Origin of the sequence: Stackebrandtia soli (assembly GCF_965137155.1) — a bacterium.
Taxonomy (GTDB): Bacteria; Actinomycetota; Actinomycetes; order Mycobacteriales; family Micromonosporaceae; genus Stackebrandtia; species Stackebrandtia soli.
In genome coordinates this window covers 1-50,234 of sequence record NZ_CBCRZX010000033.1, presented here as the reverse complement: position 1 = coordinate 50,234, position 50,234 = coordinate 1, and the positions used below count along the sequence as shown (strand labels likewise).

47 protein-coding genes and 2 pseudogenes are annotated in these 50,234 nt (G+C 68.0%); 23 read left to right on the top strand and 26 right to left on the bottom strand.

Annotated features, from left to right (window positions below; translation table 11 throughout):
- Window positions 1-351: 351 nt before the first annotated feature.
- Window positions 352-1,209, bottom strand: a complete 858-nt coding sequence (locus ACM9NP_RS17505) for a sulfurtransferase (protein ID WP_415647793.1) — start codon at window positions 1,207-1,209, stop codon at window positions 352-354.
- Window positions 1,210-1,241: 32 nt separating this feature from the next.
- The gene (locus tag ACM9NP_RS17500; protein WP_415647792.1) at window positions 1,242-1,667 is read right to left on the bottom strand and encodes a deaminase; all 426 of its coding nucleotides are present in this window, start codon (window positions 1,665-1,667) and stop codon (window positions 1,242-1,244) included.
- A 173-nt stretch (window positions 1,668-1,840) separates the two neighbouring features.
- On the opposite strand from ACM9NP_RS17500, the gene ACM9NP_RS17495 reads away from it, so the two are divergent.
- Genes ACM9NP_RS17495 through ACM9NP_RS17465 form a run of 7 tightly spaced genes read left to right on the top strand, consistent with a single transcriptional unit; the run spans window position 1,841 to window position 10,680 of the window.
- Window positions 1,841-3,238, top strand: a complete 1,398-nt coding sequence (locus ACM9NP_RS17495; protein WP_415647791.1) for a hypothetical protein — start codon at window positions 1,841-1,843, stop codon at window positions 3,236-3,238.
- The gene (locus ACM9NP_RS17490; protein ID WP_415647790.1) at window positions 3,235-4,197 is read left to right on the top strand and encodes a glutamate ABC transporter substrate-binding protein; all 963 of its coding nucleotides are present in this window, start codon (window positions 3,235-3,237) and stop codon (window positions 4,195-4,197) included. Before ACM9NP_RS17495 ends, ACM9NP_RS17490 begins: the two co-directional genes overlap by 4 nt.
- Window position 4,198: 1 nt before the next feature.
- Window positions 4,199-5,380 (top strand): hypothetical protein, encoded by a 1,182-nt coding sequence (locus ACM9NP_RS17485; protein WP_415647789.1) that lies wholly within the window; start codon window positions 4,199-4,201, stop codon window positions 5,378-5,380.
- Window positions 5,377-7,695, top strand: coding sequence for a serine/threonine-protein kinase (locus ACM9NP_RS17480; RefSeq protein WP_415647788.1), 2,319 nt, complete (start codon window positions 5,377-5,379; stop codon window positions 7,693-7,695). Before ACM9NP_RS17485 ends, ACM9NP_RS17480 begins: the two co-directional genes overlap by 4 nt.
- Window positions 7,692-8,726 (top strand): PP2C family protein-serine/threonine phosphatase, encoded by a 1,035-nt coding sequence (locus tag ACM9NP_RS17475; RefSeq protein ID WP_415647787.1) that lies wholly within the window; start codon window positions 7,692-7,694, stop codon window positions 8,724-8,726. Before ACM9NP_RS17480 ends, ACM9NP_RS17475 begins: the two co-directional genes overlap by 4 nt.
- Window positions 8,723-10,021, top strand: coding sequence for a VWA domain-containing protein (locus ACM9NP_RS17470; RefSeq protein WP_415647786.1), 1,299 nt, complete (start codon window positions 8,723-8,725; stop codon window positions 10,019-10,021). Before ACM9NP_RS17475 ends, ACM9NP_RS17470 begins: the two co-directional genes overlap by 4 nt.
- A complete protein-coding gene (locus ACM9NP_RS17465; protein WP_415647785.1) occupies window positions 10,018-10,680 on the top strand; it encodes an FHA domain-containing protein in 663 nt (220 codons plus the stop codon). Before ACM9NP_RS17470 ends, ACM9NP_RS17465 begins: the two co-directional genes overlap by 4 nt.
- 80 nt (window positions 10,681-10,760) lie before the next feature.
- On the opposite strand, the gene ACM9NP_RS17460 is transcribed toward ACM9NP_RS17465, so the two are convergent.
- Window positions 10,761-11,096 (bottom strand): VOC family protein, encoded by a 336-nt coding sequence (locus ACM9NP_RS17460; RefSeq protein WP_415647784.1) that lies wholly within the window; start codon window positions 11,094-11,096, stop codon window positions 10,761-10,763.
- 307 nt (window positions 11,097-11,403) lie between these two features.
- Here ACM9NP_RS17460 and ACM9NP_RS17455 point away from each other — a divergent pair, with 307 nt between their 5' ends.
- Entirely contained in the window at window positions 11,404-11,751 is a 348-nt protein-coding gene (locus ACM9NP_RS17455) for an ArsR/SmtB family transcription factor (protein WP_415647783.1), read from the top strand.
- 112 nt (window positions 11,752-11,863) lie between these two features.
- A complete protein-coding gene (locus tag ACM9NP_RS17450) occupies window positions 11,864-12,319 on the top strand; it encodes a VOC family protein (RefSeq protein ID WP_415647782.1) in 456 nt (151 codons plus the stop codon).
- Between the two features lie 113 nt (window positions 12,320-12,432).
- On the opposite strand, the gene ACM9NP_RS17445 is transcribed toward ACM9NP_RS17450, so the two are convergent.
- Together ACM9NP_RS17445 and nrdR are read right to left on the bottom strand one after the other, a co-directional pair.
- Window positions 12,433-15,261 (bottom strand): vitamin B12-dependent ribonucleotide reductase, encoded by a 2,829-nt coding sequence (locus ACM9NP_RS17445; protein WP_415647781.1) that lies wholly within the window; start codon window positions 15,259-15,261, stop codon window positions 12,433-12,435.
- A gap of 99 nt (window positions 15,262-15,360) precedes the next feature.
- Complete coding sequence (gene nrdR, locus ACM9NP_RS17440; protein ID WP_415647780.1) at window positions 15,361-15,849, bottom strand: transcriptional regulator NrdR; 489 nt, start codon at window positions 15,847-15,849, stop codon at window positions 15,361-15,363.
- Between the two features lie 534 nt (window positions 15,850-16,383).
- Between nrdR and lexA the strand changes: the two genes are divergently transcribed.
- Window positions 16,384-17,049 (top strand): transcriptional repressor LexA, encoded by a 666-nt coding sequence (gene lexA / locus ACM9NP_RS17435; protein WP_415647779.1) that lies wholly within the window; start codon window positions 16,384-16,386, stop codon window positions 17,047-17,049.
- Window positions 17,050-17,104: 55 nt separating this feature from the next.
- On the opposite strand, the gene ACM9NP_RS17430 is transcribed toward lexA, so the two are convergent.
- The 3 genes and pseudogenes from ACM9NP_RS17430 to hflX form a co-directional block, all read right to left on the bottom strand.
- A complete protein-coding gene (locus ACM9NP_RS17430; protein WP_415647797.1) occupies window positions 17,105-18,472 on the bottom strand; it encodes a hypothetical protein in 1,368 nt (455 codons plus the stop codon).
- 33 nt (window positions 18,473-18,505) lie between these two features.
- Window positions 18,506-18,688 (bottom strand): annotated as a pseudogene (locus ACM9NP_RS17425) (hypothetical protein); the annotation flags it as partial.
- Window positions 18,689-18,782: 94 nt separating this feature from the next.
- Entirely contained in the window at window positions 18,783-20,174 is a 1,392-nt protein-coding gene (gene hflX / locus ACM9NP_RS17420) for a GTPase HflX (protein WP_415647778.1), read from the bottom strand.
- Between the two features lie 151 nt (window positions 20,175-20,325).
- On the opposite strand from hflX, the gene ACM9NP_RS17415 reads away from it, so the two are divergent.
- Entirely contained in the window at window positions 20,326-21,738 is a 1,413-nt protein-coding gene (locus ACM9NP_RS17415) for an NAD-dependent malic enzyme (RefSeq protein ID WP_415647777.1), read from the top strand.
- Between the two features lie 199 nt (window positions 21,739-21,937).
- On the opposite strand, the gene dapF is transcribed toward ACM9NP_RS17415, so the two are convergent.
- Window positions 21,938-22,720: a diaminopimelate epimerase gene (gene dapF / locus ACM9NP_RS17410; RefSeq protein ID WP_415647796.1), complete on the bottom strand. Its 783-nt coding sequence runs from the start codon at window positions 22,718-22,720 to the stop codon at window positions 21,938-21,940.
- A 61-nt stretch (window positions 22,721-22,781) separates the two neighbouring features.
- Here dapF and ACM9NP_RS17405 point away from each other — a divergent pair, with 61 nt between their 5' ends.
- Window positions 22,782-23,840 (top strand): nicotinate-nucleotide--dimethylbenzimidazole phosphoribosyltransferase, encoded by a 1,059-nt coding sequence (locus ACM9NP_RS17405; protein WP_415647776.1) that lies wholly within the window; start codon window positions 22,782-22,784, stop codon window positions 23,838-23,840.
- Window positions 23,841-23,993: 153 nt separating this feature from the next.
- Here the strand turns inward: ACM9NP_RS17405 and ACM9NP_RS17400 are convergent, their stop codons facing one another.
- Both ACM9NP_RS17400 and ACM9NP_RS17395 read right to left on the bottom strand, forming a co-directional pair.
- On the bottom strand, window positions 23,994-24,437 hold the full coding sequence (locus ACM9NP_RS17400) for an LLM class flavin-dependent oxidoreductase (protein ID WP_415647775.1): 444 nt from the start codon (window positions 24,435-24,437) through the stop codon (window positions 23,994-23,996).
- A 20-nt stretch (window positions 24,438-24,457) separates the two neighbouring features.
- Window positions 24,458-25,699, bottom strand: a complete 1,242-nt coding sequence (locus ACM9NP_RS17395) for an MFS transporter (protein WP_415647774.1) — start codon at window positions 25,697-25,699, stop codon at window positions 24,458-24,460.
- On the opposite strand from ACM9NP_RS17395, the gene ACM9NP_RS17390 reads away from it, so the two are divergent.
- On the top strand, window positions 25,683-25,985 hold the full coding sequence (locus tag ACM9NP_RS17390; RefSeq protein ID WP_415647773.1) for a hypothetical protein: 303 nt from the start codon (window positions 25,683-25,685) through the stop codon (window positions 25,983-25,985). The two genes, ACM9NP_RS17395 and ACM9NP_RS17390, sit on opposite strands and share 17 nt — an antisense overlap.
- Window positions 25,986-26,273: 288 nt before the next feature.
- Here the strand turns inward: ACM9NP_RS17390 and gcvT are convergent, their stop codons facing one another.
- Window positions 26,274-27,383, bottom strand: coding sequence for a glycine cleavage system aminomethyltransferase GcvT (gene gcvT / locus ACM9NP_RS17385; RefSeq protein ID WP_415647772.1), 1,110 nt, complete (start codon window positions 27,381-27,383; stop codon window positions 26,274-26,276).
- A gap of 112 nt (window positions 27,384-27,495) precedes the next feature.
- Between gcvT and ACM9NP_RS17380 the strand changes: the two genes are divergently transcribed.
- From ACM9NP_RS17380 to ACM9NP_RS17365, 4 genes are all read left to right on the top strand, one after another.
- Window positions 27,496-28,956: a leucyl aminopeptidase gene (locus tag ACM9NP_RS17380; protein ID WP_415647771.1), complete on the top strand. Its 1,461-nt coding sequence runs from the start codon at window positions 27,496-27,498 to the stop codon at window positions 28,954-28,956.
- 178 nt (window positions 28,957-29,134) lie between these two features.
- Window positions 29,135-30,136, top strand: coding sequence for an alpha/beta hydrolase (locus tag ACM9NP_RS17375; RefSeq protein WP_415647770.1), 1,002 nt, complete (start codon window positions 29,135-29,137; stop codon window positions 30,134-30,136).
- Entirely contained in the window at window positions 30,064-31,794 is a 1,731-nt protein-coding gene (locus tag ACM9NP_RS17370; protein ID WP_415647769.1) for a DEDD exonuclease domain-containing protein, read from the top strand. The genes ACM9NP_RS17375 and ACM9NP_RS17370 overlap by 73 nt, the downstream gene beginning before the upstream one ends.
- Window positions 31,795-32,189: 395 nt before the next feature.
- Window positions 32,190-33,962 carry a RelA/SpoT family protein gene (locus ACM9NP_RS17365; protein ID WP_415647768.1) on the top strand — a complete coding sequence of 591 codons (1,773 nt, stop codon included), beginning with the start codon at window positions 32,190-32,192 and terminating at the stop codon, window positions 33,960-33,962.
- A 121-nt stretch (window positions 33,963-34,083) separates the two neighbouring features.
- Here the strand turns inward: ACM9NP_RS17365 and qcrB are convergent, their stop codons facing one another.
- From qcrB to ctaE, 4 genes are all read right to left on the bottom strand, one after another.
- Window positions 34,084-35,676 (bottom strand): cytochrome bc1 complex cytochrome b subunit, encoded by a 1,593-nt coding sequence (gene qcrB / locus ACM9NP_RS17360; RefSeq protein WP_415647767.1) that lies wholly within the window; start codon window positions 35,674-35,676, stop codon window positions 34,084-34,086.
- Between the two features lie 3 nt (window positions 35,677-35,679).
- Window positions 35,680-36,765 (bottom strand): cytochrome bc1 complex Rieske iron-sulfur subunit, encoded by a 1,086-nt coding sequence (qcrA, locus tag ACM9NP_RS17355; protein ID WP_415647766.1) that lies wholly within the window; start codon window positions 36,763-36,765, stop codon window positions 35,680-35,682.
- A gap of 3 nt (window positions 36,766-36,768) precedes the next feature.
- Window positions 36,769-37,572, bottom strand: coding sequence for a cytochrome bc1 complex diheme cytochrome c subunit (gene qcrC / locus ACM9NP_RS17350; protein ID WP_415647765.1), 804 nt, complete (start codon window positions 37,570-37,572; stop codon window positions 36,769-36,771).
- A gap of 95 nt (window positions 37,573-37,667) precedes the next feature.
- Window positions 37,668-38,270 carry an aa3-type cytochrome oxidase subunit III gene (gene ctaE / locus ACM9NP_RS17345; RefSeq protein WP_415647764.1) on the bottom strand — a complete coding sequence of 201 codons (603 nt, stop codon included), beginning with the start codon at window positions 38,268-38,270 and terminating at the stop codon, window positions 37,668-37,670.
- 308 nt (window positions 38,271-38,578) lie between these two features.
- Here ctaE and ACM9NP_RS17340 point away from each other — a divergent pair, with 308 nt between their 5' ends.
- The 4 genes from ACM9NP_RS17340 to ACM9NP_RS17325 all read left to right on the top strand — a co-directional run bounded on the left by ACM9NP_RS17340 (window position 38,579) and on the right by ACM9NP_RS17325 (window position 41,041).
- A complete protein-coding gene (locus ACM9NP_RS17340; RefSeq protein ID WP_415647763.1) occupies window positions 38,579-38,977 on the top strand; it encodes a helix-turn-helix domain-containing protein in 399 nt (132 codons plus the stop codon).
- A gap of 71 nt (window positions 38,978-39,048) precedes the next feature.
- A complete protein-coding gene (gene trpD / locus ACM9NP_RS17335) occupies window positions 39,049-40,092 on the top strand; it encodes an anthranilate phosphoribosyltransferase (RefSeq protein WP_415647762.1) in 1,044 nt (347 codons plus the stop codon).
- Between the two features lie 66 nt (window positions 40,093-40,158).
- Window positions 40,159-40,704, top strand: coding sequence for an NUDIX hydrolase (locus tag ACM9NP_RS17330; RefSeq protein WP_415647761.1), 546 nt, complete (start codon window positions 40,159-40,161; stop codon window positions 40,702-40,704).
- A 55-nt stretch (window positions 40,705-40,759) separates the two neighbouring features.
- Complete coding sequence (locus ACM9NP_RS17325) at window positions 40,760-41,041, top strand: Lrp/AsnC family transcriptional regulator (RefSeq protein WP_415647760.1); 282 nt, start codon at window positions 40,760-40,762, stop codon at window positions 41,039-41,041.
- Window positions 41,042-41,239: 198 nt separating this feature from the next.
- Here the strand turns inward: ACM9NP_RS17325 and ACM9NP_RS17320 are convergent, their stop codons facing one another.
- From ACM9NP_RS17320 to ctaC, 6 genes are all read right to left on the bottom strand, one after another.
- Entirely contained in the window at window positions 41,240-42,178 is a 939-nt protein-coding gene (locus ACM9NP_RS17320) for a hypothetical protein (RefSeq protein ID WP_415647759.1), read from the bottom strand.
- Window positions 42,179-42,225: 47 nt separating this feature from the next.
- Window positions 42,226-42,660, bottom strand: coding sequence for an Rv0361 family membrane protein (locus tag ACM9NP_RS17315; protein WP_415647758.1), 435 nt, complete (start codon window positions 42,658-42,660; stop codon window positions 42,226-42,228).
- Window positions 42,661-42,865: 205 nt separating this feature from the next.
- Window positions 42,866-43,321, bottom strand: coding sequence for an Rv0361 family membrane protein (locus tag ACM9NP_RS17310; RefSeq protein ID WP_415647757.1), 456 nt, complete (start codon window positions 43,319-43,321; stop codon window positions 42,866-42,868).
- Window positions 43,322-43,549: 228 nt separating this feature from the next.
- Window positions 43,550-44,200 carry an Rv0361 family membrane protein gene (locus tag ACM9NP_RS17305; protein ID WP_415647756.1) on the bottom strand — a complete coding sequence of 217 codons (651 nt, stop codon included), beginning with the start codon at window positions 44,198-44,200 and terminating at the stop codon, window positions 43,550-43,552.
- A 137-nt stretch (window positions 44,201-44,337) separates the two neighbouring features.
- Complete coding sequence (locus tag ACM9NP_RS17300) at window positions 44,338-44,763, bottom strand: cytochrome c oxidase subunit 4 (RefSeq protein ID WP_415647755.1); 426 nt, start codon at window positions 44,761-44,763, stop codon at window positions 44,338-44,340.
- A gap of 10 nt (window positions 44,764-44,773) precedes the next feature.
- On the bottom strand, window positions 44,774-45,664 hold the full coding sequence (gene ctaC, locus ACM9NP_RS17295) for an aa3-type cytochrome oxidase subunit II (RefSeq protein ID WP_462933506.1): 891 nt from the start codon (window positions 45,662-45,664) through the stop codon (window positions 44,774-44,776).
- Between the two features lie 154 nt (window positions 45,665-45,818).
- Here ctaC and ACM9NP_RS17290 point away from each other — a divergent pair, with 154 nt between their 5' ends.
- Window positions 45,819-46,955, top strand: coding sequence for a cysteine desulfurase family protein (locus ACM9NP_RS17290; protein ID WP_415647754.1), 1,137 nt, complete (start codon window positions 45,819-45,821; stop codon window positions 46,953-46,955).
- A 6-nt stretch (window positions 46,956-46,961) separates the two neighbouring features.
- Here ACM9NP_RS17290 and ACM9NP_RS17285 read toward each other — a convergent pair whose 3' ends face one another.
- Window positions 46,962-47,441, bottom strand: coding sequence for an Lrp/AsnC family transcriptional regulator (locus ACM9NP_RS17285; protein ID WP_415647753.1), 480 nt, complete (start codon window positions 47,439-47,441; stop codon window positions 46,962-46,964).
- Window positions 47,442-47,500: 59 nt separating this feature from the next.
- Here ACM9NP_RS17285 and ACM9NP_RS17280 point away from each other — a divergent pair, with 59 nt between their 5' ends.
- Entirely contained in the window at window positions 47,501-48,646 is a 1,146-nt protein-coding gene (locus tag ACM9NP_RS17280; protein WP_415647752.1) for a trans-sulfuration enzyme family protein, read from the top strand.
- A gap of 290 nt (window positions 48,647-48,936) precedes the next feature.
- Here the strand turns inward: ACM9NP_RS17280 and ACM9NP_RS17275 are convergent, their stop codons facing one another.
- From ACM9NP_RS17275 to ACM9NP_RS17265, 3 genes and pseudogenes are all read right to left on the bottom strand, one after another.
- The gene (locus ACM9NP_RS17275; protein WP_415647751.1) at window positions 48,937-49,428 is read right to left on the bottom strand and encodes a S24/S26 family peptidase; all 492 of its coding nucleotides are present in this window, start codon (window positions 49,426-49,428) and stop codon (window positions 48,937-48,939) included.
- A 298-nt stretch (window positions 49,429-49,726) separates the two neighbouring features.
- Window positions 49,727-49,924, bottom strand: a pseudogene (locus ACM9NP_RS17270) (peptide ABC transporter ATP-binding protein); the annotation flags it as partial.
- Between the two features lies 1 nt (window position 49,925).
- A partial coding sequence (locus ACM9NP_RS17265) for an oligopeptide/dipeptide ABC transporter ATP-binding protein (RefSeq protein ID WP_415647794.1) occupies window positions 49,926-50,234 on the bottom strand: 309 nt, incomplete at both ends.

The window sequence follows — 50,234 nt, the reverse complement described above, 5'->3', positions numbered from 1 at the left end:
GTCGGGGTGGGCGCGGGGGCGGCGTCGCTCGCCGAATCCAGCGCGGCGCAACCCGATACGGCCAACGTGACCGCGACGGCGACGACGAAGGTCGAAAGCCTACGGTGGCGCATGTTCTCAACTTCCTTGTTCGTGGGGCGGCACCCAACCTACCCGGCGCCGGCGGCACTGGGCAGTGCCCGCCCACAGGGGGATTCCGGGGTGGAGAGCACGGACCGGGCGCGAACCGCGCCGCGCGGTCGAGACCGTGCGGCGCGCTGGGGCAACGTCATCATGCCCGGCGTTGTGCGGCCGCCATTGGCGGGCCCGCCCGTCGCACGACGGAGACGGCCGCAGAGAACGCCCGATCCCTTAAGTGGCAAGGAATTCCGCCAACGTGGCTAAGTCCCCCGCGGCCGCCTCGCCACGCGCCACCGGGCGATCACCGGACGCGATCCAGCCGCTCCACGATCCGATGTAGACCGGCGGGATGGGACGATCGGTGGACGCGACGGCGAGCGCGGCCCGCGCGGCGGTGATGCCCGAACCGCAGTACACCGCGATGTCGCGCGGAAGATCCGCGAGCTCCCTCCGGCGAGCGTCGGCGTTGATGAAGCCGCCGCCGGGCGCGATCAGGTCCGTGTCGGGGTGGTTGACGGCGCCCGGAATGTGGCCGGCGACCGGGTCGATCGGTTCGACCTCGCCCCGGTATCGAGCGGCCGCGCGAACGTCGACAAGGGTCCGGTCCTCTGCCCACTCGGCCGCGCCCGCGGCGTCGAGGACCGGCAGCGAACCGGGGGTGACGACGATGTCGCCGGGTTGGGGCGTGACCTCGTCCGTGCTGACCGGGCCGTCGGCGGCGATCCACGCCGGATATCCGCCGTCGAGCACCTTGACCTCCGCGATTCCGGCCCAACGCAGGGTCCACCACGCGCGCGCCGCCGCGAGCATGTCCCCGCCGTCGTACACGACGACCGCGCTGTTGGCGGCGATTCCGCTGCGGCGCAGGCGATCCTGCAGGGCGGCGACCTCCGGCAGGGGGTGCCGGCCATCCGGCCCGGGTCGTCCACACAGGTCTTCGTCGACGTCGACGAAGACGGCGCCCGGAACATGACCGGCGGAGTAGGCGCCGTGGTCCGCGCCGTCGGCGAGGCTCCATCGAACGTCGAGCAGAACCGGGTTCGAACCGGTGAGGAGTGTTCGCAGGGTGGACGCGTCGATGAGTGGCATGGGCCGATTGTCGCTCACCATGGGTCGATCCGTCACAGGTGGGCGTTGACGGCGCGGGCCTCCTCGGCCAGTTCGGCGAGGTGCACCACGGTGACGCCCGCCGCGCGCAGCACCGCGGCTCCGGTGCCGATGACGAAGGTGTCGGGTTCGGCCCAGGCGTATACGACCCGCCGGATACCCGCGTCGATGACGCGGTCGGCACAGGGACGCGGACGGGACGCGCGGCGTCCACAGGGTTCCAGCGAGGTGTAGATCGTCGCGGTGGAGACGTCGGCGTCGCCGAGGTGCCGCAACGCGACCTCCTCCGCATGATCGAGCGGGTCCTCCTGCCGCGAGTATCCGGTGGCGAGGGCCCGCCCGTCGGCGACGATGACGGCGCCGACGCTGTAGGCCGTCGTCGACACGGGACACTGCCGGGACAGGTCGATCGCCTGGTGTAGCCACTCGTGGTCGTTCACGGCCTCTTCGCTTCCGTCGGCGGGGTGGATTCCAGTGTGCCCCGGCGGCTCGACGACGCCGTCTCGGATCGGCCTTTCGCACCGTCAAATCAGGACGGCGGGTGGGTTCGCCTCTTGTTGACCACCAGTACCATGTCAACGCATATGCCCCACCGGTACCTGGAGGATGCCCTGTGACAGCCGTGCCCACGACCGGTGCCCCACAAGGTCTGTCGCCTTCGTCCGGGGGCCCGCCCGGATCGCCGCCCCAACAGCGCGGCGGGGGTGGGCAACTGCGCCGATATCGGCCGACGAAGTCACCTCTGGCGTTGATGGCGCACACCCCGGGCCGTATGACGGTCGGCCTGGTTCTGGTGCTCGTGTCGTTGTTGCTCGCCGGGGCGTCGGCGGTGTGGGACTCGTCGACGCGGACCGAACTGATCGACGAGGCCTCGGGACAGCGGGGGCGGATGAGCGTCGCCGCCTTCGACATGTACCGGGCGCTTTCGGACGCGGACGCGGCCATCACCGGGGCGTTCCTGCCCGGCCAGTCCGCGAAGAGCGACCTGCGCGACGCGTACGAGGCGGGCATCAGCCGCGCGTCGGCCGCGGTGACGGTTCTGGCGGATGAGGCCACGTCGAAGCGGCAGGTCGAGCAGGTGGCGGAACTGTCGGCGATGCTGCCCGCGTACACCGGGCTCGTGGAGACGGCCCGTTCATACCACCGGCAGGGGATGCCGTTGGGGATCGCGTATCTGCGTGACGCGTCGTCCCTCGTCCGAGAGCAGATGCTGCCCATCACGCAGCAGCTCCAGTCGTCCTCTATGGAGGAATTGACGGTCGCGAAGGACGGCGCCGCCGGTTTCCCGTGGGTGGCCGCGTTGCTCGGCGTCATCGCGCTGGGCGGCCTCGGCTACGTGCAGTACCGACTCGCCAAGCGCACCAACCGAGTCCTCAACATCGGACTCGGGTCCGCCACGGCGGCGCTCCTGGTGTCGCTGTTGTGGATGCTCGTGTCGTGGGCGAGCGCGGCGGGCCACCTGACGGCTGGCGACGAGAACGGGACGCGTCCGTTGGCGATCCTGTCCCAGGCGCACATCAGCGCGCAGCAGGCCCGCAGCGACGAGGCCTTGACGTTGATCGCGCAGGGCACCGACACCGACTTCGAGGCGGACTTCGTGGAGAAGCTCGACGAGCTGATCGGCGAGGACGGTAAGTCGGGATCGCTCGGCGAGGTGCGGGCCGCGTTCACGGACACCGAGCTGTCGCAACACATCGACGCGGCGATCGAGGCGGCGACGCAATGGCGGGAGGCGCACACCTCGGTACGCGAGCTCGATGACAACGGCCACTATGACGAGGCGGTCGAGGCGGCGATCGGCGTGGAGGCCGGCCAGGCCGGCGCGGCGTTCGCGGCCCTCAACGACGCGTTGACGAAGGCGAACGACATCGCCGCCGAACGGTTCACGACCGAGACGGCGGCGGCGGGCTCGGCGCTGACGGCGACCGGCATCGGATTCAGCGTTCTCGCGCTCGGAGCGATGGCTGCCGCGCTGACAGGTTTCACTCGACGAATTTCGGAGTATCGATGAAGACGTCTTTGCGATCCCGGCTGTCCATCGCCGGGCTGGTCGTGTCGTTGTTGGCCGTCAGTGGTTGCGGCGCGGGTGAGGTCCCGGTGTCGGCGGATCCGGTCATGGTCGACGACCGACCGGCCGGTGTGGAGGATCCCGCCGAGCTGCCCGACACGGTCACCGACGACACGAGCTGCGAACCGCGCGCGAGCTTCCGTCCGTCGACGAACACCGACGCCTCCGAGCTCAAGCGCATCATCGAACGTGGGCGGTTGATCGTCGGCGTCGACCAGAACTCGTACATGCTCGGCTATCGCGATCCGCTCACCGGTGAGATGGCGGGCTTCGACATCGCCATCGCGCGGGAGATCGCGCGGGACCTGCTGGGTGACCCGGACGCGATCCAGTTCAAGGCGATCAGCTCCGCGCAGCGCGTCCCGGTCCTCGCGGACGAGAAGGTCGACCTCGTGGTGCGCAGCATGTCGATGACCTGTGCCCGTTGGGAAGAGGTGTCGTTCTCGACGGAGTACTACACCGCCGGGCAGAAGGTGCTGGTGGCCGCGACGTCGACGGCCGAGAGCATCGACGACCTCTCCGGCCAGAAGATCTGCGCCGCCGCCGGATCGACGTCGCTGCGTCGCATCCACGACCACGGTGCCGTTCCCGTGTCGGTGCGCGACTGGACCGACTGCCTGATCCTGTTGCAGCAGGGCGAGGTCGCCGCCGTGTCCACCGACGACGTCATCCTCGCGGGGATGGCCGCCCAGGACCCGAACACCAAGGTGATCGGGGAGGCCCTGTCGGAGGAGCCGTACGGTGTCGCCGCGAACAAGTCCCACAGTGGACTCGTCCGGTTCGTGAACGCGACGCTCGACCGCATCCGTTCCGACGGCACCTGGGACGATCTGTACGACGAGTCGCTGCGCGACACACTGGGCGACGGCTCGGCGCCTTCCCCGAAGTACCAGGACGACTGACATGTCCGACAACGCCACACCGCTGGAGCGTGACGCGCAGGCGGCGCTGACCGACTATCAGCGCATCGCCGCGCGAATGTACACCTTGGACGCGAACATGGGCCGCCGGTTCCTCGCCGACGGCGAGTTGGTCGGCCGCACCGCCGACATCGCCGCCGAGGTGAACGAGCGCTCGCAACGGTTGTGGTCGCGGTTCGACTGGTTGCGCCGCAGCATCGAGCGCATCCCCTCCCCCGGGCCCGCCGGTTTCGACGCGACGACGGTCCGGACGGTCGCCCCACTGCTCTCCGAGGACGTCGTTCCGTTGCGGGACGACGGCACCCCGGCCGAGAACGGGGACGCCACCACGTCCCGAGTGTCGTTGGCGCAGTTGGCTTCCGGCATCGAGACCGAGTCCGTGGACCTGCTCGCGATGTGCCAGCAGGTCGACGGCGCGTGCGCGGACCTGGCGGACCGCGTCGCCGAGATCGACGCCTGCTTCGAGTACGTGGAGGGGCTGCGTCGCGCCGAGGAACTGCCGCACGACGCGCTCGTCGACCGGATGCGCGCGCGACGCGACACCGACGTCCGACGCGCCCTGGGCGACCCGTTGACGGCGGTCGAGGAGCAGTGGCTGCGGGAGCTGGGCGCCGACATTCGCGCCTACGCCGGACGTCTCACCACTTTGGATGAGGTTCGGCAGCAGTATCCGACTCAGGCGACTCAACTGCGAGAACAGATCGCCGCGCTCTCGGCGGCCGAGCACACCGCGATGGCGGCGTGCGAACTGGCGACAGCCAAGATCGCCGATCCGCCCGCGCCCCGGTTGAACCCGATGGCGCCCGCCCTGTCGGGCCTTCTGATGGCCTCGCAGGGCAGCGCCGACGTCGGAGACTGGGCGGTCGTGGCCCGCCAGTTGTCGGACGTGGGCGAACGACTCGCGACGGCCGCCGCGAAAGCCGAACGCGCAGCCTCGCAGGCGCAGGCCCTGTTGGATCGCCGAACCGAACTACGGGGCCGATTCTCGGCGTACACGGCGAAGGCGGCCCGCCTCGGCGCCATCGAGGAACCCGCGACCGCGTCCGTCCACGCGGAGGCGCAACGTCTACTACAGACGGCGCCATGCGACCTTCCGGCCGCGACACGGGCATTGCACCAGTTCCAACTAGCGATACAGGCATCGACCAAGGAGGCGCGGCGATGAACCGGTCCTGCATTCAACCGGGCTGCCCCGGCCAGTACGGCGATCACGGCTACTGCGAGGAGTGCGGCACTCGCGCGCCGGTGTCGCAGCAGCCCGCTCCGGGGCCGGTCTCGGGCGTCGCGCCGATGTCCGCCGCGCCGAGCTCCGGGGGCGCTCCGCACTATTCGGCGTCCGTTCCGGCGCAGTCGGTGCACTCGATGTCGCAGCGGACGGGACCCGTGTCGCGCGCGACGCAGTCGGTGACCGGCTCGATGCCGTTCACGAGCGGCAGCACCCGATCCCGGGTGCGCGGCGGCATGCGGGACGTACCGCTGGTCCCAGCACGCAACCCCGCCGAGGCGATCCTGGCCGACCCGAGCGTCCCCGAATCGAAGCGCAGCTGCGGTCAGTGCCATAAACCGGTCGGCCGTCGCGGGCCGCAGGGTCCCGGCCGCACACAGGGCTTCTGCCCGCACTGCCGCCACCGTTTCTCATTCGTCCCGAGCCTCAACAGCGGTGACATGGTCGCGTCGCGATACGAGATCCTCGGGGCGATGGCGCACGGCGGCCTCGGCTGGGTGTACCTCGCCCGCGACCAGAACATCGGCGACGACGTGGCCGAACGCTGGGTCGTCCTCAAAGGACTCATCGACACCAGCGACCCGGACGCGATCGAGGCGGCCATCGCCGAACGTCGATTCCTCGCCGCGCTCGACCACCCGAACATCGTCCAGATCTACGACTTCGTCCGTCACCCGGACCCTCGCACCAACGAACCGCTCAGCTACATCGTCATGGAATACATCCCCGGACGATCACTTCGCGACCTGCGCCGCGACCACACCGACGGCTCCGGGAACCCGATGCCGCTGCCGCTGTCCCAGGTGCTGACCTACGCCTCCGAGATCCTGCCCGCGCTCGGCTACCTGCACCAGCAGGGTCTGCTCTACTGCGACTTCAAGCCGGACAACGTCATCCACGTCGAATCCTGGCTGAAACTCATCGACCTCGGCGCCGTCCGCCGCATCGACGACCGCGAGTCGGCCGTCTTCGGAACACCCGGCTACGCCGTCACCGACGACGAGATCATCAACCACGGACCGTCCGTCTCGTCCGACCTGTACACGATCGCCCGGTCGATGGCCGTCATGGCCTTCGACTTCCACGGCTTCTCCCGCCAGTTCCGCAACCAACTGCCCTCCCCACAGCAGGAACCGCTCTTCGCGCGCTACGAATCCTTCCACCGGCTCCTACTGCGGGCGACGCACCCGGTTCCCGAGGAACGATTCACCTCCGCCGAAGACATGCGCGAACAGCTCCTCGGTGTACGGCAGGAGGTCGTCTCCGTCGAGACGGGACAGGCGCAGGGCAACAACTCCGTCCTGTTCACCCCCGAACCCCGCACCTTCGGGGTCCCGGACCCCGAGACGGGCGCGTTCCGACCACTCGTCGGCAAAGACGTCGGCCAGCTGCTGCCGCTGCCCCTCGTCGACTCCGACGACCCGTCGGCGGGATTCCTCGCGACGCTGACCAGCACCGACCCGATGGAGATCCTCTTCCAGCTGCAACAGGCACCCGTCGACAGCCCCGAGGTCAAACTGCGGCGCATCCGCACCAACATCGCCTACGGCAACCTCACCGCGGCCACGATCAACCTCGACGACTACGCCGCCACCACAAAGGACTGGCGGATCACCTGGTGGCGCGGCGTCATCGCGCTCCTCACCGACCGATTCGCCGACGCCCGCAACGCCTTCGACTGGACGTACAGCCACCTGCCCGGAGAGATCGCGCCGACGCTCGCCCTCGCCGCCGCCTGCGAACTCTCCGGCGAACCGTCGATCGCGCTCGGGGTCTACTCACGCATCTGGCAGACCGACCGCCGCTACGTCAGCTCCGGATTCGGGCAGGCCAGACTCCTCGCGGGCAACGGACACTCCGCGGCGGCGGTCGGCGTCCTCGACTCCGTTCCGTCATCGTCGAACCAGCACACGACGGCCCAGGTCAGCACCATCGGGCTCCGGCTCGCCACCGGTGGCGGCCGCCCCGGCCTCGACGACATCCGCGACGCCGCGAACCGGCTATCCACTCTCGACCTACCGCCGAACCGGAAGCTCCTGCTGACCGCGCGCATCCTCGACGCGTGCCTCACCCTGGTCGGCGCGCACGGGCCGATTCCCGGCGCCGTCATCCTGAACCACCCGGTCGAGGAGAAGGCGCTCCGCTTCGGCCTCGAGCACACCTATCGCGAACTCGCGCTGACCTGCTCATCCCGACGCGACCGGATCGCCTACATCGATCAGGCCAACACGATTCGACCCTGGACTCTGGTATGACGACGCGAGCCGACACCGTCACCTGCCCCGTCTGCGCGGAACCCGCCGACCCCAGTCACCTCGGTTGCGAGGCGTGCGGCGCCGACCTCTACCCGGACAGCGTCAACCCGGGCCACTGGCTGTCCTCCGCGGCCGAGTCCGGCCCCTGCGCCGAATGCGGCGGGAACGCCACCGACGCGAGCGGCTACTGCCAGACCTGCGGCACCCGCCAGACCAGCACCTGCGACCGCGTCGAACTCGACCTGTCGAGCCTCGGCGCCGCGACCGACTTCGGCCGCCGCCACCACTACAACCAGGACGCGATGGCGATCGGACGACACGGCGACACGGCCGTCGCCGTCGTCTGCGACGGCGTGTCCTCCTCCACCTTCGGCGAACTCGCCGCGCTCGCCGCCGCCGAGGCGGGCGTCACCGCGATCCTCCACCGCCTCGAAACGCACCACCCCGCGCACGATGCCGCGACGGCCGGAGTCACCAGCGCCGCCGTCCGCGCCGCCGAATCGGGCCGCCAGTTCGAGGACAACCCGCCCAGCTGCACCTACGTCAGCGGTGTCGTCACGAGAGACGAAATCGTCATCACCTGGGTCGGGGACAGTCGCGCCTACTGGATCGACTCGACGGGCGTCCGCTGCCTCACCGTCGACGACACGCATTTCGGTCGCCTCGAAGCCCACGGTGTGCCCTATGAGGACGATCGCTATCGCACTCCGTACGCCAAGGCCCTCCTGGCCTGGCTCGGCGCCGACGCGCCCGACCTCGAACCCAACACCTTCGCGTTCTCACCAACAGGACCGGGGCTCCTCATCGTCTGCAGCGACGGCCTCTACGGCTACCTCGGCCACGATTCCGATCTCGCGAACCTCCTGCCCGACGGTCCCCCCGTCCACATCGCCGCCGAACTCACCCAGTGGGCGCGGCAACAGGGCGGCCGCGACAATATCAGCGTCGCGGTCATTCGATTCCCGTCCACCGATCCGACGAGCGACGACCCCCAGACCGTCCGACTGACCTACGAGGAGACAACCCCATGACAGGCTTCACCATCGACGTCGACCACAACGAGTTCATGGCCGAAGGCGACACCGTCGTCGACGCCATCGTCACGGTCACCTCGACGGGCGAGGCCGTTCCCGGGGGCGAAGGCGACACCCTCGCCCAGGTTCTCATCATCGACTGCTCCGGATCGATGACGGGCGCGCGCATCGCCGAAGCCAAACGCGCGACCGCGGCGGCCCTCGACGCCCTGCCCGACGGCGTCTCCTTCGCGATCGTCTCCGGCGCGACGATCGCGACAATGGCCTACCCCACCGACGAGAAGACGGCCGTCCTCAACGCCGACACCCGCGCCGCCGCGAAGAAGGCGATCCGCCGACTGTCCGCCAGCGGTGGCACCGCCATGGGCACCTGGCTCACGACCGCCGCCCGCGTTCTCGCCGAGGCGCCCACCAGCATCAAACACGCGCTGCTCCTCACCGATGGCTTCAACCAGCACGAATCACGTGAGTCCCTTCAGGAGGCACTCGACGCGTGCAAGGGCGAGTTCGTCTGCGACGCCGTCGGTATCGGCAGCGACTGGCACGCCGAGGAGATCCGCCTGATCGCCGACGGGCTGCTCGGGCAGGCCGACGGACTCCCCGACCAGATGGACTGGGAGACCGGTTTCGCGGCGATCACCCGCGACGCCACCAAGAAGACGATCGCCGATCTGGCGCTCCGCGTGTTCACCCCGGCCCGCAACGACATCCGCTTCATCAAGCAGATGAACCCGCACATCATCGACCTCAGCAAGCGCCGCACCGACATCGACGACAAAACGGGCGACTACGCCACCGGCGCGTGGGGCGCCGAGAGCCGCGAATTCCACATCAGCGTCGACGTGCCCCCGATCACCACCGGCGACGACAGACTGGCCGCCCGCATCAGCGTCGTCGCCGGGACCACCGAACTCGCCCGCGGCATGGTCACCGCGAAATGGACCGGCGACACGATGCTCTCCACAAAGCTCAACCCCAGGGTCGCGCACTACACCGGGCAGGCCGAACTCGCCGCCGCCATCCAGGAGGGGATTGCCGCCCACAAACGGGGCGACACGAGCGAGGCGACCAACAAACTCGGCAAGGCCATGACCCTGGCGAAGGAATCCGGCCACGACAACACCGCGAAACTCCTCGCCAAGGTCGTCGACGTCGACGACGCCGGCACCATCCAACTGAAGTCGAACGTCAAGGGCATCGACCTCGAGATGGCCGACGTCGCCTCGACGAAGACAGTCACCGTCCGCAAACGTCCCGACGGCACTCCGCCCGCCCAAGGAGCGCGCCCATGACCGTGTGCCCCAACCAACATCCAGTCCCCACCGCGCAGGAGTACTGCGACGAGTGCGGCAGCCGTGTCGCCACCGCCGCCGTCAGCGCCCCCGACGCGTGGACCTGTGCCCAAGGTGATTGCGGCACATACCAAAGCCTCAGTCGCTTCTGTGAGGCGTGCGGACACCCCAACCCCAGCCATCCCGACTACGACGGCCCCGAACCGGAGCCGTCCACCGCGAGCGCCCGGACCGAACCGACCACGGCCAAGCCCAGCTCGTGGACGCTGCACGCGACCGCCGACCGCGCGTACTTCGACCGCATGCTCTCGGGCGAGGGCCCGGACGCGCACGGACTCGCGTTCCCGGTGGTCTACCCCACCCGACAGTTCACGATCGCCACGCAGTCCGTCGTCGGTCGACGGTCGGTCAGCCGTGGGGTCGACCCCGACATCGACCTGTCGGCGGCGCCGGAGGACCCAGGCGTCTCCCACGTGCACGCCGTGTTCGTCCCCCATGAGAACGGCGCGCTCAGCGTCATCGACATGGGCTCCGCGAACGGCACCTATCTCAACGAATCCGACGAGCCGTTGCCGGCGAACACCCCGACGCCGCTGTCCAACGGTGACACCGTCCATGTCGGAGCGTGGACACGCCTCCGCATCGAGGCCGTCGGATAAACCCGACCTCGTTGGGGCCGAAGGGCCGCAAGGCGACCCCTCGGCCCCACCTGGTCCGAACAGGACCAAGTGGTCAGTCGTCAGTGCGAATCCGAGACACAGAACTCGTTGCCGTCGATGTCCTTGAGCACGGCCCACTTCGCGCCGGAGAACTCCCGGTCCGCCACGTGCGTCGCCCCCAACTCCAGCAACCGCGCCACCTCCACGGCGGCGTCGTCGACGGCCAGATCGAGGTGCAGGCGCTGGCCCGACTGCTCATCGCTGCGCTGGAAGCCGAGACCGACGCCGCCGGCCTCGGCGAAGATGTAGTCCCCGTAGTCACCGGTGACCTTGCCGCCCAAGGCACTGACCCACCAATCGGCGAGTCGCTTCGGATCCGGCGTGTTGAACGTGATGTTTCCAACTTGGATGGCCATCCCCACACCCTAGGCAGCACCTCCGACAAAAACCTTCCGACGACACCACGGTGCTATCGTGACCGCCGACGTCGGAACTCGCCCCCTCGACTCGGGTCTCGTGAACGAGTGCCGGACCGCCCTTCGACAGCCGCGAGCTCCCACCCACCGGCGTCGGCGATGATTCCGGGGTGACGGAGCACCGGGGAGCACTCGACGACATGACCACCGACCCTTCGCGGCCGTTCGAACGCGAGCACGGCGGTGACGACACGACCGATCCGCTGGGGAACGTGCCAGCCCGTACCCGACAAGGCGGTTGAACGCAGTGCCGACGGACCACCTCTCCATCACCTTCGCGGCCCTCGCCGACCCGATACGCAGGGCGATTCTCGCCAGACTCGCCGAGGGCGAGGCCACCGTCATGGAACTGGCCGCGCCGTTCGACATCAGCGCTCCCGCGATCTCGCGCCACCTCAAAGTCCTCGAACGAGCGGGGTTGATCTCACGCGGGCGCGCCGCCCAATGGCGCCCCTGCCGGCTCGAGATCGCCGCCCTGGACGAGGTGTCCTCCTGGATCGACCACTATCGCCGGTTCTGGGACGACCGCTTCGACGGTCTCGCCGCGCACCTCGAACGGCTCCAGCGCGAGAACCCGCGAACCGACCCGCAGTAGCCACGACCGCCATACCGTGACACCCCGGCCGGCAATACCGCGTGAATGACCTACCTCGACGGTACGTTGAGCCCGACAGCGCCAACGACCGAGGTACCACAAAGGACATACCATGCAGAAGATCACCACCTTCCTCTGGTTCGAGAACAACGCCGAGGAAGCGGCCCTGTTCTATACCTCCGTATTCGCCGACTCCGAGATCCTCGACGTCACCCGACTTCCCGACGGAAAGACCAGCACCGTCACCTACCGGCTCTTCGACCAGCAGTACATCGCGCTGAACGGCGGCCCGCACTTCACGTTCACCGAGGCGATCTCGCTGTACGTCGACTGCGCCGACCAGGCCGAGGTCGACACGCTCTGGACGGCTCTCCTCGCCGACGGCGGCATGGAATCCCAATGCGGCTGGCTCAAGGACAAGTTCGGCCTGTCCTGGCAGATCATCCCCCGCGACCTGCCCAGGCTCCTGGCCGATCCCGACGCGGACAAGGCGAACAGGGTCCTGCAGGCCATGCTCAAGATGGTGAAGATCGACGTCCAGGCACTCCACGACGCAGCCAACGGCTGACCGCCGCATCCCCGCCGGACGCCACCGGCCCGAATGAACGCGCCCCCTTCGACGTGACGACGACGAAGGGCGGTGGACGTCGATCGACACCCACCGCCCCGTTCACGCGATCGTCAGCTGCAACCGCTGGTCGAACCGCAGCCCTCGCAGACGTAGCAGCTGCCCGCCGGGCGCATCTTCGTCCCACAGGTCATGCACAGTGGAGCGTCAGCGGCCTTGCCCTGTACCGCTTCCAGCAACTCCGTCGACGATCCGATCTTCGCCGGCATCACCTCGTGGAGCTTCTCCGCGACCTTCGCGATCGGCGCCGAGGACGCCATCGCGGTCAGATCGACGTCCTCCTCGTCACGGTGGACGAGCGCCGGGTCCTCCCCGCGAGCCTCCGCCGTGCGCTCCGCCGCCGTCAGGATGCCGAGGTCGGCACGCGTCCCGTAGGGCAGGTAGTCGAGCGCCAGCCGACGGAACAGGTAATCCACGACGGACGACGCCATGCGGATGTCCGGGTCGTCGGTCATGCCCGCGGGCTCGAAGCGCATGTTCGTGAACTTCTCGACGTACTTCTCAAGCGGGACACCGTATTGCAGCGCGATCGAGATCGCCACGGAGAACGCGTCCATGATGCCCGCCAGGGTCGAGCCCTGCTTCGACATCTTGAAGAAGACCTCACCGAGGCCGTTGTCCGGGTATGTCGACGACGTCATGTAGCCCTCGGCGCCCGCCACCGAGAACGAGACCGTCTGGCTCTCGCGCTTCTTCGGCAGGCGACGACGCACCGGGCGGTACTCGACGACCTTCTCGACCTCGACCGGTTCGACTTCCTTCTTCTTCGCCGACAACGGCTGGCCGACCTTGCAGTTGTCCCGGTAGACGGCCAGCGCCTTCAGGCCGAGCTTCCAGCCCTCGAAGTAGATCCGCTCGAACTCCTCGACCGATGCCGACTCGGGCACGTTGACCGTCTTCGAGATCGCACCGGACACGAAGGGCTGCACCGCCGCCATCATCTTCACGTGCCCCATCGGCGAGATCGAACGCTCGCCCATCGCGCAATCGAAGACGGTGTAATGCTCCGGCCGCAGGCTCGGGGCGTCCACGACGTGGCCGTGCTCGCCAATGTACTCGGTGATGGCCTCGACGGCCTCCTCCGTGTACCCGAGCGTCCGCAGCGCGCGCGGCACGGTCTGGTTGACGATCTGCATCGACCCGCCGCCGACGAGCTTCTTGAACTTGACCAACGCCAGGTCGGGCTCGATCCCGGTGGTGTCGCAGTCCATCATGAACCCGATGGTCCCGGTGGGCGCGATGACGCTGGCCTGAGCGTTGCGCCAGCCGTTACGGTCGCCGATCTGATTGCCGCGCTGCCATTCCGTGGTCGCGAGCGTCAACAGTTCACGGTCCATGGTGCCGTAGGTCTTGACGTTGTCGACGGCCGCGGCGTGCTTGCGCATGACCCGCTTGTGCGCGTCCGCGTTGAGCGCGTAGGCCTCGTACGGGCCGACGACGCCCGCGAGCTCGGCCGAACGGCGGTAGGACACACCGGTCATGAGCGCGGTGATCGCGGCGGCGACGGCGCGGCCCTCGTCCGAGTCGTACGCGAAACCGGACGCCATCAGGAGCGCGCCGAGGTTGGCGTACCCGATGCCGAGCTGGCGGTGCGCCCGCGTGTTGACGCCGATCTTCTCGGTCGGGAAGTCCGCGAAGGAGATGGAGATCTCCATCGCGGTGATGACGAACTCGACGGCCTTGACGAAACGCTCGACGTCGAAGGTCCCGTCGTCGTTCAGGAACTTCATGAGGTTCAGCGACGCCAAGTTACATGAAGAGTTGTCAATGTGCAGGTACTCGGAGCACGGGTTGCTGGCCGTGATCGGGCCCGTCTCGGGGTTCGTGTGCCAGTCGTTGATGGTGTCGTTGTACTGGATGCCCGGGTCGGCGCACTCCCACGCGGCCTTGGCCATCTTGTGGAAGAGCCCCTTGGCATCGACGCGTTCGATGACGCGACCGTCCTCACGAGCACGCAACGCGAAGTCGGTGCCGTTCTCGACGGCCGTCATGAACTCGTCGGTGACGCGCACCGAGTTGTTGGCGTTCTGGTACTGAACGGAGACGATGTCCTTGCCGCCGAGGTCCATGTCGAAACCGGCGTCGCGCAGCGCGCGGATCTTGTCCTCCTCGCGCGCCTTGGTCTCGATGAACTCCTCGACGTCGGGGTGATCGACGTCGAGGATGACCATCTTCGCGGCGCGTCGGGTCGCCCCACCGGACTTGATGGTGCCCGCGCTGGCGTCGGCGCCGCGCATGAAGCTGACGGGGCCGGAGGCGTTCCCACCGGACGACAGCAGCTCCCGCGACGACCGGATCTTCGACAGGTTGACGCCGGAACCGGAGCCGCCCTTGAAGATCAGCCCCTCCTCCTTGTACCAGTCCAGGATGGAGTCCATCGAGTCGTCGACACTGAGGATGAAGCAAGCTGAGACCTGCTGGGGTGACGACGTTCCGACGTTGAACCAGACCGGCGAGTTGAAACTGAAGTACTGGTGGAGCAGGAGCCAGGTGAGCTCGGCCTCGAAGATCTCGGCGTCCGCGGTGGTGGCGAAGTAACGGTGTTCCTCACCGGCCTTGCGGTAGGTGCCGGCGATCCGGTCGATGAGCTGACGCAGGCTGTGTTCGCGCTCGGGTGTGCCGACCGCGCCTCGGAAGTACTTCGAGGTCACGATGTTGGTGGCGTTGACGCTCCAGGACGTGGGGAACTCGACCCCGCGCTGCTCGAAGTTGATGGAGCCGTCGCGCCAGTTCGTCATGACGACGTCGCGAGCCTCCCATTCGACCTCGTCGTACGGGTGAACGCCCGCGGTCGTCCAGACTCGCTGCACGGTCATCCCGCTACGAGCCTTGCCGTTCTTGGACTTCGCGGCGCGGGACGGTGTTTCGACTGCCTCACTCATGTCGCTCCCTGGTGTCGGTCCGCGCAGCCCACCGCGCGGCGATGTTCATGGTCAAAACGGCGAGCGGGTGCCCCGTTGAGGCCCGCCCGCCGGGGGTTCTCAGCTCGCGGTCGTGACCGGTTCGACGGCGTCCGCGCGCGATTGCGCGAACTCCCGCAACGACTCGATCTCCGACGCGAAGTCCTCGATGGATTCGAATGATCGATACACGCTCGCGAAGCGCAGGTATGCCACCTCGTCGAGCTCCCGGAGCGGCCCGAGGATGGCCAATCCGACCTCATTGGACGGAATCTCGGCGATACCGCGCGAGCGGATCTCGTCCTCGACGTTCTTGGCGAGCACCGCCAAGGCGTCCTCGTCGACGGGGCGCCCCTGGCACGCCTTGCGGACGCCGGCGGCCACCTTCGCGCGACTGAACGGCTCGGTGACGCCGGACCGCTTCACAACGGCCATGACGGACTCCTCGACCGTCGTGAACCGCTTTCCGCATTCCTGGCAGGAGCGTCGACGGCGAATCAGAACGCCGTCATCAGCCTCACGAGAATCGACGACTCGCGAGTCGGGATGCCGACAGTACGGGCATCGCACAACTGATCATCTCCTTGTTTTCCGCGTGATCCGTAGGCGTAATCGTCGTGATGTCGCCCTACCGCCCGTTTCGAGCCGAACCACTACACGTAGATGGTAGAGAGTATCCCACCCACAAGATGTTGTGTCTTCAGTCTATGCCCGACAAGCGAACGTCGCAAGGGATCGTGCCCGAACGGCGTTGTGGCGTTCGTGACTCACGGCGTCGCGCGGGCACGAGACGGTCGAATGAGGCGCGCTGGACCGTTGGGAGGCGTGTAGGCGCGCCGGGCCCGATGACGGTACGTGGGCGAACGCGACGAACGGGACGACGGTGAGTGATGTTGCACGAGCGCAGACGTGACCGTTGCGTGTCCTTGTGCGCCGACAGCCTATGCCACGCCCCAGATCGGGCGGGTTCGACCCGCGCGACACGCGAGCGCCAATCGAACTATTGTTTCACTTATCGTCCGATGATCGTCTAAAGTCGTCTTCGGCACACCACCCGGAAGGTACCCACCCGTCGCGGTAGGCGTCGGGCTCGGAGGAGGAAACGTGGCCACATCCCAAGTTCCGAACGTCGTCGAGGACCCGGATTCGGGCGAAGCGACGCTGACGGACCGGCAACGCAGGATCCTGGCGTGCATTCGCGACTCGATCGCCGATCGGGGTTACGCCCCGAGTGTGCGCGAGATCGGCGCGGTGGTGGGCCTCGCGTCCGCGTCTAGTGTGGCGTACCAGCTGAATCAACTGCAGCGCAAGGGTTTCCTGCGCAAGGACGCTCGACGTCCGCGTGCGGTGGACGTGCGTGGTTCGGTCGGCTCGGAGCAGGCGGCACTGCGGAAGCCTCCGCGCTACGTCCCGTTCCTCGGTGAGATCGCCGCGGGCGTGCCGATTCTCGCCGAAGAGCGTGTCGAGGAGATGTTCCCGCTTCCGGCGGAGTTCGTCGGCGAAGGTGACCTCTTCCTGTTGAAGGTCAAGGGCGATTCGATGATCGAAGCGGCCATCACGGACGGGGACTGGGTCGTCGTGCGGCAGCAGCCGGAGGCTCACAGCGGCGAAATCGTCGCGGCGATGATCGACGGTGAGGCGACGGTGAAGACGTTCAAGCGTCGTGACGGCAGGGTCGAGCTGTTGCCGGCGAACCCGCTGTACGACCCGATACCCGCGGAGAACGCGCAGATCCTCGGCCGGGTCGTCGCCGTGATGCGTCGGATCTGAGTCGTTTCGTCCGGGAGTTGACGGGGCGGTGTGCAGGACGGGCGGGAACGCCCGTTCAGCGTCCTCCGCCCCCGTACACGGTGCCGGTGCCGTCCTCGTGTCGACGCGGCGGTTCGCCGTAGACGTTGCCGCCGTTCTCCGGTCCGTATCCGGGTGCCGGTTCGCCGCGCTGGTCCTGGTTTCCCGGCTTCTCGAAGAGTCGGCCACCGCCGAGACCGTCGTCGGAATCGGCGTATTGGCGGGGTACGGGGTTTCCTCGACGGTCGTCGTAGTCGGGGTCGTCGTACCGATCGTCGCGCGGGCGACGGTCGTCCCGATAGCCGGAGTGGTCCCGGTCGTCATAGCGATCATCGTCGTAACGGTCGCCGCTGAAGCGGTCCTCGTCCAGGAAGCGATCGTCGTGACCGTGTTCGCGGTACCGATCCTCGTCGCGGCGACGGTCGTCGTAACGGTCGTCGCGGCCGTCGCGGTTGTCGAAGTCATCCATTGAGGCCGAGTTCGCCTCGCTGGCGGCGAGGGCCTTACGAGCCTTGCGCGCCTTGAGGATCACGCGCAGGCCGATGGCGAAGATGATCGCTCCGATGAACCCGACTCCGGCGATGACCCACAGGATGCCGTTGATGCCGAGGGTGTCGATGAGGCTCTTCTCCCGGGCGGGGGCGGCTTCATCGTCGTCGGACGCGGGTGGTGGAAGGGCCGCGGGTTCGTACGTCCACAGTCCGGCGTTGCTGATGACGGCGCCGGTCGCGTCGTCGATGATCGCCTCGGAGGCGGTGACGAAGGTGCCGTCGGCGGTGTACATGATCGCTTCGCCCTGCGGTTCGTCCGGCAGCGGCGTGATCGTCGGTTCCGTGTCGCCGATCAGCGTCGCACCGATGTCCCCGTCGACGACGGCCCACTCGTAAGCGTCGGTGTAGGTGCGCAGGACGACGCGGGAACCGTCGGCGGAGACGGCTCCGCCGGTCATCAGCGTCGAGACGGCGTCACCGAGGATCTCGGGGCCGCCGGATGTCTCGGTCTGCGCGATGGCGAGGGTGCCGATCTCCTCCAGCGGGAGCGGGTTGTCCTTGTCGAGCGCCTGGTCGAGACCAGCGGTGGGCCGGTAGAGGACGGGCGCGCCCGGGTCCTTCGTGACGAAGATCGGCACGCCGTCGGGGCCGAGGAGGAGCGCCTCGGTGTCATGTACCGCCCCGTCGGGGTAGACGAAGCGGTAGACGTTGTTGGTCGCGCCGTCCAGGCTGACCTCGTGGAGCGCGATGTTCGGCCGGTCCCACTGGTTGTTGCCGGTGTCGGCCACCCACAGGGTGCCGTCCTTGTCGACCGCGAGGTCTTCGGGGTCGGACGGGTCGATCGGCGAGGTGATCGTGTTGACGATCGCGCAGGTGTCGTCCAGTTCGACGATTCCGAGCTGGGTCTGGTCCATCGAGCCGTCGGTGACGGCGTAGTAGCCGCCGTNCGGCCTGGGTGCCAGGCCGGACAGCTCAGACAACGCGGGATCGGTTATCTCGCAGAGCTTCTCGCCGGGAGGCGGGTCTTCGGCGAGCGCTGCCGCGGGCACGGCGAGTACACCGATCACGCTCAGGATCGAAACGGTCGAGACTCGTCGCGCCGTGATGGGCGTCATTCGCCTTTGTCGCACGGGCCAAGTGTTGCACTCGGCGTCAAGTCCTCGGCAGCCGACGGGGTGGTTTCGTGTGGGGCGCAGGTCCTATCACGGCCGGTAGCGGTTGCCGTCATCGTGCGAAGGAGGTCAGTTCGGCGGCGAGTCCTTCGTCGACGCGGGCGTGGATGTGGGTGCCGTCCTCGAGGTGGTCGAGGGCGAGTACCTCACCGCGCGCGCGGATCTTGGCGACGAGGTCGCCCCTGATGTAGGGGACGATCACCTTGACGTCGATGGCGGGGCGGGGCAGGCGGTCCTCGATGGCGGCGCGGAGGGCGTCGATGCCGGTGCCGGTGTGGGCTGACACGGTCACGGCGTCGGGCCAGTCGCTGTGCAGGAGGAGCGCCGTCTCGGGGTCGACGGCGTCGACCTTGTTGATGACGAGGAGTTCGGGGATGGTGTCGGCGCCGATGTCGGCGAAGACCTCGCGGACGGCCCTGACCTGGGCGGCGGGGTCGGGATGGCTGCCGTCGACGACGTGGACGATGAGGTCCGCCTCGGCCACTTCTTCGAGTGTCGATCGAAACGCGTCGACGAGTTGGTGGGGCAGGTGGGCGACGAAACCGACCGTGTCGGAGAGCGTGTAGTCGCGGCCGTCGCTGGCGTGGGCTCTCCGGGTGGTCGGGTCGAGGGTTGCGAAGAGCGCGTTCTCGACGAGGACTCCCGCGCCGGTGAGGCGGTTGAGAATGCTCGATTTTCCGGCGTTGGTGTATCCGGCGATCGCGACGGAGGGGATGCCGTGTCGGTTGCGGTCGGCGCGTTTGGTGTCGCGGGCGACGCGCATGCCGGCGATGTCGCGGCGGAGACGGGCGATGCGGGTGCGGATGCGTCGACGGTCCGTCTCGAGTTTGGTCTCACCGGGGCCTCGGGTTCCGACGCCGCCGCCGGCGCCCCCAGCACGGCCACCGGCCTGGCGGGAGAGGGTCTCACCCCAGCCGCGGAGGCGGGGCACGAGGTACTGGAGTTGGGCGAGTTCGACCTGTGCCTTGCCTTCTCGGCTCTTGGCGTGTTGAGCGAAGATGTCCAGGATGAGGGCGGTCCGGTCGACGACCTTGACCTTGACCTCTTGTTCGAGGTTGCGCAGTTGGCTGGGGGACAGTTCGCCGTCGGCGATGACGGTGTCGGCCTCGGACGCGATGACGGCGTCGCGGAGTTCGGCGACCTTGCCGCGACCGACGAAGGTCGAGGGGTCGGGGCTCTGTCTGCGTTGAATCAGACCGTCGAGGACTTCGGAGCCGGCGGTTTCGGCGAGCTGGGCGAGCTCCGCGAGGGAGTTCTCGGCTTCGGTCAGGGTGCCGCTGGTCCACACTCCGACCAGGACCACGCGTTCGAGGCGCAGCTGGCGGTACTCGACTTCGGTGACGTCGGCGAGTTCGGTGGACATTCCGGCGACGCGGCGTAGCGCGTGGCGTTCGGCGAGCTCGAGTTGGTCGCCGTCGTGGGTGGTGTCGTTGGGCATCGTCATAGGTCTCAACCATGACACGCCGGCAGCGGGTTCCGCACCTCGATATCGGTGGGGGGCGGGTTCAGGGTGACGCGCGGGGCGTCCGTGGCGGGTGGAAGAGTAATTTCGTCAGTCGACGACGTATTCCGGGTGCGGGCAAGGAGTGTGCAGGATGTCTATCGCGAAGCTGCCAAGTGCGGGTTTCTCCATTACGGCGCGGTTGTCGCTGGAGGCGGACGCGGGGGCGATCGGGCGGCTGACGACGGCGGTGGGTGAGGCCGGGGCGATCGTGACGGCGCTGGACGTCGTGTCGTCCGATCATCGCCGAGTGGTGGTGGACCTGACGTGCGACACGGCCGATTCGGCGCACGCTCAGCGCATCAGCGAGGTGATGTCGGCGCTGCCGGGGATCAAGGTGCGGAAGGTGTCCGACCGGACGTTCCTGCTGCACCTGGGCGGCAAGATCGAGGTGACGTCGAAGGTGTCGCTGCGCAACCGTGATGAGCTGTCGATGGCGTACACGCCGGGTGTGGCGCGGGTGTGCCAGGCGATCGCGGAGAACCCGGATGACGCGCGGCGGTTGACGATCAAGCGGAACACGGTCGCGGTCGTGACGGACGGTTCGGCGGTGCTGGGTCTGGGGAATCTGGGTCCGGCGGCGGCGTTGCCGGTGATGGAGGGAAAGGCCGCGCTGTTCAAGAAGTTCGCGGGTGTCGACGCGTGGCCGGTCGTACTGGACACTCAGGACACGGACGCGATCGTCGAGATCGTCGCGGCGATCGCGCCGGGGTACGGCGGGATCAACTTGGAGGACATCGCGGCGCCGCGCTGCTTCGAGATCGAGGAGCGGTTGCGTGAGCGGCTGGACATCCCGGTGTTCCACGACGACCAGCACGGGACGGCGATCGTCGTCCTGGCGGCGTTGATGAACGCGTTGACCGTCGTCGACAAGGACGCCGCGGACGTGCGGATCGTCGTCTCGGGTGCGGGTGCCGCGGGTACCGCGATCATGAACCTGTTGACGCAGCACGGAGTCGGGGACATCGTGCCGTGCGACCGGGTGGGCGCCCTGTACCGGGGCATGCCGGGGCTGACACCGGCGTGGCAGCGACTGCTCGAGAAGACCAATAAGGACAACTTCTCGGGTTCGTTGAAGGAGGCCGTGGCGGGCGCGGACGTGTTCATCGGGGTGAGCGCGCCGAACATCCTGGAGGGGGCGGACGTGGCGACGATGGCGAAGGACCCGATCGTGTTCGCGTTGGCGAATCCCGACCCCGAGATCGATCCTCGCGAGGCCGCGGAGCACGCCACGATCGTCGCGACGGGGCGTTCGGATCAGCCGAACCAGATCAACAACGTCCTGGCGTTCCCAGGCGTGTTCCGGGGGATGTTGGACGCGCAGGCGACCGGATGGAGCGACGAGGCGGCTTTGGCCGCGGCCCACGCGATCGCGGGCGTCGTCGGCGCGGACAAGGTGAACCCGTCCTTCATCGTGCCGAGCGTGTTCGACCCGCACGTGGCGCCGGCCGTCGCTCAGGCGGTGAAGACGGCGCTGCGCCCGGCGGAGACGAACGGGAACAGCTGACGACGGAACGCCTCGGGGGCATCCACGTTCTCGGGGGAGGGTTCCGAACGGACGCGTCGTGAGTCGAGGCGGCCGAACATCGGTGTCGTGTTGGGGAACGCCACGAGCCGTTCGCTCCCGCAACGGAAGACGGGGCCGCCGACGCCCTGAACGAAGCACGGCCCGTCACGGTCCTCGGACCGGGCGGGCCGTCCTTCGTTCAGACGATGGTGGTGGTGCCGTGGGCGATGATGACGGCCGGGCCGGTGAGCAGCAGAGTCTCGGTGGTGACGGTCACGGTGACCTGTCCGCCCGGGATGGTGACGACGCAGGTTCCGTTCCCGCCGAGGGCGACGGCCGCGGCCGCGCACGCTCCCGTGCCGCAGGACAGCGTCTCGCCGACACCGCGTTCGAAGACGCGCATGGTGATCGCGTCGGGCCCGCCGGTGTACACCTCGACGTTGACGGCGTTCGGGAACAGCGTCTCGTCGTACACCGGTTCGCGGCTCAGGTCGATCGCGTCGAGGTCGTCCACGGGGCAGACGAGGTGCGGGTTGCCCATCGAGACGTGGGTGCCGACGAGGGTGCGATCGCCGAGCGTGACCTTCGATTCGCCGCCGAACACCGGTCGATCCATGTCGACGGTCAGATCCTCACCGGACACGGTCACGGTGCGCAGGCCCGCGCGGGTCGCGACGGGGAAGACGTCGTCGGTGACGAGCCCTTCGTCCAGGAGATAGCGGGCGAACACTCGGACGCCGTTGCCGCACATCTCGGCGATGCTGCCGTCGGCGTTGTAGTAGTCCATGAACCATTCCGCGTCCTGGCCGCCACCCTCGGGGTGCGCGGCGGTGCGGATGACTCGCAGGACGCCGTCCCCTCCGACACCGAACCTCCGGTCGCACAGCGCGACGATCTCGGCGGTGGTGAGGGGGCGGCGGCCGTCGACGTCGGCGACGACGATGAAGTCGTTGCCGGTCCCGTGGCCTTTGGCGAAGTCGATCACGCGCCCCATCATGCCTTGCCGTCGGGACGTTCCGGGCATGGGTTTAGGGTTTTTCGACGTGAGCGATGACATCACCTCCCCGTTCGCGAACGCACGGGTCCCGTTTCCCGACGCGTCGTTCGCCACGCGCGCGAAGAATCGCCTGGCGCAGGCGACAGTCCCCGGTACCGGGCTCGGTGGGCTCGGCTCCGCGGTGGCGTGGGCGGCCCGCGTCCAAGGCACCGACCGCCCGACACCGTTCCTCCGTATCGACGGCATCGTCGTCTCCGGCGCCCATTTCGGAGGCTTCGTCGAGTCGACTCCGGTGGACGTCGACGTGCTCCGCGCACTGGCGGACACGGCCGGGATTCCGCTGACCTTCATCGAAACCGAGCCGACGGGCGCCGCCGAATCGGCCCCGCTGCTGACGGTCGACGAGTACGAGGAGGCGTTGGAGCGGGGCCGTGCCGCGGCCGACGCCGCGATCGACGGCGGTGCGGACGCCATCGTCCTCATCGGCCTGGGTCCGGGGGTGACGGCGGCGGCCATCGGGGTCGCGGCTCACCTGACCCGGACGCCCCCGATCGAGCTGTCGCCGCGCGTCCACGTGCCCGGCGGGCTCATCGACGACGAAACCTGGATGCGCCAGACGGCGGCCCTCCGCGACGCGTTCGCGCGAGCGGGCGGTCCGGGCCGGAACGCGGCGGCGGCGCTGTCCGAGTTCGGCGGTCCGGTGCTCGCGATCGCCGCGGCCGTGATCGTGGCGGCCGCGATCCGACGCACGCCCGTTCTGATCGACGGCCCCGCCGCGGCCGCCGCGGCCCTGGCGGCGCGCGACTTTTCGCTGGGCGCGCCGAAATGGTGCTACGCGCCCGATCGCGTCCCGCACCCCGTCGTGGAGAAGATGGCCTCCCAGACGGGCATGGCGGACCCGATCGGTCCGGGTCTGGACATCGGCGACGGCTGCGCGGTTCTGAACGCGGTGCCGCTGCTGCAGGACGCCCTGACCCTCGCCGCGAGGCTGCCCTATCCGGCGGACGTGGACGATCGTGATCGGCCTGACGGCATAGTGGAGGAAGAGCCGGAAGACCCGGCCGACGACGATCCTGCCGTCACGGGCGACGGACTGTCCCATTAGGATCATCCGCAATGGAGGCTTTCGAGCCGTGGGAGTTGTGAACCGAGGGCGGCGGCGCGGGAAGTGCACTCGCGTCCCCGGTCATGGACGCCGCCGCGCTCGACCAGATCCCGGGTGAGAGTCCGTTTTCCTGGTGAGCGCGCCCCGAGATGTTCACGGCGCAAAAGGAAGCCGCTCCCGCATACCGGCGTCCGACGACGTCGGTCTGCGGGAGCCCCCAAAGGGTGCCGCTAGGGCCACGCGGCTCCCGCGCGGGGAATTCCACAGTCGAGTTACACCGCCGCCGGAGCCCTGAACCGCGAGTGGGAGTCCGTGTCCGTCGCATCGCGAAAGACGAGGTGTCCGTCCACGGCCCGACGAGCGCGCGACGACGCTCCCGGCGCGGATCGCGATACGCCGCGTCGACATCGCGAGCGCCGCGGACACGACCGCCGGGTTGGGGTACAGGCCGCCGAACGGGTGGAAGTGCCGTTCGGGCGTCCACACCGCCGTGAACTCGTGTTCGTCGGCGAAGCAGGCGCCGTCCAGGAGCAGGGAGTACCGATCGGTGTCAACGGCTCCCGAGTCGTTGGCGAAGTACAAGAGGCTGAAGTCCATGATGGTCCCTCTCGGGGTGGTCAGGCGGCGATGGTCGCCGGTTCGGATTCACGTTCACGGGTGCGCAGCGCCCATCGCGCCATCGGCGGCACGCAGATTCCGGCGAGGAGCAGGCTCGCTCCGAACAGGAGCCAACCGGGCCAACCCCATCCCAGGATCAGGACGGCGGTGATGGCGGGTGCGAGCGTCGATCCGAGCTTCGTCGTCAGGCCGAACAGGCCCTGGTACTGGCCTTGGGCGTGTTCGGGCGCCAGACCGAAGGACAGGGCCCATTGGCCGGCCGCGTACAGGAGTTCGCCGACGACGTGCACGAGGGTTCCGGCGGCGAGGCACACGAGCGCGATCCACATCGGTTGGCCGGCGGCCAGCGCGAAGATTCCACAGCAGATCGCGAACAGGACACCGGCGCGACGCATCGCCTTGGCACCGCTCGGAACGTCCTCTGCTCCACGACTGACGCGCACCTGGAAGAGGACGACCATGATGGTGTTGACGACGAGGAGGCCCGCGTACGTGGCGGGCGGCGCCTCGGTCCGCTCGACAATCCATAGTGGCAGAGCGACGGTGAGGAGGCCGTCGTTCATGACGAGCACGGCGTTCAGGACGGCGATGACGAGGATCGGCCGGTCCGAGAGGATGCTGCGTCGTTCTTCTTTCGGGGGTCTGGCGACGGTGGGGACGGGTGGCGCCAGGAGGTAGATGAGGGCGGCGGCGATGAAGAGGCAGCCGCTCGCGAGGAGCATCACGACGTACATCGTGCGGTGGTTCGACGCGAGCGCGACGCCGCCGAGGAGAATGCCGAAGGATAGGCCGATGTTGGTGACGGAACGCAGATAGGCGCGGGACGCGACACGGTGTTCGGCGGGGATCGCGGCAGCGATGACCGCGCCCCGGGCGGCGTTGCCGGAGGCGTCGGCCATCATGACGACGCTGGCGGCGACGACGAACGACACGAAACCGCCGACGACGACGTAGCCGCTGATGGCGAGGCCCTGAATGGAGATGAACACCATCGCCATGCGGCGCGGCCCGAGTACGTCGGCCGCGTGGCCGCCGAGAACACTGACGGCCATGCCGGCCGCCGAGGCGATGGCGAGACCGAAGGCGACGTCCGCTGCCCCGATGCCGACCGAGCGGGTGAAGAACAGGACGCTCGCGGCGACGACGAAACCCTGCCCGATGGTGCGGGCGAGATTGCTCGCGGCCAGGACCCGCACGACGCCCGGCGGCGGTTTCAGGTCGCGGATGATCGACATCAACATGGGTTGTTTCTCCTCGAAGCCCAGAAGGCGATTGTGGACGGACGATTCACCATTTATGGATGGTCTGATCGGAACGACCGGTGGCGATCATTTCGCGCAGCGCCCTGCGGTCGATCTTTCCGTTGGCGTTGAGCGGGAACGACTCGACCTGTTCGTAACGACGCGGAACCATGTGGTTGGGAACCCGTTGCCGAAGCCATCGCGCGACCTTCGCCGGGTGCAGGGCGGGGCCCTGATGGCAGGCGACGAGCCGAACATCAGCATTGTGGATTTGCCGGGGGCATGAGCACGACGATGCCCCCGGCTGGCGTGATTCCCAGTGCGGGTTAGGAAATCGGTGTCGAGGGGTACGCGGGTGTCACGGTCCACAAGGACCGGAATGGTCGGGGCGGGCCGACAACCGACGCGTCGTACGCCGCAGAGCCATGGAACACCCGCGCGGGCCCGTCCGCGCAACGGTTACCGGCGGGCGGCCCGGACCCCACCCCACGGCTCTGACGACGGCCAGGCGATCACTTGTGTTGCGACGATCCCCGGAATGCACCGAGGATCGTCGGGAATACGGGACGTCGAATCAGCGCACTGAGGACGTGACGAACGGCGGCTTCACGACGACGACGGGCAGACGTCGTCCACGGACGTCGACCTCCAGCGCGTCACCGGCGCCGAGCTCGGCCGTCGTGTCGAGCAGCGCCAAGGCGATGCCGACCTTCTTCGTCGGGGAGAACGTTCCGCTCGTCGTCCGTCCGACGTGTTCATCCCCCCGGTAGACGTCCATCTCCGCACGCGGGATGCCCCTGCCCGTCGCCTCCAGACCCCACAGGCGGCGCTTCGGCCCGGACGCCTTCTCGGCCACGAGAGCGTCACGACCCCAGAACTCGTCCTTCTTCCAGCCGACGGCCCAACCCGCTCCCGCCTGCACGGGCGTGATGTCGAGGGACAGCTCGTGACCGTGCAACGGATATCCCATCTCCGTACGGAGGGTGTCACGCGCGCCGAGCCCGGCGGGGCGAATGCCGAACGGCTCGCCCGCCGCGATCAGCGCGTCCCACACCGCGACGGCGGAGTCGGCGGGTACGACCAGTTCGAAGCCGTGCTCCCCGGTGTAGCCGGTGCGGCAGACGATGACGGGACGCCCGTCGATCGACGTCTCCACGAACGACATGTACTCGCCGTCGGTGGGGACGCCGATGGCGGCGAGGGTGTCGGCGGACTTGGGCCCCTGCACGGCGAGCACGGCCCATTCGGTGTGCTGATTGGTTACCGAGACTCCGTCGGGTGCGGCGGCGGCGAGCCGGGCGGCGACCTCGGTGTTGTTGGCCGCGTTGGGAACCAGGAAGACGCGGTCGTCGCCGTACAGGTAGGCGATGAGGTCGTCGACGACTCCCCCGGCGGGGTCGCAGCACATCGTGTACTGGGCCTTGCCGGACGCGATCTTGGCGAAGTCGTTCGTCAGACACCGGTTGACGAACACCGCCGCGCCCGAACCGGTGATGTCGATCTTGCCCAGGTGCGAGACGTCGAACAGGCCGACGGCCTCGCGAACGGCGGTGTGCTCGGCGACGACACCACCCCCGGCGTACTCCAGCGGCATGTCCCAGCCACCGAACTCCGCGAACTTCGCTCCGGCCGCGACGTGCCGCTCATGCAGGGGGGACCGTAGTGATCTTGACGTCTCTGTCATGGTCCGAAACCTACCGCCTGCCCCGCTCACGCGTACGATCGACTCGTCCACGGCCGGGCTACGTCTCACGGGAGCGGGCCCGGTTCATGATCAACGAACTTGGGAGTCCCTCGTGCCTTCGCTCGCCCTGTCATCGACCGACGCCGCAGCCGTCGACGCCGACGTGCTCGTCATCGGGCTCCACACTGGAGAAGACGGCCCGGTCGCAGCGCCGGGCGCCGCATCCGTCCACGCGGCCTGGGATGGCCTCATCGACACCCTCGTGCTGCTCGGTGCCACCGGCAAGGCCGGAACGATCACGAAGGTGCCGACGCCGGCCGGCGTCACCGCGCCCGTGCTCGTGGCGATCGGCCTCGGCGACGCCGACGACGTCACCGCCGAGACCCTCCGCCGCGCGGGCGGCACCGCCGTGCGCACCGCGACCGGAAAGCAGAAGGTCGCGTTCGCGATCGACGGCGACGCCGACGAGCTCGCCCTCGGCGCGCTGCTCGGTCTGCACCGCTTCCCCGACTACAAGACCGGTGAGCGCCCCGCCACCGACAACCCCGTCGCCGAGATCGAACTCGTCGGTGCCACGGCCCTGTCCGGCCGCGCCGAGGCGATCGGCAACGCCGTCAACACCGCCCGCGTATGGGCCGACACGCCCGGAAACCTCCTGCGTCCGCCGGCCTTCGCCGCGTCGGTAGCCGAAGCCGCCACGGCGGCCGGGCTCGACGTCGAGGTCCTCGACGAGAACGCGCTCGCGGACGGCGGTTACGGCGGAATCCTGGCCGTCGGCGGTGGGTCCACCCACCAGCCGCGCCTCGTGAAGCTCAGCTACCGCGCGGACGGCGCCGACAAGCACGTCGCGCTCGTCGGCAAGGGCATCACCTTCGATACTGGCGGCATCTCGATCAAGCCCGCGCAGGGCATGTGGGCGATGAAGGGCGACATGGCCGGCGCCGCCGCCGTCGCGGGCGCGATGCTCGCGATCGCGGCCCTCGCCCCCGCCGTCAACGTCACCGCGTGGCTGCCGATGGCGGAGAACATGCCGAGCGGGGACGCGTACCGCCCCGGCGACGTCGTCACGACGTACAGCGGCAAGACCGTCGAGATCATCAACACCGACCAGGAGGGCCGGATGGTCCTGTGCGACGCGCTCGCCCGCGCCGCCGAGGACGAGCCGGACGTCATCTACGACGCCGCGACCCTGACCGGTGGTCAGGTCGTCGCGCTCGGCAAGCGCATCAGCGGTGTCATGGGCACCGACGAGGAGTGCGCCCGGGTCAAGGCCGCCGGCGAGCGGACGGGCGAGGCCATGTGGCCGATGCCGATGCCGGAGGAGATCCGCAAGACCTTCGAGTCGCCGATCGCGGACGTCCTCCAGGGTTCGGCCAACATGGAGCGCTCGGGTCACATGCTCCAGGGCGGCATCTTCCTGTCGCACTTCGTGCCGGAGGACATGCCGTGGGCGCACATCGACATCGCCGGCCCGGCGGACAACGGCGGCGAGGCGTACGGCTACGTCGCCAAGGGCGCGACCGCCGTGCCGCTGCGGACGCTCGTCGAACTGGTCGAGGAGCACGCCGCTTAAGGGCGTCCTCGCACTGCTCTTCCCCACCGCCGCCCCGTGCCGACAGGCATGGGGCGGCGGTGTGTTCGGTGGACCCGGAGTGGGCCCCAGTCGTCCGACACGCGGCGCGAAGTGACGGCGGAGACCTTGATCGCGCGCTCCGCCACGCGCGGCCCTCGGATCTCCTAATGTGACGCCTATGGCTACTTCACTCCCGACGAGGACGCTGTGGCTGACCACGGGCGATGGGGTGCGCCTGTCGGCGGCGTTCGACCGTTTCGGGGACGGCGACCGGCCGCTGACGATCGTGGCGCACGGTTTCACCGGCACGTGGCGACACCCGCGCAGCCGCGCGATCGCGGGGACCTTCGGGGAGTCGGCCGACGTGCTGGCCTTCGACTTCCGTGGGCACGGGGCGTCCGGTGGCGTGTCGACCGTCGGCGACAAGGAGGTGCACGACGTCGCCGCCGCCGTCGCGGTGGCTCGACGGAGCGGCTATCGGCGGATTCGGCTGGTCGGGTTCTCCATGGGCGCGGCGGTCGTCATCCGGTACGGCGGCCTGTTCGGCGGAGTGGACGCGATCGCCGCGGTCAGCGGCCCCGCGACTTGGTTCTATAAGGGAACAACCGTGATGCGGTGGTTGCACAGGGCGATCGACAACCGCACCGGGAGGTGGACGAGCCGACTCGCGCTGCGCACCCGTATCGACCCCCAGGGTTGGCCCACGAAACCGATGCCGCCGTGGGAGGCGGCCAGCCGGGTCGCGCCGATTCCATTGTTGGTGGTGCACGGAACGGCCGACCGGTTCTTTCCCCGGCGACACGCGTACGCGCTGTACGAGGCGGCCGCCGATCCGAAGCAACTGTGGATCGAACCGGGGATGGGACACGCGGAGTCCGCGATGACGCCGGACATGATTCGCCGGATCGCGTCTTGGCTCGACTCCCCCGAGTCCGACACGGACCCGAGACCGTCCCCATCGGATAGTGCCCCGGTGGCCGTCGAGGAAGTCGCCCACGCCGAACAAGACCCCCGTCGGTGGGAGTCCGAATCGTCGGTCGGTATCGAACAGCCGTCGTTACCCCACGGGTACTCTCGCTGTCCGACCCCCGCCCTAGACTCGCCGACGTGTCAGCGCGACCAACCGAACGTTACGTACAGCCGACTCTCGACGAGCTCGGCACGCCGCTGTCTCATGTGACGTTCACGGTCGTGGACCTGGAGACGACCGGCATCGCCAGCGACGCCTCGGCGATCACCGAGATCGGGGCGGTGAAGGTCCGCGGCGGCGAGATCCTCGGCGAATTCTCCACTTTGGTCAATCCTGGCGAGCCGATCAGCCCCCGGATCTCCGCCATGACGGGGATCACGGACGCCATGGTGGCGGACGCACCACCGATCGCGGCCGTCCTCCCCTCCTTCCTGGAATTCGCGGCCGGATCGACGTGGGTCGCCCACAACGCGCCGTTCGACGTCGGTTTCCTGCGAGCCGCGTGCGAGAGCGCCGGCCAGCCGTGGCCGCGACCGGCGGTCGTCGACACGGTGGTGCTCGCCCGTCGCCTGCTCGACCGATCGGAGGTGCCCAACCGTCGACTGGGGACCTTGGCCCGGCACTTCGGAGCGGCGGTCACACCCAACCACCGGGCCCTCGACGACGCCAAGGCGACCGTCGACGTCCTGCACGCGCTCCTCGAACGGCTCGGCGGCCACTACGTCGTGACCGATGTCGACCTCGCCGAGTTCCAACGCGCGATCCCGGCCGAGGAACAACGCCGCAAACGCCACCTCGCCGAAGGTCTGCCCCAGGCACCCGGCGTCTACATCTTCCGCGACGCGGCGGACAAGCCCCTCTACATCGGAACATCCGTCAACATCGCGGGCCGCGTGCGCGGCTACTTCACCGGTTCCGAGAAGCGCACCCGCATGCGGCACATGCTGCGACTCGCCGAGCGCGTAGAGACGATCGAATGCGCGCACCGGGTCGAGGCACAGGTGCGTGAGCTCCGATTGATCTCGGGAACGAAGCCCCCGTTCAACCGGAAGTCGAAGTACCCCGAACGGCTCAGTTGGCTCCGACTGACGAACGAGGCCTTCCCCCGGCTGTCGGTCGTGCGCACCCCACCCGAGGCGGGCGCGCACTGGCTCGGCCCCTTCACGTCTCGGCGGCTCGCCGAGGAGACCCGCGACGCGGTGCTGGAAGCCGTGCCGATTCGCCAATGCACGACCAAACTGTCCGTCCGGTCGACCAGTCCCGCCTGCGCGCTCGCCGAGCTGGGTTGCCTCGCGCCCTGCCAGCATCGCGTCGACGTCGACGAGTACGGCGAGGTCGTCGCGAGACTGGGCACCGCGATCGCGGGCGATCCCTCCACCGTGGTCGCCGCGTTGCAGTCCCGCATCGGAGACCTGGCCGCGCGCGAGCGATTCGAGTCTGCGGCCGAGTTGCGGCGCGCACTCCGCACGTTCCTGCACACCGTGACGCGCACGCAGCGGCTGCGGGCGTTCATTGACGCCGGGGAACTCGTCGCCGCCGAACGCGCGCCGCACGGCGGTTGGGATGTCGCGGTAATCCGACACGGTCAGCTGGCCGCCGCCGACACGACTCCCGCGCGAACGAACCCGATGCAGGCGATCCAGGCGCTGCGTTCCTCCGCGGCGACGATCCCGGCGACAGACGCCCAGCTGGCCGGTGTGCGAGCCGCCGAGGCCGAGTTGCTGCTGTCCTGGTTGGAACGGCCGGAGGTGCGGTTGGTGCACGCGGACGTCGGCTGGTCCATGCCGACGCGATCCGCCGGGTCGTATCACGCGCTGCTCGATCGGCTCCGCGACGCGGACGTGGCGGCGGGCGTCGCCCGATATTGACCGTTTTCGCTTCCGATCGACGCCGGAAACCGTATCGGCACATCGAAAACGATCATGAGTGACGTATATCACAGTCACCCTTTGGTATCGATCTTCTTTGGATGCGCCCATGGCGACGACCGTCACTGTTGGACTCGTCACAGGCCCGACGAGCTGGACATTCCGGCACCGGCGGGACGTCACACCCCGCATCGGACATCGCGCCACAACCAAGGCGCCACAGGGCATCCCCGATGCCATTGGGGCACCGACAGTCGGATTCGCGACATAACACTGGTGCCTTCGACGCCGTCGACGGAAGGTGGGGGTGCAATGATTACGTACCCGCGTTCCGCATAGGCCGATTCGGCCGGCGAACCGGACGATCTGTAAGCACCAACGGTCGGAGGTGTCACATGTTGCGGACCATACTCAACCGGTCCAGCGCGGATGACCCCTGGAACCTGACCGGGCGCGTCGCCGAGCTCGAGGCCAGCCACAAGACCAACCACTCGGCGCCTCGCATCCCGTTGCTGCGCAAGGCGTACCGGATCGCGGAAGAGATGCACCGTGGCCAGAATCGCCGCAGCGGCGAGCCCTACATCACGCACCCGATCGCGGTGGCCACGATCGTGGCCGACCTTGGACTGGACACGACCAGCGTGGCCGCGGCGCTACTCCACGACACGGTGGAGGACACGAGCTATACCCTGCAACGACTGCGCGGCGACTTCGGCAACGAGGTCGCCCTTCTCGTGGACGGGGTCACCAAGTTCGACAAGGTGTACTTCGGTGAGGCCGCCGAGGCCGAGACCTTCCGCAAACTGATCGTCACGGCCGGGCGCGACATCCGCGTCATGGTCATCAAGCTCGCGGACCGCCTGCACAACATGCAGACGATCGGCGCCAAGTCCCGTCCGTCGCAGATCCGCATCGCGGAGGCGACCCGGGACGTCCTCATCCCCCTCGCGGATCGCCTCGGCCTGTATGTGGTCAAACGCGACCTCGAGGACATCGTGCTGAAGACCGTCGACGAGGCCGCCTACGCGGAGATCGACGCCTATCTCAACGACAACGCCGAGCGGGAGGCGCTCGTCAACGAGGCGACGACCTGTCTGCGTACCGCGTTGCGCCAACACCGGGTCACGGCCGAGATCATCAACCGACCCAGGCACCACTATTCGGTGTACCGGGAGATGGCCGTCAACCCCCGCCGCGGACCCCAGGACCCCCCACGCGTGGTCCTCATCGTCAACGGCCCCACGACCGACTGCTACGCCGCCCTCGGCGCCGTACACCGGCAATGGCGGCCCCTTCCCGGTCGCTTCAAGGACTTCATCGCGACGCCGAAGTTCAACCTGTACCAGTCGCTGCACACCTCGGTGATCGGTCCGGGGGACCGGGCGATGGACGTCCTGATCCGCACCCGCGACATGCACCGGGTCGCCGAAATGGGCATCGCCGCGCACCTGGCGCTGCACGCCGATCGCGGTTCCGAGAAGTCACCCCAGGAACTGGCGTGGCTCTCCCGGCTACTCGACTGGCAGCGCGACGCGGTCGATCCGGTTCGCTTCCTCGAGACGCTCAGGCACGACTTGGCCGATCAGCAGATCCTCGTCTTCGGATCGAACGGGCAGCAGCACATGCTCCCGATCGACGCGACGCCCGTCGATCTGGCCTACTCCACGGGCGCCAGCCACGGCGACCGTCTCATCGGCGCCTACGTCAACGGTCATCTGGCTCCCCTGTCGACGCAGCTCGGCGAGGGCGACGTCGTCGAGACGATCACGGCCGAACCGCAGAGCGGTTACCCCGGCCCGTCCCGCGAATGGCTGATGACGGCGAAGACCCCGCAGGCGCAGCTGCTCATCGGTCAATGGTTCGCGGGCCATCGAGGCCCGCATTCGACGGATTCGGCCCGCCGCGGCGAATCCCAGGCGATGTTGTCGGACCAGATCGCCGCCGGACGGCACCTCGTCGAACGGGCGCTGAGGCAGCGCGACCGTTCGCTGGCGTCGACGGAGCCGCTCATCCGGGTCGCCAGCGACCTCGCCTACCCCGACCTCGACGCCCTGTACCTCGCGATCTACGAACGCAAGCTCGACGCCGAGGAGCTGGCGGACAAGCTCATCGCGTCGGTCGACCGGCAGCCGGAGCCGGGCGTCCTCTCCGCGCAGCAGCAGTCCTGACCGCGTTCGTCCACCCCGACGAAATCGCTTCGGACCTCCTCTCCCCCAACGAAAACGGTGGTGGCGACGGTTTCCCGTCACCACCACCGTGGCGTTTCACCGATACCGGTGAGGCGCGCTTCTAGTTCTTTCCGGCTCCGACCTCGCGGCGCGCGTCGTCGCCTTCGATCTCGGGGTTCGCCGGCACCTGCTCGATCGGCCTGAAGAAGCCCTTGACGGCTGGCGCAAGGGCGCCGACCCGGTTCATCTTCTTCGGAACGACCCAGCCGTTGTACTCCAGATCGGTGTGGCCGTGTTCGTCTGGCGCGGCCAGTGGCTGGTGCACCTCGTAGAACCGACCGTCGGCGTCCCGTTTCAGGATGCCGGTCTCGATGCCGTGCGCCAAGACCTCACGGTCGTGTTGCTGGAGACCGAGACAGATCCGGTGCGTGATGTAAAACGCCAGTGGCGGAATCACGATGAACCCGATTCGGCCGCCCCAGGTCATCGCGTTCAAGCTGATGTTGAACTTGTCGGCGATGACATCGTTCGCTCCGGTGATGGTCGTGATGAGCCACATCGAGGTGATCATCGCGCCGATGCCGGTGCGGGCGGGAGCGTCGCGGGGGCGCTGCAACAGGTTGTGGTGCGCGCGGTCCTTCGTGAAACGCCGCTCGAAGAACGGGTACCCGCCGAGCATGATCGAGACGATGCCCATGCCGAGCACACCTGGCCAGAACGCCGCCGGGATCGTGAACCCGAAGGCTCTCGTCTCCCACGCGGGGAACAGTCGCACCAGGCCGTCGAGGTACATGACGTAGAAGTCGGGCTGGCTACCCGACGACACGACGGCCGACTGGTATGGACCGAACAACCAGATCGGGTTGATCTGGAACAGGCCGCCCATCAACGCGATGACGGCGAAGACGAGCATGAAGAAACCGGCCTGCTTCGAGGCGTAGTTCGGGAACATGCGGTAGCCGACGACGTTGTGCTCGGTACGTCCCGGCCCAGGCCACTGCGTGTGCTTCTGGGCGAACACGAGACCGACGTGGATACCGATGAGCGCCAACAGGATGCCGGGGATCAGCAGCACATGGAGGATGTAGAACCGCGTGATGATGACGGTTCCGGGGAACTCCCCGCCGAACAGGGCGTGAGACACCCACGATCCGACCAGCGGCACCGATTCCATGATGCCGCCCATGATCCGCAGACCCGTGCCGGACAGTCCGTCGTCGGGGATGGTGTACCCGAAGAGGCCCTCCATGAAGCCGAGGAAGAACAGGCCGACACCGATGAGCCAGTTCGTCTCACGCGGCTTCCGGAACGCGCCCGTGAAGAAGACACGTCCCATGTGGACGAGGATGGCCGCCATGAAGAGCAGGGCTCCCCAGTGGTGCATCTGTCGGATGATCAGGCCACCGCGGATGTCGAACGAGATGTTCAGGGTGGACTCGTACGCCTTCGACATCTCGATTCCGCGCAGCGGAACGTAACTGCCGTCGTAGTGGACTTCGACCATCGACGGCTCGAAGAACAGGGCCAGGAAGGTACCCGTCAACAGCAGCACGATGAACGAGAACAACGCGATCTCGCCCAGGAGGAACGACCAGTGGTCCGGGAAGACCTTGGTCATCAACTTCCGCGCGGGCGACGCCAGCTTGAACCGGTCGTCGAGCTCGGTGCCGACCTTTCCGGGCAGCTGTTGCACATCGAATTTTCGACGCTTCATGTACTAGTCACGCTCCCAAAACGCGGGGCCGATGGGCACCTTGAAGTCCGACTTCGCGATGAAGAAGCCCTCCTCATCGACATCGAGCGGCAACTGCGGCAGGTGCCGCGTCGCCGGGCCGAAGATCGGCTTGGCGTTGTCGGTGATGAGGAACTGCGACTGGTGACACGGGCACAGCAGTCGGTTCGTCTGTTGTTCGTAGAGACTCGCCGGGCAACCCAGGTGGGTACAGATCTTCGAGTACGCGATGTAGTTGCCCCACTGGGCGCCCTCGTACATCTCGTACGCGTTCTCCCGGGCCACTTGGGCGTCCGCGTCGCGCAGGTGGATCAGCAGCGTCGGAGAGTCCGCGTGGACGTTGGTCGCACCGCCGGGGATCGCCGGGAAGACCGTGATCTGACCGCCGACGCTCACCATGTCCGGACGTACGAGCGTGCCGTCCTGCAGCATGAGCCGGACGGGGTGACCGTCGTTGAAGCGGTCGCCGTTGAAGCCCGTGATGTACAGGTCGTCCTTCGGGTCGACCAGCAGCGCGCCGAGCGGCGCGATCGCGGCGAGGCCGAGCGGGGCCGAACCGAACAACAACGCGCGCTTCAACAGCGGACGACGCTTGATGCCGATCTCGTCGACCATGTGGCTGACGGTGGCACCCGCGAGGATCTTGTTCTCCTCGGTGGAGCCGCCGTCGTGCCGGTCCTGAACGAGTTCCTCGACCGGCAGCAGCTTCTTCGACCAGGTGAGGATGCCGATGCCGAGGCCGGCGAGGGCGAGTCCGAGGCACAGGCCGAGCATCGGCGTGTACCACTTGCTCATCACCGAGGCGCCGCCGTACTCGTACTCCCACGGCCAGAACGCGTACACGGCGACGAAGCCGAGGGCACCCAACCCCGCGAGCGCGAAGAAGAACGCGATCGTGCGTTCGATGCGACGTTCGGCCTTGGTCCCGGGCTGCGCGAAAGCCGGTTCGTAGTGAAGGATCTCGATGCCGTCGCGGCGCAGACCCTCCTTGACGATCTCGAACTTCGTCAGCTTCGGATCGGTCACGTCGACCGCGTCCGCGTCGCGCGAATCGTGGTTATCCGCACTCATGGTTTAAGACTTCCCCGCAATCCACAGAGTAGCGACGGCCAGGGAGGCGATGCCCACGAGGAAGATCGCGAGGGCCTCAGTGGACGGGCCGAAACGGCCCAGACCCCAACCGCCGGGATCCTGGTCGGTGTTGACGTACTCGATGTAGGCGATGACGGCGGCCTTCTCGTCAGGAGTCAGCTGCGCGTCACCGAACACGGGCATGTTCTGCGGCCCGGTCAACATCGCCTGGTAAATGTCCATCGTGGACACATTGGCCAACGAGGGCGCGAACTTCCCGCTGGAGAGCGCGCCACCACCGGCACCGAAACCATGACAGCTCGAACAGTTGACGCGGAACAGCGCACCACCGTCGGCGAGGTCGGCGTTGGCGATCATCTCGTCCAAGTCGGCCTGGTCGGGACTCTCTGGGCCGCCACCGAGCTGCTGGATGTAAGCGGCGATGGCCTCGGCCTGAGCGGGGGTGAACACCGGGTCCTTGCGGACCGCCTGCGCATCCTGTCGCGCCATCGGCATGCGGCCGGAGTTGACCTGGAACTCGACGGCGGCGGAACCGATTCCGATGAGGCTGGGGCCGCGCCCCTCGACGCCCTGGGCGTTGGGGCCGTGACAGGTGATACAGCTCGTGTCGAAGAGGTCCTTGCCCTCTTCGGCCAGCTGCGTCAGCGACTCGGTGCTCTCATCGGCGTAGATACCGGGGGCGAAGGCCGTATACACACCGCCCACCAGGGCGAGCGCACCCACGAAACGGGCAAGCGTGCCGAGGCGTTTCCGCCACCGGTGTCGGCGTCTGGTTGGTGCAGCCACGGTTTTTGCCTCACCTTTTCGGTTAGTTCGGCGGCGTGCGCCGGAATCTCATGTAGTTGGTGTGCTCCACAGTGCCCGGTCGCCCGGGCGGCCAGTCACTTCAGGAAGTAGATCATGGCGAACAACGCGATCCAGACGACATCAACGAAGTGCCAGTAGTAGGACACGACGATGGCGGAGGTCGCCTGCGCGGGCGTGAACCGGCCCATGGTGGTTCGGATCAAGTAGATGACGAAGGCGACAAGACCACCGGCGACGTGCAGACCATGGAACCCGGTCGTCAGGTAGAACATGGAGCCGTAGCCGTCGGTACTGATCGTCAGTCCTTCGGAGACCAAGGTCCGATACTCGTTCGCCTGCCCGAGCACGAAGATCAGGCCCATCACGAATGTGAGGGTGAACCAACGTCGCAACCCGTGGACGTCACCGCGTTCGGCGGCGAACACGCCCATCTGGCACGTGAACGACGAGGCGATGAGTATCAAGGTGAACACCACCGCGTACCCGACATCCAGGTGCGGGGTGTGTTCAGCCCATAGTTCGGGTGCCGCCGCGCGGATCGAGAAGTACATCGCGAACAACGCAGCGAAAAACATCAGTTCGCTGGACAGCCAGACGATCGTGCCGACACTGACCATGTTGGGTCGTGTCAGGGAATGGATTCGCCTGGGATCAATGGTGGCTTCAGCCGCAGTCACGCGGTCATTATTGCCGCCGATCTTCTACGACGTGTGGCGGGGGGCGGATGCTCCGCGTGTCGCCGCAGAGGTTCGAGCCAAACCCCAGCGTACGGCCACCTCGGCCACGATACGGCGACCGGACCGTTACCAAGGGCGAGCGCGTCGGGTCGCGAGGATCGACGTCGTCGTGGCGGTACGCTCGCAGGAGACAGTGCCCGCTCGGTGGGGCGGCGTCGCCGGACGACGCCACCGATCAGGACACCGCGCTCGCCCGGCGCACGGGGGCGCGCTCGACCGTTGACCTCTGGCATGTGAAGGTTTCGTTCATGAACAGCACCTACACCGTTCTTCTCTACAGCGACAAACCGAAGGTGCGCGACGGCATGCGCTCGGCCATTGGGGACCGCCCCGTGCCGGACGTGTCCATCGAGTACCTGGAGGCGTCGGGCTACGACGAGGCGGTACGGCTGATCGACACCTTCGAGATCGACCTGATCCTTCTCGACGGCGAGGCGCAACCCGCTGGAGGCATGGGCATCGCCCGTCAGCTGCCCGACGAGTTCGACAACCCGCCGCTGACCTGCCTCGTCCTGGCGCGCGCCGCCGACAAGTGGCTCGCCGCCTGGTCCCGCGCCGACGCGACGCTCATGCACCCGCTCGACCCGATCCGCACCGGCGCCGAGGTCGTGGAGCTGCTGCGCTCCCGCTCCAGCGTCACCCGCTGAGGCCCGGCGACGAACACCCGCTCGTCCACTCCCCACATCACCGACCGCAGACCGTTAGAGGAGTTTCGGCAATGGTCGAGTACAGCTGGCCGCGAGTCCTGTCCGAGTTGCTGGAGCGCCGGGCGCTGCCCGCCGAGGCGACCGACTGGGTGATGACCGAGGTGATGTCAGGGGAGGCTTCGTCCGCCCAGCTGGCCGCGTTCGCGGTCCTCCTGCGCGCCAAGGGCGAGACCGCCGAGGAGATGACGGGCCTGGTCGCGGCGATGCTCGCGCGAACGGAACGACTCAAGCTCGGTTACGACTGCGCCGACGTCGTGGGCACCGGTGGCGATCGATCGCACACCGTCAATATCTCCACAATGGCTTCGATGGTCGTCGCCGGGTCGGGCGTTCCCGTCGTCAAGCACGGCAACCGCGCGGCCTCGTCGACATGCGGGTCGGCCGACCTGCTGGAGGTGCTCGGGATCCCGCTCAACCTGGGCCCGCAGGCCGTGACGCGGTGCGTCGAGGAGGCCGGCATCGGCTTCTGCTTCGCCGCACGCTTCCACCCCGGGATGCGGCACGCCGCCGCCCCCCGCCGGGAACTCGGGATTCCGACGGCCTTCAACTTCCTTGGGCCGCTGAGCAACCCGGCACAACCGCGGGCCGGGGCGATCGGCTGCGCCGACGTGCGCATGGCGCCGGTGATGGCGTCGGTCCTCGCCGACCGCGGGGCGAGCGCGCTCGTCGTCCGTGGTGAGGACGGTCTCGATGAGATGACGATCTCCGACGTGAGCCGCGTGTGGTTGGTCTCAAACGGTCAGGTCACCGAACATCTCGTCGACGCCCGGGAGCTCGATCTTCCGCGTGCGCCGCTGTCCGCGCTCGTCGGAGACACCGCCGCGTACAACTCGAGGGTCGCGCGGGAGGTGTTCGACGGCGAACTCGGTCCAGTGCGCGACGCGGTCGTGTTGAACGCCGCCGCGGCGATCGCGGCCTATGAGGGGCTGGACACCGACATCACCGACGACCTGCCCGGGGCGCTGCGACGCGGCATCGAGCGGGCCGTGACGGCGCTCGACTCGGGTGCCGTGGCACGGGTCCTGGAGTCCTGGGTCGCCGTCGCCAACGCCTGAGGCGGCGTCGATTGTGGGCGCGTGCCGCCCGTTGCCGGGGCACGGGACAACCTCTAGGCTGATCGGATGACCGACCGCCCGGCCGCCACCCGTAGACCGACATCGATATTGAGGTCTCTCGCGTACCGGGGCTTCTATCTCCTCCCGAAGTCGGTGAAGCGCCGCCTCGTGCGGTTGGCGACCCCCACGTACACACTGGGCGCCGTCATTCTCGTCTTCTCGCCCGATGAGTCGTCCATCCTGTTGCTCAAGCAACCCCCGGGCTTCGGTTGGGGCCTTCCCGCCGGTTTGCTGGACCGGGGCGAGCGCCCCGAGGAGACCGCGGTGCGGGAGCTCGCGGAGGAGACCGGCATCGTGCTGGACCGTTCGGCCGTGCGAGCGGCCACGCCGAACGCGGTCGTCCACACGCGAGGGCGTTGGGTCGACACCGTGTTCGTGGCGCATGTCGCGCCCGAGGAGGTCGAGTTGTTCGTGGACGGCGCCGAGGTGTGGGAGGCGCAGTGGTGGCCCGTGTCGGCCCTGCCGCCGATCACGGTCGCCGCCGCCCGACTCCTCGCCCACTACGAACTCGGTCCGTACGCGGACTACCCGCTCGCCGCGCGTCAGGACTGAGTGGCCGGGTTAGAGTCGACCCGTTCAGCGCCCACCAGCGAAGGAGTCCGCGACAGTGATCACCGCGATCGTGCTCATCGAGTGCGCCACCGATTCGATTCCCGAGGTGGCTCAGGCCATCGCCGAGCTTCCGGGCGTGAGCGAGGTGTACTCAACGGCCGGTGCGGTCGACCTCATCGCCGTGGTTCGAGTGCGGGACTTCGATCAGATCGCCGACGTCATCGCGGGCGGCATCAGCAAGGTGGACGGGGTCGCCGACACCGACACGCACATCGCGTTCCGCGCGTACTCCAAGCACGACCTGGAGTCGACCTTCGCGATCGGCTTCGAGGACTAGAGGTCGTCTCGTTCCTCAGATCCTGTGAGGCGGGGAAGTTCTGGCATACCGGTGTCGGCCATGCCTTCTGGCGTACCGAAGCACCGCGAAGGAGCTTCAACGAGGCGACGATGACCGTCGAAGCGTCCCAGCGTTCGACCCTGAACACCGCGACGCCACCGGAACCGATCCACCGGTCAACGGGACAACCTCTGAGGTTCAGCCGACGAGAGCCGCCAACGGCGCCGCTCCGATGCGCGTTGTCCCGGTCGTGGCGGTTTGATCCACGCAGCGACAGAGCGGGTGGACGGGCCATTCGCGGCGGCGCATTGACATCGAGGGACGCATCCGCAACGTGGTCGGACCGTCCACGACCTCGCCGTCGATGTGTTGCAGCGCCAGCGTCGTGGTGACGGCGACGGCCAACGCCTCGAGCGCGGCCTCCACCGTGGTGTCCGGCGCCTCCCCGAATCGAGCTCGGCTCCACTCGGGGTGCTCGTCACGGCAATGAAGTTCGACACAGTGGATGCACGGTGTGCGCCCGGGCACCACCAGCGGTCCGATATAGACGCTTCCTTCGAGGCTGTCGACGACGAGGTGTGGCAAGCCGCGACGGCGGTGCGCCTTGGCGGTCAGGGACGGGGGCTGCGAGGCGTTCACCACGATGCTGAAAGTCGGGATTCCATGGCGGTGGTCGGCACCGCTCCACACTCGACCCACCCCGGATCGTCGGAGTTCCTCGCACAAACGCGCCGACAACTCCCCCGCCCCGTTGACGAGCACGCGATGACCGCGACGTCGGGCCAGGACCGTACCCGCCGAGGAATCCCGGCGGTACGCCAATGCCAGCGCCTCCTGAGAGACGGCGAGGATACCGCCGGCCCCGCTCCCGGGCAGGGCGTCGGCGGCGACGAGCAGGTGGCGGCTCCGCAGCAGCCACCACAGGTCCTCCGCCTCGTCTCGCGGAACTCCGAGGCGCTCAGCGGCACGGAGATAGCCGCCATGATCGTTCCAGGCGCGAAGCGCGTTGATGAGGTCGGTCATGCGACCACCCGAGTGGTGGACCGTCACGGCCGTCTCCGGGTCCGCCCCCAGACGAAGTGCGTGCTCGGTGATGAGCGACATGGACAGTCCGGGAAGCAGTGTGTACGAGGCCATGTGACCATCCTGACAATGGTCACGTTAAGTGGCGGTAAAGTAACTTACTACTTGTCTCGCACTCGGACATCCGCCTTGCCGCACAGCTTCCAGGCCTCGTTCTCCCAGACCAGCGGGTAGGTGATGTCGGCGGTGTCGGCGCCCTGCTCGTCCTCGAGGGTCACCACGGCGTCGACGGTCGCGTGATCCCCGTCGATGCGTTCGGACTCCGGGTCGATCGTGTACTCGTACCGGATACGGGACTTCAGTTCGTCGATCTCTGCCTGAGGCGGTTCCGTGCCACCCCATTCGGCCCGTCGCTTCTCCTGGTTCTCCGCGCACAGGTAGTCGTACTGCGCCTTCAGATCGGCGCTCTTCTGCGCCGCGAGGTAGACCTCGAGGACCTCCGTGGGCGTCGACGAGGTCGGTTTGAGAACGAACACGAGGACCATGCCCACAATGGCCGCCAGGCTGACGGCGATCGCGACGCGGATGATGTTCATGCTGGCGCGGGATTTTCCCGGCTTGACGCCGACCGGTATGGGCTGACCCGGAAAGGACTGGGGGGAACCGGGATAAGTCATCGGGAGCCGCCCGGGGAACCCGTCATCAGAGTTGGCATGCGCTGACCTTAACGGGCACCCGCCAACGGATGTACATGTGTGGGGTGAGCCAGCGGAGAGCGAGCCCTGGGCCCACCCGGAGTCACTATTCGAAGTCGAAGCCGCAGACCTTCCAGCCGTCTTCCTGGATCAGCTGAACCGCGAGGGTCAGCGAATCGTCCGCCTCCCCCGTGACGACGACCGGCACGGTCGCCCGTTCGCCGGTGATCCGCTCGTCCCCGATCTCCCAGCTGAGGTCGACGTCCTCGGTGTCGGTGGGAATCAGGTCGCCGACCTCGGTGGTCGCCGGGTCGGACCGATGGTCTCGGCACGTCAACGCGTTGACCTCGTCGACGGTGGTCGCGTCGAAGTACTCCTCGACCACCTGACTCGGGGAACCGTTGCCGCCGACGAGTGTCAGCGCGATGGTGATGAGCACGGCGACGAGAACGACCATCGCGCCGACCCCGAAGAACAGTGGAGCCTTCTTCTTCGCGGGTGGTGTCAGGCCGTCGGGCTCACCGTCGGAATCGAGTCGCTGTCCTTGCGAGGGGTTGCTCAAGACATGGCTCCTGGATATGAGGGTGGGGCCCGCGGGCATTCCGCGTGCCCCACCTACAGCTCTTGGAGAGTGCCCCGTCACCCCGACACTCGCGCGCGGCGCGTGGCAGGGCGTCACTCGAGAAGACGGAGAACTCCCACATACCCGTGTCGTATGCGGGAGTTCCGACGACGCGGGCCGACGGCGCCTAGAACCGGCGCGATCGATCCGTCGCGTGAAGGACGGCGACTACAGTTCGAAGTCGAAGCCGCAGACCTTCCAACCGTCTTCCTGAATCAGCTCGAAGGTGATCGTCATCGGCTCACCATCCACAGTGGCATTCACCGGGACGCTGGCATTGTCGCCGTCGATCGTCTCGTCGCCGAGGGTCCAGCTGACCTCGGTTCCCTCCGCCTGGGACGGAACGACGTCGCCGAGGTTCTCGACCGTCGCCGGGTCGATCTGCTGCGCATCGCACGACAGGTCGTTGATCTCCTCGACGGTGGAGGCGTTGAGGTAGTCGTCGACGACACCGCTCGGAGAGCCGCCCCCGCCCAGAGTCAGAACGAGCACGACGACGACGCCGATCAGAACGAGGCCACCCACACCGAGACCGATGAACAGGGGAGTCTTGCTCTTCTGCGGCTGCTGCGGCGGCAGGAAGCTCGGCGACTGACCGCCATAGCCGGGCTGCTGCTGATATCCACCCGGCTGTCCCTGCGGCGAGTAGTTGGGCTGCTGGCCATAGCCAGACTGAGGAGTCTGACCGTGACCCGGCTGTTGACCGTATCCGGGCTGCTGGCCGTACCCCGGTTGCTGACCGTAACCCGGCTGGCCCTGGTAACCACCGGGCTGCTGGTTGGGGTCGGGATACTGTCCGCCTGGTGGCGGGTAGCTCATGAGATTTCTCCGTCCATTATGACCTAAGCGTGCTCGCGTACCGGTGGCTGCCATTGGCGGATGCACAAACGACTCATCCACCAATGGATAAGAAACCATTGGTGGATGAAGCATTGCCGACGGAGAGAACCCAGAGACTATTGGGGTCCGAGTTTGCGGGTTCCGGTGTAGTACTCGAAGATCAGGCCACTCGCCGAGACGATGACGGCGATGCCGCCGATCGCGATGATCCACCACTGCCAGAACACGACACCGATACCCGTGACGGACGCGCACAGCGCGACGCCGAAGGGCCAGTAGCTTCCGGGAGAGAAGAATCCGACCTCACCGGCGGCGTCGGCGATCTCGCCGTCGGCGCGGTCCTCGGGCCGGAGGTCCATCCGCCTGGCGATGAAGGCGAAGAAGCCCCAGCACATCGCGGTCAGGGTTCCCGTCAGGATCAGCGCGACGAAACCGATGTACTCGATGGTGCCGCCGTCGTACCAGGTCCACCAGCCGTAGATGCCGGCGAACAGGTACATGCAGGCCGTGAAAATTCCGAAGATGTGCGACTCAGTCTTCATCGGTGATCCTCTAGCTCGCCTTGCCCGAGTTGGGCTTGGTGTCGAACGGCTTCGTCGTCGTCGCGAACGGCTCCTGGCCGATGGCCTCCAGCGCCTCCGGCGTCGACATGCCGTCCACGCGGTGGGCCAGGAACTCGTCGTAGTCCTCGCTGGACACCGCGCGCAGTTCGAAGTTCATCATCGAGTGGTACGCCCCGCAGAGCTCGGCGCAACGTCCGACGTACGCGCCCTCCTGCGTGATCGTGACCTCGAACTGGTTGTTGAAGCCCGGCATGACATCGCGCTTGAACAGCAGGTCCGGCACCCAGAACGAGTGAATGACGTCGTTGGAGACCTCCGTGAAGAGGATGGTCTCGTCGGTGGGAACCACCAGCACGGGAATGTAGTCGCTGTTGCCGACCGTCGCGACCGGACGCCCGGGGCCGTCACCGTCGGGGTCGGTCTCCGGGTAGGAGAACTCCCAGTTCCACTTGAACGCCGTCAAGGTGATCTCGCGGTCGGGGTTCTCGCTGATCTTGTTGACGTCGGTCTGGATCACGGCGGTGAAGTAGAACAGCACCGCGATGACGACGAACGGCGTCACCGTGAACAGCATCTCGATCGGCAGGTTGTAGCGCGTCTGCACCGGAAGCTCGTCGCTCTTCTTGCGGTAGCGGATGACGCACCAGAAGATGAGGCCCCACACGAAGACCCCGACGGCGAGGGCGGCGATCGCCGAACCGATCCACATGTTGAACATCTGTTCCGACTGTGGAGTCGGCAAGCGCTGTGGCCACCCGAAGGCGAAGGCATCCGAGACGGTGCATCCGGCCAACAAGGGCACGAGCATGCCGAGGGAGACGGCGATACCGAGGGTGCGGCGCGCCTTGCGCGAAGCCGCAGACGACTGGCTTTCGACCACCTGCTCAAGCCTTTCTGGGCAGTCACTGTTGCGGTACAGTGTGGGCACACCACACCTCTCCGCACTGGCGAGACGGGTGTGAGCCTACTTGGCGGCGGCGCTGTTGTGGGGCCAGGGGGGTGCGTTCTTCGACAGCGTGTCGTTGAATAGGGCAATGACCTCCATTTATCTCGACGCGGCCACCGCCGCGCCTCTGCATCCGGTCGCTCACCAGGCACTCCAGGCCGCCGCGGACGACGGCTGGCACGACCCGTCACGCCTATATGGACGTGGCCGGGCGGCCCGGCGACTCCTCGACGCGGCCCGCGAGACGGTCGCCGACGTGCTCGGAGTCACCGCGCCCGAGGTGTCGTTCACCGCCAACGGCACGGCCGCGATCGCCACCGGCATCGCCGGGGCGTTGTCGGCGAACCGCCGCCGGGGAGACGTCCTGGTGCACGGCGCCGTCGAGCACTCGGCGGTCCTGCGGGCGGCCGCCCTGCACACCGACGCCGGGGGAAGGCGCACGTCGATCGGGGTGTCGCGAACCGGTCGCGTCGACGTCGACGCGATCGAGGCGGCCGTCGCCGAGGGAGACGTCGCGCTCGTCGCCGTACAGAGCGCCAACCACGAGGTCGGCACGCGGCAACCGATCGCGCGGATCGCGGAGGTCGTCGAAGGCGCTCCACTGTTCGTCGACGCGGCCGCCAGCCTCGGACACGACGCCGTCGGCGACCACTGGTCGATCCTCGCCGCCAGCGCGCACAAGTGGGGAGGTCCGTCGGGCGTCGGCGTGCTCGCGATTCGCAAGGGGGTCCGGTGGCACAGCCCCGACGGTTTCGACGGGCACCGGGCCGAGACGCCCGGCGGGCTCGACATACCCGCGATCGTCGCGGCGGCGGCGGCGCTACGAGCGGTCGAGACGGAGCGGAACACCGAGACGGACCGGCAACGCGCCATGGTCGACCGGCTCCGACACGAGGTCCCCGCCGTGGTGCCCTATGTGGAGGTCGTGGGCGACCCGGAGGACCGGCTGCCGCACATCGTCACCTTCTCCTATCCGTTCGAGAGCGGCGAACCGCTCATGCTCGAGCTGGACCGGGAGGGGTTCGCCGTCTCGGCGGGTTCGGCCTGCTCGGCGTCGCGGCTGCGCCCGTCACACGTGCTCGAGGAGATGGGCGTGCTGGCGACCGGAAGCATTCGCGTTTCCCTGCATCCGGGCGTCACCGAGGAGGACGTCGATCGCTTCACGGAGACGCTGGCGCGCGTCGTGGCCCGGCTGCGCGACGACGCCGGAGCCACCGACCTGTGATGCGCGTCAGCGAGATTCGGCGGGCAACAACGGCGGCCCCGGCCACTCCTCGTAGATCAGGTTCGTCGTCACCGACGCCACCTCGGTTCGCGCCGTGAACTCGTCGAGCACGACCCGCTGGAGATCCGAGACGTCCGTGACGGCCACGTGCACGAGGAAGTCCTCGCGCCCGGTCACGTGGTAAAGCGCCCGCACCTGGGGCAACGCGCGCACGGCCGCGACGAAACCGGCGACGACCGGACGGCGATGCGGACGCAGCGTGACGGCCAGGAAGGCCTGGAGCCCACGGCCCAGCCGGGCCGGATCGAGGCGCACGGTGTATCCGATGATCACGCCCGCCGCGCGCAGCCGCGCGACCCGGTCCATGCACGTCGACGGGGCGATCCCGGCGGCCGCCGCGAGGTCGCGGTTCGTCGTCCGGGCATCGTTCTGCAAAACCCGAAGAATCGTCAGGTCCACCGAATCCATGCTGATGCTTTCGGCCATGAACCGAATATTATTCGGACGATCGCCTGTTCGACCGCACCTGTCGCCATCCTGACGTCATGACGCACTCCCTCAGCACCAGAGCCGTCCACGCCGGGCGCGACGACCTGCTCGACCTCGGCGTGCACGCTCCCCCGCTCGACCTGTCCACGACGTATCCGGCCGTCGACTGTGGCCTGGAAGCGGACCGCATCGCCGCGTTCGCCGCCGGCGGTCAACCGCCCGGATCACCCCTGTACTCACGGCTCCACAATCCGACCGTCGCCCGATTCGAGACCGCGATCGCCGCGTTGGAGACGGCGGACGCCGCGGTCGCGTTCGGCAGCGGCATGGCTGCCCTGTCGGCGTGTCTGCTCGCGGTCGCCCACGCCGGCCGGCCGCACGTCGTCGCCGTCCGCCCGCTGTACGGCGGCAGCGATCACCTCCTGAACTCCGGGCTCCTGGGCACCAGCGTCGACTGGGTCGAGCCCGAGGGCGTCGCCGCCGCGATCCGGCCGGACACCGGCCTCGTCGTGATCGAGACCCCCGCGAATCCGACGCTCGTGGAGATCGACATCGCGAAACTCGCCGAGGACTGCGGGAACGTACCGCTCCTGGTGGACAACACCGTCGCGACACCGGTGCTGCAACGCCCCATCGAGCACGGCGCGGCGGTCGTCGTCCACAGTGCCACCAAGTTCCTCGGCGGGCACGGCGACGTCCTCGGCGGCGTCGTCTGCTGCGCCGAGGAGTTCGCGGCACGGGTACGCCAGATCCGCGTCGTGACCGGGGCGGTCCTGCATCCGCTCGGCGGCTATCTACTGCATCGGGGACTCACCACCCTGCCGCTGCGGGTACGCGCGCAACAGGCCACGGCGGAGGAGCTGGCACGTCGGCTCGGCGAGCACGACCGCGTGGCCCGCGTGTACTACCCGGGTCTCGACCGGGACCGTCCGAAGCAGATGGACGGCGGCGGCGCGCTGCTGTCGTTCGACGTCACCGGGGACGCGGCGCGGGTCGTCTCCGCGGTCCGGCTCGTCACGCCGGCCGTCAGCCTCGGCAGCGTGGACACCCTCATCCAGCACCCGGCGTCGTTGACGCATCGCGTCGTCGACGAGATCGATCGGGAGGCCGGAGGCGTCACCTCGGCCATGCTGCGCCTGTCGATCGGTCTGGAAGACGTGGATGACCTCTGGGCCGACCTCGAACGCGCCCTGGCCGCCTGAAACGGTTGTGGGAACTCGGTTTCCGACGCTTCACGGCGTGGTCGGCGCCCCTGCACCGTAATCCGGCACGCGGGGGCGTCGAGGACCGACCCCTCCACCCCGAGCCGTGCGACGAAGGATTCCCACGCCCAGGACCGTCCGTCGCCTCGCCCCGAACGTGCGAGGCGGTCGGACGGATGTCGCCGGATCCACGACCGGCCAAGGGATCGCGAGCCCAACGGACCTTGGTCGCCGGCCATCCGTACCGGACGCCCGCCGTCGCCGCCTCTTTCGGAGCGACGGATTCCCGGCTACACGACGGCGACCTCGGTCGGCGTCTCCTGTGTGGACAACTTGCGCACCTGAACCCCGAGCACGCGGTCGATCGGGCATGGACCGTACTGCACGGAATCGCGGCTTCGAGGATGGTCGCCGAGCACGATGACGTGACCATCCGGGACCTGGCCGTGCCGCCCCAGTCTCGCGGGGAACGGTTCCCCGGAGACGGCGGCGACGCGCTTGATGCACCAGCCCTCACCGGCCAGGTCGACCTCCTTCGGGGGAGGCCCCGACCATCCCGTCTCGGGATCGGGTTCGGCGACCACGACGATGCGACCCCGCGAGACGCCGGCGACCCCCCGTCGCACCAACACCTTCTGGCCGGGGTACAGGGCGGGCGACATGCTCATGCCATCCACTGTGATCACCACGAAGTTCCGGCGCACCCACGTCGAACCCGCGATCGCCCCGAGCAGGGCCCCCGCCCCCATCATCGCCGCGCCCAACCATCGATTCCGCGTCATGGCTGCCGATTCTAGAGGTAGTGCCGTCCTATCCCAGGTCCCGCGAGACGCGTGTCAGGGCAGGCGTGGCGGCTCGCACGTGTGGAGCTCGGCCCGCACGGGGGCCGGATCCTCGGTGGCCCAATGAATCGCCGGATGTCGGCCCCGATCCGGACTCGACATCCGATCGGGGAGAGCGGGCACCACGACGAACCGGCCCGCGCTCCCGAAGGAGTGCGGACCGGTTCGGTCGAGCCTCCAGATCGGACTCTCATCGTCCGATCCGCGTGTTCAGTTCGTCGAGCTCTAAGCGGAGCCGCTAGTCGACGGCGTGGATGACGTCCTTCTTCTGCGCGAAGTGACAGGCCACCGGGTGGTTGCCGTTCTCGCGAACGACGGGCTCGGGAATGTCGTTCTTGCAGATGTCGGGGGCCTGTTCGGCGGCCGGGACGGTCTCCTTGTCCTCATCAGACGCCGTCTTCGCCCACTCCTCACGCGCCTTGAAACACCGCGTCCGNAACCGACACCCCGACGGAGGATTCGCCGGCGACGGCACATCCCCCTCCAACACGATCTCCACCCGCTGACCACGCAACGACGGATCCGGCACCGGCACCGCCGACAACAACGCCTGCGTATACGGATGCATGGAGTTCTCGTAGACGTCGTCCTCGGTACCTACCTCGGCCACACGCCCGAGGTACATGACCGCGACGCGGTCGGCGATATGACGAACCACCGACAAATCATGCGCGATGAAAATATAGGACAGACCCAACTCATCCTGAAGCTCCTCAAGAAGATTGATCACCTGCCCCTGAATCGAC

Coding starts and splice junctions, on each gene's coding strand:
- ACM9NP_RS17505 (WP_415647793.1), bottom strand. CDS start 1,209: ATGCCACTCATCGACGCGTCCACCCTGCGAACACTCCTCACCGGTTCG.
- ACM9NP_RS17490 (WP_415647790.1), top strand. CDS start 3,235: ATGAAGACGTCTTTGCGATCCCGGCTGTCCATCGCCGGGCTGGTCGTG.
- ACM9NP_RS17485 (WP_415647789.1), top strand. CDS start 4,199: ATGTCCGACAACGCCACACCGCTGGAGCGTGACGCGCAGGCGGCGCTG.
- ACM9NP_RS17480 (WP_415647788.1), top strand. CDS start 5,377: ATGAACCGGTCCTGCATTCAACCGGGCTGCCCCGGCCAGTACGGCGAT.
- ACM9NP_RS17475 (WP_415647787.1), top strand. CDS start 7,692: ATGACGACGCGAGCCGACACCGTCACCTGCCCCGTCTGCGCGGAACCC.
- ACM9NP_RS17470 (WP_415647786.1), top strand. CDS start 8,723: ATGACAGGCTTCACCATCGACGTCGACCACAACGAGTTCATGGCCGAA.
- ACM9NP_RS17465 (WP_415647785.1), top strand. CDS start 10,018: ATGACCGTGTGCCCCAACCAACATCCAGTCCCCACCGCGCAGGAGTAC.
- ACM9NP_RS17460 (WP_415647784.1), bottom strand. CDS start 11,096: ATGGCCATCCAAGTTGGAAACATCACGTTCAACACGCCGGATCCGAAG.
- ACM9NP_RS17450 (WP_415647782.1), top strand. CDS start 11,864: ATGCAGAAGATCACCACCTTCCTCTGGTTCGAGAACAACGCCGAGGAA.
- ACM9NP_RS17445 (WP_415647781.1), bottom strand. CDS start 15,261: ATGAGTGAGGCAGTCGAAACACCGTCCCGCGCCGCGAAGTCCAAGAAC.
- ACM9NP_RS17430 (WP_415647797.1), bottom strand. CDS start 18,472: ATGGACCAGACCCAGCTCGGAATCGTCGAACTGGACGACACCTGCGCG.
- hflX (WP_415647778.1), bottom strand. CDS start 20,174: ATGACGATGCCCAACGACACCACCCACGACGGCGACCAACTCGAGCTC.
- ACM9NP_RS17415 (WP_415647777.1), top strand. CDS start 20,326: ATGTCTATCGCGAAGCTGCCAAGTGCGGGTTTCTCCATTACGGCGCGG.
- ACM9NP_RS17400 (WP_415647775.1), bottom strand. CDS start 24,437: ATGGACTTCAGCCTCTTGTACTTCGCCAACGACTCGGGAGCCGTTGAC.
- ACM9NP_RS17390 (WP_415647773.1), top strand. CDS start 25,683: ATGATCGACATCAACATGGGTTGTTTCTCCTCGAAGCCCAGAAGGCGA.
- ACM9NP_RS17395 (WP_415647774.1), bottom strand. CDS start 25,699: ATGTTGATGTCGATCATCCGCGACCTGAAACCGCCGCCGGGCGTCGTG.
- gcvT (WP_415647772.1), bottom strand. CDS start 27,383: ATGACAGAGACGTCAAGATCACTACGGTCCCCCCTGCATGAGCGGCAC.
- ACM9NP_RS17375 (WP_415647770.1), top strand. CDS start 29,135: ATGGCTACTTCACTCCCGACGAGGACGCTGTGGCTGACCACGGGCGAT.
- ACM9NP_RS17365 (WP_415647768.1), top strand. CDS start 32,190: ATGTTGCGGACCATACTCAACCGGTCCAGCGCGGATGACCCCTGGAAC.
- qcrB (WP_415647767.1), bottom strand. CDS start 35,676: ATGAAGCGTCGAAAATTCGATGTGCAACAGCTGCCCGGAAAGGTCGGC.
- qcrA (WP_415647766.1), bottom strand. CDS start 36,765: ATGAGTGCGGATAACCACGATTCGCGCGACGCGGACGCGGTCGACGTG.
- ACM9NP_RS17340 (WP_415647763.1), top strand. CDS start 38,579: ATGAACAGCACCTACACCGTTCTTCTCTACAGCGACAAACCGAAGGTG.
- trpD (WP_415647762.1), top strand. CDS start 39,049: ATGGTCGAGTACAGCTGGCCGCGAGTCCTGTCCGAGTTGCTGGAGCGC.
- ACM9NP_RS17330 (WP_415647761.1), top strand. CDS start 40,159: ATGACCGACCGCCCGGCCGCCACCCGTAGACCGACATCGATATTGAGG.
- ACM9NP_RS17320 (WP_415647759.1), bottom strand. CDS start 42,178: ATGGCCTCGTACACACTGCTTCCCGGACTGTCCATGTCGCTCATCACC.
- ACM9NP_RS17315 (WP_415647758.1), bottom strand. CDS start 42,660: ATGAACATCATCCGCGTCGCGATCGCCGTCAGCCTGGCGGCCATTGTG.
- ACM9NP_RS17305 (WP_415647756.1), bottom strand. CDS start 44,200: ATGAGCTACCCGCCACCAGGCGGACAGTATCCCGACCCCAACCAGCAG.
- ACM9NP_RS17300 (WP_415647755.1), bottom strand. CDS start 44,763: ATGAAGACTGAGTCGCACATCTTCGGAATTTTCACGGCCTGCATGTAC.
- ACM9NP_RS17290 (WP_415647754.1), top strand. CDS start 45,819: ATGACCTCCATTTATCTCGACGCGGCCACCGCCGCGCCTCTGCATCCG.
- ACM9NP_RS17285 (WP_415647753.1), bottom strand. CDS start 47,441: ATGGCCGAAAGCATCAGCATGGATTCGGTGGACCTGACGATTCTTCGG.
- ACM9NP_RS17280 (WP_415647752.1), top strand. CDS start 47,501: ATGACGCACTCCCTCAGCACCAGAGCCGTCCACGCCGGGCGCGACGAC.
- ACM9NP_RS17275 (WP_415647751.1), bottom strand. CDS start 49,428: ATGACGCGGAATCGATGGTTGGGCGCGGCGATGATGGGGGCGGGGGCC.